At 59.1% G+C, this 48,031-nt stretch carries 41 protein-coding genes, 4 tRNA genes and 1 riboswitch (1 of these 46 only partly in view); of the genes, 34 read left to right on the top strand and 11 right to left on the bottom strand.

Going from position 1 to position 48,031, the window contains the following annotated elements:
* From FBY01_RS23550 to FBY01_RS23520, 7 genes are all read left to right on the top strand, one after another.
* Positions 1–1,239: acetate--CoA ligase (locus tag FBY01_RS23550; RefSeq protein WP_145309752.1), on the top strand; the 1,239-nt coding region annotated here is incomplete at its 5' end.
* 699 nt (positions 1,240–1,938) lie between these two features.
* Positions 1,939–2,712 carry an ABC transporter substrate-binding protein gene (locus tag FBY01_RS23545; protein WP_102595633.1) on the top strand — a complete coding sequence of 258 codons (774 nt, stop codon included), beginning with the start codon at positions 1,939–1,941 and terminating at the stop codon, positions 2,710–2,712.
* 91 nt (positions 2,713–2,803) lie between these two features.
* Positions 2,804–3,493 (top strand): ABC transporter permease, encoded by a 690-nt coding sequence (locus FBY01_RS23540; RefSeq protein WP_010457254.1) that lies wholly within the window; start codon positions 2,804–2,806, stop codon positions 3,491–3,493.
* Entirely contained in the window at positions 3,490–4,188 is a 699-nt protein-coding gene (locus FBY01_RS23535) for an ABC transporter permease (RefSeq protein WP_010457252.1), read from the top strand. The genes FBY01_RS23540 and FBY01_RS23535 overlap by 4 nt, the downstream gene beginning before the upstream one ends.
* A gap of 1 nt (position 4,189) precedes the next feature.
* Positions 4,190–5,302 (top strand): M14 family metallopeptidase, encoded by a 1,113-nt coding sequence (locus FBY01_RS23530; RefSeq protein ID WP_145309749.1) that lies wholly within the window; start codon positions 4,190–4,192, stop codon positions 5,300–5,302.
* A 27-nt stretch (positions 5,303–5,329) separates the two neighbouring features.
* Positions 5,330–6,094 (top strand): ABC transporter ATP-binding protein, encoded by a 765-nt coding sequence (locus FBY01_RS23525; RefSeq protein WP_010457249.1) that lies wholly within the window; start codon positions 5,330–5,332, stop codon positions 6,092–6,094.
* A 247-nt stretch (positions 6,095–6,341) separates the two neighbouring features.
* Entirely contained in the window at positions 6,342–7,322 is a 981-nt protein-coding gene (locus FBY01_RS23520) for a GlxA family transcriptional regulator (protein ID WP_010457247.1), read from the top strand.
* A 2-nt stretch (positions 7,323–7,324) separates the two neighbouring features.
* Here FBY01_RS23520 and FBY01_RS23515 read toward each other — a convergent pair whose 3' ends face one another.
* Positions 7,325–12,190 carry a dermonecrotic toxin domain-containing protein gene (locus FBY01_RS23515; RefSeq protein WP_145309747.1) on the bottom strand — a complete coding sequence of 1,622 codons (4,866 nt, stop codon included), beginning with the start codon at positions 12,188–12,190 and terminating at the stop codon, positions 7,325–7,327.
* Between the two features lie 286 nt (positions 12,191–12,476).
* Here FBY01_RS23515 and FBY01_RS23510 point away from each other — a divergent pair, with 286 nt between their 5' ends.
* The 7 genes from FBY01_RS23510 (at position 12,477) to astE (ending at position 20,321) form a co-directional block, all read left to right on the top strand.
* Positions 12,477–13,697: an aspartate aminotransferase family protein gene (locus tag FBY01_RS23510; protein WP_010457244.1), complete on the top strand. Its 1,221-nt coding sequence runs from the start codon at positions 12,477–12,479 to the stop codon at positions 13,695–13,697.
* 203 nt (positions 13,698–13,900) lie between these two features.
* Entirely contained in the window at positions 13,901–14,920 is a 1,020-nt protein-coding gene (gene aruF, locus FBY01_RS23505; protein WP_010457242.1) for an arginine/ornithine succinyltransferase subunit alpha, read from the top strand.
* 70 nt (positions 14,921–14,990) lie between these two features.
* Complete coding sequence (astA, locus tag FBY01_RS23500) at positions 14,991–16,016, top strand: arginine N-succinyltransferase (protein ID WP_010457241.1); 1,026 nt, start codon at positions 14,991–14,993, stop codon at positions 16,014–16,016.
* Positions 16,013–17,482, top strand: a complete 1,470-nt coding sequence (gene astD / locus FBY01_RS23495; RefSeq protein WP_178113290.1) for a succinylglutamate-semialdehyde dehydrogenase — start codon at positions 16,013–16,015, stop codon at positions 17,480–17,482. The genes astA and astD overlap by 4 nt, the downstream gene beginning before the upstream one ends.
* A gap of 161 nt (positions 17,483–17,643) precedes the next feature.
* The gene (gene astB / locus FBY01_RS23490; protein ID WP_083375932.1) at positions 17,644–18,990 is read left to right on the top strand and encodes an N-succinylarginine dihydrolase; all 1,347 of its coding nucleotides are present in this window, start codon (positions 17,644–17,646) and stop codon (positions 18,988–18,990) included.
* A gap of 20 nt (positions 18,991–19,010) precedes the next feature.
* Positions 19,011–19,298, top strand: coding sequence for a hypothetical protein (locus FBY01_RS23485; protein ID WP_010457234.1), 288 nt, complete (start codon positions 19,011–19,013; stop codon positions 19,296–19,298).
* A 12-nt stretch (positions 19,299–19,310) separates the two neighbouring features.
* The gene (gene astE / locus FBY01_RS23480; RefSeq protein ID WP_010457232.1) at positions 19,311–20,321 is read left to right on the top strand and encodes a succinylglutamate desuccinylase; all 1,011 of its coding nucleotides are present in this window, start codon (positions 19,311–19,313) and stop codon (positions 20,319–20,321) included.
* A 125-nt stretch (positions 20,322–20,446) separates the two neighbouring features.
* On the opposite strand, the gene FBY01_RS23475 is transcribed toward astE, so the two are convergent.
* The gene (locus FBY01_RS23475) at positions 20,447–20,956 is read right to left on the bottom strand and encodes a 6,7-dimethyl-8-ribityllumazine synthase (protein WP_007943897.1); all 510 of its coding nucleotides are present in this window, start codon (positions 20,954–20,956) and stop codon (positions 20,447–20,449) included.
* Between the two features lie 102 nt (positions 20,957–21,058).
* Positions 21,059–21,230, bottom strand: a riboswitch (FMN riboswitch).
* A gap of 197 nt (positions 21,231–21,427) precedes the next feature.
* Here FBY01_RS23475 and ltaE point away from each other — a divergent pair.
* From ltaE to FBY01_RS23440, 7 genes are all read left to right on the top strand, one after another.
* The gene (ltaE, locus tag FBY01_RS23470; protein WP_145309743.1) at positions 21,428–22,432 is read left to right on the top strand and encodes a low-specificity L-threonine aldolase; all 1,005 of its coding nucleotides are present in this window, start codon (positions 21,428–21,430) and stop codon (positions 22,430–22,432) included.
* 146 nt (positions 22,433–22,578) lie between these two features.
* On the top strand, positions 22,579–25,203 hold the full coding sequence (gene alaS, locus FBY01_RS23465) for an alanine--tRNA ligase (protein ID WP_010457228.1): 2,625 nt from the start codon (positions 22,579–22,581) through the stop codon (positions 25,201–25,203).
* A gap of 91 nt (positions 25,204–25,294) precedes the next feature.
* Positions 25,295–26,536, top strand: coding sequence for an aspartate kinase (locus tag FBY01_RS23460; protein WP_008033100.1), 1,242 nt, complete (start codon positions 25,295–25,297; stop codon positions 26,534–26,536).
* 190 nt (positions 26,537–26,726) lie between these two features.
* Positions 26,727–26,915, top strand: coding sequence for a carbon storage regulator CsrA (gene csrA, locus FBY01_RS23455; RefSeq protein ID WP_003178872.1), 189 nt, complete (start codon positions 26,727–26,729; stop codon positions 26,913–26,915).
* Between the two features lie 62 nt (positions 26,916–26,977).
* A tRNA-Ser gene (locus FBY01_RS23450) sits at positions 26,978–27,068 on the top strand.
* Between the two features lie 107 nt (positions 27,069–27,175).
* Positions 27,176–27,252: transfer RNA gene (locus FBY01_RS23445), tRNA-Arg, on the top strand.
* A gap of 71 nt (positions 27,253–27,323) precedes the next feature.
* A tRNA-Arg gene (locus FBY01_RS23440) sits at positions 27,324–27,400 on the top strand.
* A 19-nt stretch (positions 27,401–27,419) separates the two neighbouring features.
* On the opposite strand, the gene FBY01_RS23435 is transcribed toward FBY01_RS23440, so the two are convergent.
* On the bottom strand, positions 27,420–27,938 hold the full coding sequence (locus FBY01_RS23435; RefSeq protein WP_145309741.1) for a cell envelope protein SmpA: 519 nt from the start codon (positions 27,936–27,938) through the stop codon (positions 27,420–27,422).
* Positions 27,939–28,257: 319 nt separating this feature from the next.
* On the opposite strand from FBY01_RS23435, the gene mgtE reads away from it, so the two are divergent.
* Positions 28,258–29,700 carry a magnesium transporter gene (mgtE, locus tag FBY01_RS23430; RefSeq protein WP_145309739.1) on the top strand — a complete coding sequence of 481 codons (1,443 nt, stop codon included), beginning with the start codon at positions 28,258–28,260 and terminating at the stop codon, positions 29,698–29,700.
* Positions 29,701–29,801: 101 nt separating this feature from the next.
* On the opposite strand, the gene FBY01_RS23425 is transcribed toward mgtE, so the two are convergent.
* The gene (locus FBY01_RS23425; protein ID WP_003178899.1) at positions 29,802–30,128 is read right to left on the bottom strand and encodes an Arc family DNA-binding protein; all 327 of its coding nucleotides are present in this window, start codon (positions 30,126–30,128) and stop codon (positions 29,802–29,804) included.
* A 385-nt stretch (positions 30,129–30,513) separates the two neighbouring features.
* Between FBY01_RS23425 and phnN the strand changes: the two genes are divergently transcribed.
* The gene (gene phnN, locus FBY01_RS23420) at positions 30,514–31,086 is read left to right on the top strand and encodes a phosphonate metabolism protein/1,5-bisphosphokinase (PRPP-forming) PhnN (RefSeq protein ID WP_145309737.1); all 573 of its coding nucleotides are present in this window, start codon (positions 30,514–30,516) and stop codon (positions 31,084–31,086) included.
* Here the strand turns inward: phnN and FBY01_RS23415 are convergent.
* The gene (locus FBY01_RS23415; protein WP_010457208.1) at positions 31,061–31,240 is read right to left on the bottom strand and encodes a PA3371 family protein; all 180 of its coding nucleotides are present in this window, start codon (positions 31,238–31,240) and stop codon (positions 31,061–31,063) included. The two genes, phnN and FBY01_RS23415, sit on opposite strands and share 26 nt — an antisense overlap.
* A 23-nt stretch (positions 31,241–31,263) precedes the next feature.
* Positions 31,264–31,497, bottom strand: coding sequence for a hypothetical protein (locus FBY01_RS23410; protein WP_145309735.1), 234 nt, complete (start codon positions 31,495–31,497; stop codon positions 31,264–31,266).
* A gap of 290 nt (positions 31,498–31,787) precedes the next feature.
* Between FBY01_RS23410 and FBY01_RS23405 the strand changes: the two genes are divergently transcribed.
* Together FBY01_RS23405 and FBY01_RS23400 are read left to right on the top strand one after the other, a co-directional pair.
* Positions 31,788–31,864: transfer RNA gene (locus FBY01_RS23405), tRNA-Arg, on the top strand.
* Between the two features lie 145 nt (positions 31,865–32,009).
* Positions 32,010–32,549 (top strand): hypothetical protein, encoded by a 540-nt coding sequence (locus tag FBY01_RS23400; protein WP_145309733.1) that lies wholly within the window; start codon positions 32,010–32,012, stop codon positions 32,547–32,549.
* A 1-nt stretch (position 32,550) separates the two neighbouring features.
* On the opposite strand, the gene FBY01_RS23395 is transcribed toward FBY01_RS23400, so the two are convergent.
* Positions 32,551–36,702 (bottom strand): CheR family methyltransferase, encoded by a 4,152-nt coding sequence (locus tag FBY01_RS23395; RefSeq protein WP_145309732.1) that lies wholly within the window; start codon positions 36,700–36,702, stop codon positions 32,551–32,553.
* A gap of 204 nt (positions 36,703–36,906) precedes the next feature.
* Here FBY01_RS23395 and FBY01_RS23390 point away from each other — a divergent pair, with 204 nt between their 5' ends.
* The 4 genes from FBY01_RS23390 (at position 36,907) to FBY01_RS23375 (ending at position 42,096) form a co-directional block, all read left to right on the top strand.
* Positions 36,907–38,511 (top strand): tetratricopeptide repeat-containing response regulator, encoded by a 1,605-nt coding sequence (locus tag FBY01_RS23390; protein ID WP_145309730.1) that lies wholly within the window; start codon positions 36,907–36,909, stop codon positions 38,509–38,511.
* On the top strand, positions 38,508–39,200 hold the full coding sequence (locus FBY01_RS23385) for a sensor histidine kinase KdpD (RefSeq protein WP_077749187.1): 693 nt from the start codon (positions 38,508–38,510) through the stop codon (positions 39,198–39,200). Before FBY01_RS23390 ends, FBY01_RS23385 begins: the two co-directional genes overlap by 4 nt.
* Positions 39,201–39,401: 201 nt before the next feature.
* Positions 39,402–40,643 (top strand): glutamine synthetase family protein, encoded by a 1,242-nt coding sequence (locus FBY01_RS23380; RefSeq protein ID WP_169857058.1) that lies wholly within the window; start codon positions 39,402–39,404, stop codon positions 40,641–40,643.
* Between the two features lie 70 nt (positions 40,644–40,713).
* The gene (locus FBY01_RS23375; protein ID WP_145309728.1) at positions 40,714–42,096 is read left to right on the top strand and encodes an MFS transporter; all 1,383 of its coding nucleotides are present in this window, start codon (positions 40,714–40,716) and stop codon (positions 42,094–42,096) included.
* 66 nt (positions 42,097–42,162) lie between these two features.
* Here the strand turns inward: FBY01_RS23375 and FBY01_RS23370 are convergent, their stop codons facing one another.
* From FBY01_RS23370 to flgA, 4 genes are all read right to left on the bottom strand, one after another.
* Positions 42,163–42,909, bottom strand: a complete 747-nt coding sequence (locus FBY01_RS23370; RefSeq protein WP_042932643.1) for a flagellar brake protein — start codon at positions 42,907–42,909, stop codon at positions 42,163–42,165.
* A gap of 92 nt (positions 42,910–43,001) precedes the next feature.
* Entirely contained in the window at positions 43,002–43,469 is a 468-nt protein-coding gene (locus FBY01_RS23365) for a flagella synthesis protein FlgN (protein WP_010457166.1), read from the bottom strand.
* Positions 43,470–43,517: 48 nt separating this feature from the next.
* A complete protein-coding gene (flgM, locus tag FBY01_RS23360; RefSeq protein WP_010457164.1) occupies positions 43,518–43,844 on the bottom strand; it encodes a flagellar biosynthesis anti-sigma factor FlgM in 327 nt (108 codons plus the stop codon).
* A 165-nt stretch (positions 43,845–44,009) separates the two neighbouring features.
* Positions 44,010–44,771, bottom strand: a complete 762-nt coding sequence (gene flgA, locus FBY01_RS23355) for a flagellar basal body P-ring formation chaperone FlgA (protein WP_145309726.1) — start codon at positions 44,769–44,771, stop codon at positions 44,010–44,012.
* A gap of 82 nt (positions 44,772–44,853) precedes the next feature.
* On the opposite strand from flgA, the gene FBY01_RS23350 reads away from it, so the two are divergent.
* The 5 genes from FBY01_RS23350 to flgD all read left to right on the top strand — a co-directional run.
* The gene (locus FBY01_RS23350; protein ID WP_010457160.1) at positions 44,854–45,786 is read left to right on the top strand and encodes a chemotaxis protein CheV; all 933 of its coding nucleotides are present in this window, start codon (positions 44,854–44,856) and stop codon (positions 45,784–45,786) included.
* Between the two features lie 46 nt (positions 45,787–45,832).
* A complete protein-coding gene (gene cheR, locus FBY01_RS23345; RefSeq protein ID WP_010457158.1) occupies positions 45,833–46,660 on the top strand; it encodes a protein-glutamate O-methyltransferase CheR in 828 nt (275 codons plus the stop codon).
* Positions 46,661–47,023: 363 nt separating this feature from the next.
* Complete coding sequence (gene flgB, locus FBY01_RS23340; protein WP_010457156.1) at positions 47,024–47,431, top strand: flagellar basal body rod protein FlgB; 408 nt, start codon at positions 47,024–47,026, stop codon at positions 47,429–47,431.
* A 3-nt stretch (positions 47,432–47,434) separates the two neighbouring features.
* Positions 47,435–47,878 (top strand): flagellar basal body rod protein FlgC, encoded by a 444-nt coding sequence (flgC, locus tag FBY01_RS23335; RefSeq protein WP_010457154.1) that lies wholly within the window; start codon positions 47,435–47,437, stop codon positions 47,876–47,878.
* 15 nt (positions 47,879–47,893) lie between these two features.
* On the top strand, positions 47,894–48,031 hold the 5' portion of the coding sequence (gene flgD, locus FBY01_RS23330) for a flagellar hook assembly protein FlgD (protein WP_145309724.1). Its footprint extends 588 nt past the window's final position; only the first 138 of its 726 coding nucleotides appear in the window; the start codon lies at positions 47,894–47,896; its stop codon lies off the right edge, out of view.

The following is a 48,031-nucleotide window of genomic DNA, read 5'->3' as shown; positions in this document are numbered from 1 at the left end:
CTGATGAAAGTGGCGGGCAGTGTCTGCGCGCCGAAAGAGATGGGCGCTGAAGAAGCGCTGTTCATCCTTTACACCTCCGGTTCGACTGGCAAGCCCAAGGGTGTGCAGCACACCACCGGCGGTTACTTGCTGTACGCCGCCATGACCCACGAGCGCGTGTTCGACTACCGCCCGGGCGAAGTTTACTGGTGCACCGCCGACGTCGGCTGGGTCACTGGCCACAGCTATATCGTCTATGGCCCATTGGCCAACGGCGCGACCACGCTGCTGTTCGAAGGCGTGCCGAACTACCCGGACATCACCCGGGTGGCGAAGATCGTCGACAAGCATAAGGTCAACATCCTCTACACCGCACCGACCGCGATCCGCGCGATGATGGCGTCGGGTCAAGCCGCTGTTGAAGGTGCTGATGGCAGCAGTTTGCGCCTGCTGGGTTCGGTGGGTGAGCCGATCAACCCGGAAGCCTGGGACTGGTACTACAAGAATGTGGGCAAGTCCCGTTGCCCGATCGTCGACACCTGGTGGCAGACCGAAACCGGCGGCAACATGATGAGCCCGCTGCCGGGCGCCCACGCCCTCAAGCCGGGTTCGGCGGCACGTCCGTTCTTCGGTGTGGTGCCAGCGTTGGTCGACAACCTGGGCAACATCATCGAAGGCGTGGCCGAGGGCAACCTGGTGATTCTCGATTCGTGGCCAGGCCAGGCGCGCACGCTGTACGGCGACCATGACCGCTTCGTCGACACCTACTTCAAGACCTTCCGTGGCATGTACTTCACCGGTGACGGCGCACGTCGCGATGAAGACGGTTACTACTGGATAACCGGGCGTGTGGACGACGTGCTCAACGTGTCCGGCCACCGCATGGGTACTGCCGAGATCGAAAGCGCGATGGTTGCGCACCCGAAAGTTGCCGAAGCGGCCGTGGTCGGTGTGCCGCACGACATCAAGGGGCAGGGCATTTATGTCTACGTCACGTTGATCGCGGGTGAAGAGCCGAGCGAGCAACTGCGTCTGGAATTGAAAAACTGGGTGCGTAAAGAGATCGGTCCGATTGCTTCGCCGGACGTGATCCAGTGGGCACCGGGGCTGCCGAAAACCCGTTCGGGCAAGATCATGCGCCGGATCCTGCGCAAGATTGCGACTGCCGAATACGATGGGTTGGGTGATATCTCCACCCTGGCGGATCCGGGTGTGGTGCAGCATTTGATTGATGAGCACAAGATCATGAACGTCGCTTAACCGACATCTCTGAGTCAGTAAAAGCCCCATCCGGTGTTGTGCCGGATGGGGCTTTTTTTGTCTGAGGTTTTTGTGTTGGCCGGTCGGGCCTCATCGCTAGCAGGCTAGCTCCCACAGAGGGAACTGCGCTCGTTTCAAATTGCGAATCCCCTGGAGATCCCTGTGGGAGCTAGCCTACTAGCGATGGCGATCTGTCAGGCACTCAATAAACAACGGCCAATAATTATCGACTTCACTTGTAGGCGCTTTCCCACTGTTACCCTCCACCCTTCAAGTAACTGAATGTGTAACCGCGCGCTCCGATGCGGGGCATTGGGAAACGCCAACCCCCACTCCCGGGCCTCTCCAGCCCGGCTAAAAATAAGACACAACGCTGCGCTTGCCGGATTAGAAGGGTTTGCCAATAATAGGCCCGCAATTTGCAGCAGTGATCGGTTCACTGTCTTTTGCTCTTGCATGAATTTGCAGGGCTGTCAACGCGCTCAAGCGGCTTTCTCGGTGCATCTGTAATTAGTTGTCGCATTGAAGAAATATCGGCTTCGGGCCTGTCGTTAGAATGCCGATCACTCGCTCGTTGTGGCTCGCGTTGAAAAAAGCGCGCGGTTCCTACGACGCAGCACCGCTTTGCGGTTCCACTCATTCGCATATTGGGCTGTCGCTCACTCTGCCGTTTTAGCCCTTTACCGATGGAGTCCCAAGATGAAGAAACTCGTGCTGCTTGGCGCCCTGGCACTGTCCGTGCTGTCCCTGCCGACTTTCGCTGATGAAAAACCTCTGAAAATCGGTATCGAAGCGGCTTACCCTCCGTTTGCTTCCAAAGCACCGGACGGCAGCATTGTTGGTTTTGACTACGACATCGGCAACGCTCTGTGCGAAGAGATGAAGGTCAAGTGCACTTGGGTCGAGCAAGAGTTCGACGGTCTGATCCCGGCGCTCAAAGTGCGCAAGATCGACGCGATCCTGTCGTCCATGTCGATCACTGAAGACCGCAAGAAATCCGTGGACTTCACCAACAAGTACTACAACACCCCGGCGCGCCTGGTCATGAAGGCCGGCACTCAAGTCAGCGACGGCCTGACTGAGCTCAAGGGCAAAAACATCGGCGTGCAACGTGGTTCGATCCACGAGCGTTTCGCCCGCGAAGTCCTGGCCCCGCTGGGTGCCGAGATCAAGCCTTACGGTTCGCAGAACGAAATCTATCTCGACGTGGCCGCTGGCCGCCTCGACGGCACCGTGGCAGACGCTACGCTGCTCGATGACGGTTTCCTGAAAACCGACGCTGGCAAAGGTTTCGCCTTCGTTGGCCCGGCCTTCACCGACGTCAAATACTTCGGCGACGGCGTGGGTATCGCGGTTCGCAAGGGCGACGCGCTGAAAGACAAGATCAACACCGCGATCGCTGCCATTCGCGAGAACGGCAAGTACAAGCAAATCCAGGACAAATACTTCGCCTTCGACATCTACGGCAAGTAACACGTCCCGGCGACAAGTCCGAAATGGCGCAAGCAACAGGATCTCTGAGGTTTGCGCCATTTTTTCATCCCAACATTCGAGGACCTGAATCATGTTGAAAGGCTACGGGGCTGTCATCCTCGATGGCGCATGGCTGACGCTTCAGCTCGCCTTGTCCTCCATGGTCCTGGCCATCTTTCTGGGCCTGATCGGCGTTGCATTGCGCCTGTCGCCGGTTCGCTGGCTGGCCTGGCTGGGCGACCTGTATTCCACGGTGATCCGCGGTATTCCCGATCTGGTACTGATCCTGCTGATTTTCTACGGTGGTCAGGACCTGCTCAACCGCGTGGCGCCGATGCTCGGCTTTGACGACTACATCGACCTGAACCCGCTGGCCGCCGGTATCGGCACCTTGGGCTTCATCTTCGGTGCGTACCTGTCGGAAACCTTCCGCGGCGCCTTCATGGCGATCCCCAAAGGTCAGGCAGAAGCCGGCATGGCCTACGGCATGAGCAGTTTCCAGGTGTTCTTCCGGGTTTTGGTGCCGCAGATGATCCGTCTGGCCATTCCGGGCTTCACCAACAACTGGCTGGTACTGACCAAGGCCACCGCGCTGATTTCGGTGGTGGGTCTGCAAGACATGATGTTCAAGGCCAAGCAGGCGGCAGACGCCACCCGCGAGCCTTTCACCTTCTTCCTCGCAGTGGCGGCGATGTACCTGGTGATTACCAGTGTCTCGTTGCTGGCATTGCGTCACCTTGAGAAGCGCTACTCGGTAGGCGTAAGGGCGGCTGATCTATGATCTTCGACTACAACGTCATTTGGGAGGCCTTGCCGCTGTACTTCGGCGGCCTGGTGACCACCCTCAAATTGCTCGCGCTGTCGCTGTTTTTCGGCCTGCTGTGTGCGTTGCCGCTGGGCTTGATGCGCGTCTCCAAGAACGCCGTCGTCAACATGACGGCCTGGCTCTACACCTACGTGATCCGCGGCACGCCGATGCTGGTGCAGCTGTTCTTGATCTACTACGGTCTGGCGCAGTTCGAAGCGGTACGTGAAAGCTTCTTGTGGCCGTGGCTGTCCAGTGCAACGTTCTGTGCGTGCCTGGCCTTTGCGATCAACACCAGCGCCTACACCGCTGAAATCATCGCCGGCAGCCTGCGCGCCACGCCGAACGGCGAGATCGAAGCGGCCAAGGCCATGGGCATGTCGCGCTACAAAATGTACAAGCGCATCCTGCTGCCATCGGCTCTGCGCCGGGCGCTGCCGCAGTACAGCAACGAAGTGATCATGATGCTGCAAACCACCAGTCTGGCGTCCATCGTGACCCTGATCGACATCACCGGTGCCGCGCGCACGGTCAACGCTCAGTACTACTTGCCGTTCGAAGCGTACATCACGGCCGGCGTGTTCTATCTGTGCCTGACCTTCATTCTGGTGAAGCTGTTCAAACTGGCCGAGCGCCGCTGGCTGGGCTATCTGGCCCCGCGGAAGCACTGATATGGAACGCATCGATCACGTATTGCCGTGGAACCACCTGGGCAGCGAGCGCCAGATCTCGGTGTTCCGCTTCGGCAGTGGCGAGCGCAAGGCCTACATCCAGGCCAGCCTCCACGCCGATGAACTGCCGGGAATGCGCACGGCCTGGGAGCTGAAAAAGCGCCTGGCCGAACTCGAAGCCCAAGGCCTGCTCAACGGTGTGATCGAGCTGGTGCCGGTGGCCAATCCACTGGGCCTCGGTCAACTGTTGCAAGGCAGCCATCAAGGTCGTTTCGAAGCGGGCAGCGGCAAGAATTTCAACCGCGATTTCGTCGAGCTGAGCGCGCCAGTGGCCGCTGAGCTGGACGGGCACCTGGGTGATGATCCGCACGCCAATATCCGTTTGATCCGCCAAGCCATGAGCGACGCACTGGCGGCATTGCCTCCGGCGGCGAGCCAGTTGCAAGGCATGCAGCGCATCTTGCTCAGCCACGCGTGCACCGCTGATGTCGTGCTGGATTTGCATTGCGATGCCGAAGCGGCGCTGCACATGTACGCCTTGCCGCAACACTGGCCGCAATGGCGTTCGCTCGCCGCGCACCTGAACGTGAAAGTGGGGCTGCTGGCGGAAGATTCCGGCGGCAGTTCCTTTGACGAGGCGTGCTCGCTGCCGTGGCTGCGTGTGTCGCGTCAGTTCCCGGATGCGCAGATTCCGCTGGCCTGTCTGGCGACGACCATTGAACTGGGTGGTCAGGCTGATACCGGTCGCGCGGACGCCGAGGCTTATGCCGAAGGCATTCTGGCGTTCCTCGCCGAGCAAGGCTTGATCAGCGGCGAATGGCCCAAGCCTGCGCAAGAGGCGTGCGAAGGCATGCCGTTCGAGGGCACCGAGTTGCTGTTCGCGCCGCACCCGGGTGTGATCAGCTTTTTGCGTAAACCCGGTGAGTGGATCGAAGCCGGCGACGAGATTTTCGAAGTGATCGATCCGTTATCGGATCGGGTCAGCACGGTGTGTGCTGGTACGTCCGGGGTGCTGTTTGCCATTGAACGGCTGCGTTATGCCCAACCCGGTTTCTGGCTGGCCAAGGTGGCGGGGCGCGAAGCGCTGCGTCACGGGCGCTTGCTCAACGACTGACTGACTGTTTTTGTGAGAACCGACCGCATGTACAAACTTGAAGTCCAAGACCTGCATAAACGCTATGGCAGTCACGAAGTGCTCAAGGGCGTGTCCCTGAAAGCGGCGGCTGGTGATGTGATCAGCATCATCGGCTCCAGTGGCTCTGGCAAAAGTACTTTTCTGCGCTGCATCAACCTGCTCGAGCAGCCGCACGCGGGCAAGATTCTGCTCAACAACGAAGAGCTGAAACTGGTGGCGAACAAGGACGGCGCGCTGAAAGCGGCTGACCCGAAACAGCTGCAACGCATGCGCTCGCGCCTGTCGATGGTGTTCCAGCATTTCAACCTGTGGTCGCACATGACCGCGCTGGAAAACATCATGGAAGCGCCGGTTCACGTGCTGGGCATGTCCAAGGCCGAGGCCCGCGAAAAAGCCGAGCACTACCTGAACAAGGTCGGCGTGGCCCATCGTAAAGACGCTTACCCGGGCCACATGTCCGGCGGCGAGCAGCAGCGCGTGGCGATTGCCCGTGCGCTGGCGATGGAGCCTGAGGTGATGCTGTTCGACGAACCGACCTCGGCCCTCGACCCGGAACTGGTCGGCGACGTACTGAAAGTGATGCAGGCCCTGGCGCTGGAAGGCCGGACCATGGTCGTGGTGACGCACGAAATGGGCTTCGCCCGTGAAGTGTCGAATCAGCTGGTGTTCCTGCACAAAGGTATCGTTGAAGAAAGCGGCAACCCGCGTGAAGTGCTGGTCAATCCACAGTCTGAACGCTTGCAGCAATTCCTGTCGGGCAGCCTGAAGTAAACCGAACTCCCGTTGCGCACCGGGATAGTGCATGCTTCGCAACCTAAAGGCTGGTCCCAATCCCTGCAGGAGCGGGGCTTGCCCGCGAATGCGGTGGTTCAGACAGCAATCATGTTGACTGAACCACCGTTCTCGCGGGCAAGCCTTGCTCCAACAGGGGAATGCTGCAGGTTTCGAGATTTGCGTTCATTTACGGGCTAGCATTGGCCCATGCCTTCATCACTGTTTTCGTTTCGGATTGCCCGCCATGACTGCCCATCGAATTGGTTTCCTGATTTGGCCCAGCACTAAAGCACTGACGCTTGCGCTGGCTGAGGAGGCCTTGCGTGTTGCCCAGCGTGTGCATCCGGATGTTGTCTACGAATTGTCGTTTTTGCAGGCCGAACCGCCGACCGAAGGCGCCTGGCAACTGCCGGGTGAGCCGTGGGCCGGCAAGCTCGAAAACTTCCAGAAGCTGTTTCTGCTCGCCGATGAGCCGCCGACCACCCTCGCGCCGGCGCTCAGCAGTTCGCTGAAACAACTGGTGCGTGCCGGTTGCGTGATCGGTGGTTTGTCTGCCGGTGTCTACCCGTTGGCGCAATTGGGTTTGCTCGACGGTTACCGCGCTGCCGTGCATTGGCGCTGGCAGGACGATTTCGCCGAACGCTTCCCTAAAGTGATCGCCACCAGCCATCTGTTCGATTGGGATCGTGATCGACTGACCGCGTGTGGCGGCTTGTCGGTACTCGATCTGTTGCTGGCCGTGCTGGCCCGTGATCACGGCGCCGAACTGGCCGGCGCTGTGTCGGAAGAACTGGTAGTCGAGCGTATCCGCGAGGGCGGCGAACGCCAGCGCATCCCGCTGCAGAACCGCCTCGGTTCCAGCCATCCGAAGCTCACCCAAGCGGTGTTGCTGATGGAAGCCAACATCGAAGAGCCGCTGACCACCGACGAAATCGCCCAGCACGTGTGCGTGTCCCGTCGACAACTGGAGCGGATCTTCAAGCAATACCTCAACCGCGTGCCGAGCCAGTACTACCTGGAACTGCGCCTGAACAAGGCCCGGCAGATGTTGATGCAAACCAGCAAGTCGATCATTCAGATCGGCCTGTCCTGTGGCTTCTCATCGGGGCCGCATTTCTCCAGCGCCTACCGCAACTTCTTCGGTGCCACGCCGCGGGAAGATCGCAACCAGCGGCGCAGCAGCAGTCCATTCGAGTTGTCGTCGGTGCCGTCGGAGCGCGGTTGATGTTACTCGTCGATCTCGGAACCCTCTGAGGTCGACACCTGTATTTCCCCTCGGTTGATGACCTCCTCCACGCCAAAATCCGCACGGGTCAGTTCAAAGAAGCGGACCAGTCGCGCGAGGCTTTCCTGGGAAAACGGATTGCCTCTCAAGGTGATGTTTTCAGCGATTTCCACCGGCAATTCCAGCAGGTCGCTGGGCACCTCGGTTATTGCATTCATGCTCAGGTCAGCCCAGTCGAGATCCGCCAGCTGAAGCAGGCCGTCGGGTATGTCAGTGATGCCGGTGTCGTTGAGCAGCACGGTCGACAAGTCGGGCATTTGGCTTAGATCCGGCGTGCGCCCCAACGGGTTAAAGCTCAGGTCGAGGTAATCAAGCTGCTCCATTCCCGCCAATGCACTTGCCGACTCCGCTGACAGGCTGACCCGGCAATCGGGGAGCGACAGCGAGCGCAGGCGTCCCATCTTGAACACCGAATCGGGAATGTCACCCAGGTCACACTCGCGCAGCCGCAGGCTTTTGAGGTTGAGAAAGGACTCAAGGAAACGCCCCAGGCGTGTTGCGCCCTCGGCACTGTCAACCTCAAGCGCGGAAACATGGCTGAAGTCCGCACTCAAGGTCGGCAGTTCGCCATTGATGACCGGACGGACCCTGAGTTCGAACGTCGGCTCAAGTGCTTCGTTGAACTCATCCAGTTCCGACTCGCGCTGCCAGCACTTCTCGAGCGCTTGCTTGAATTCGTCGCGGTTCGTTTGCTCGGCAACGAGTTGCTCGTCACTGAACGGTTCGCCCGTCACCGGGTCCTGCTGCGGAACATCGGCGGTCCACGCGGACAAATCGTTTTTCAGCTGGGTGAGCTCTTGTTCAAGGCGCGTCAAATAGCTGCGGCCATCCTCCAGAGTCCCCGGCAATTCGTAGACGAACTCGCTCGCCTGCTCGATTTCCATGCTGGGGTACAGCGCCTTGACCCGATCGATATCGGCTTCGGGTGCATAGACGCCCATGTCGTAGGCGGTTTCGAAGTGGTGTTGCTTGATCAATTCTCGCGCGCTGTTCGACAGCGGATTGTCGGTGAGGTGCAGGCCGCGCTTGCCGTAAAGCGAACTCTCGAATAACCCGGCAGGCAACTCGCTGATGTGGTTGTTCATCAGCAGGAGGGTTTGAAGCTTCGGTTGTTGCAGAAGGCTGGCCGCAATCCCTGTCTGGCGGGTGTCGCTCAGGTCCAGGTGCGCCAGCTCGCTCATCGTGTCGATATGGGGCAAGGTTTCAAACGGATTTTTGTACAGGTCGAGCATGGCCAGTTGCTTCATTGACGCCAGCTTCGACCACGTGGCGGCGTCGACCCGGATGCCGCAATCGCTCAAGACCAAGGCGTGAAGGTCGGGCATTTGGCTGATGGCGTCAGGGAGGGTGTTCAGGGAAAAGCGGCGCAATTCCAGGCGGCGCAGCCCGCTGAAGCCTCGTAGAAACGCGGGAATGGCCTGTGCGCTGCGAGTGCCTTCCAGGGACAGCTGCGACACATGACTGAAATCGGCAGTCAACGACGGCAAGTCGCCGAGGATCGGCTCTGCAAACCTGAGCACATATTGGGTCACCCCCTCCGGTGTGTCGAAATCCCGGTCGGACTGTCGACGCCAGCTGCGCTGGATTTCCTGGGCCAGCAACCGGCGGTTGTTTCGCTCGGCTTGTTGATCCAGTTCGCTGAGCGGGCTTCCGGTTTCAGGATGAGTTGTTGGGGAATCACTGACCCAGGCGCGCAGGTCCTGATGCAGTCGGGCCAACTCCCTCCTCAAGCGTGAAAGTTCTACGCGAGCACCATCGGGATGAAGTTGCAGTGTCTGGACAATGGACTGCATTTCTTCCTGAGGCAGGTTGGGGTAAACCTCGCGAACCCGGTCGTTGAGCGTCGGTGTCTCGCGGGCGATTCGACTGTAGCCCTCGGTACCACCGGGCAGGCGCATGGTGGTCGGGTCATAGAACGGTTTCCGATGGGGATTTTTTGCAAACAGCCTGCGTAAGGCCGGTTGCTCCAGTGCGTGTTCGGCGATGCGTTGTTTAAGGACCTGGGCATCTGTGATCGAAGGGTTCAACTTGTTGCGTTGCGCATCCGGCAGCGCCCGGAACAAGGCCTGATAAAAATCCTCCGGCGACGAATCCGAGTCTTGGTGTACGTGGTAAGTCCCGTCTTCAGCGCGAACCAGTATTTTTTGTAGGGGCGCATCGGCCTGGCCAATGCTGTCGCGCAAAGCCCCCTCGGCCGAGTAGTCCCGCACTTCGATACGTAACCCGGCTGGTAAATCGGGCAGTGAGTTCAGGCTTTGCAAGGCCAGTCGGTGGGTGTCGGTGGTGTCCAGCGCTTCGGAATAAAAACCTTCAGAGGCTCGGATGGCACGCACGGCCTCCATGGCTTTGAGCGCGGCGTCCTTGAGACGCTGGGGCGTGCGGCCGTTGTGCAGCTGTTTCAGTTCCGTGCCGGACGCATTGCTCACCAGTTCCTCGGCGATATCGGTAGGTAACCCCCGCACATCATCGATCAGCCGCTGAACCCGCAGGTCATCGGTTTTTTCCAACGCGCGATAACGCAGATCGAACAGCGATTTGCGGTAATCCCGGGCCAGTTCTGCGGTCCGTTGTCTGAAGGCTGATGTTTGGGCTTGCGCTGTCGGCATTGGCGTGTCGACAGGCCAGCCGTCGTAGCCACTCAGCAGTTGATGTTGCAGGGTCGAATCAGCCTTTCGATAGTGCTCGGGTTGATCACTGCCGATCTGCTCGATAAAGGTGTCGATGTCCCGGTTGATCTTGAAACGCTTGATCGTGTCGGTCAGCAGCGAAGGCGGGCGGTAATGTTCGACATGCATTTCGCGCACGGCGTTGTCGTGGAAACCGCTGACCCGCAGGATCTGCTCGCGCTCGGCGTTGCTGAACGACTCGACACCCTGGCCGATTCGACGCATGACCGTTTCCCGATCCCACTCCAGCGGTTGTTCCAGCTCGGTGTGCCAGGCGCCGTGGTGATTGTGCAGTAAAGACGGCTGATAAGCATCGGCGCGGGTCGGGTGCTCAATCTGAAACGCGTTGGAGGTGCCGTCGGGTTTCACGGCATACAGTTTTCCTTCCAGAGGCAGCAGCGTCTTGCCCCCGTGGCGATAGAGGCCAAGCTGATCGGGTTTGGCGTCTTCGGGCAAACGCTGCGCCTGTTCGTAAGGGGTCAGATCCGGCTTCCAGTAGCGGGTTTTTCCTTTCGGCGTTGCGACGGGTTTGAGCGGGTCGACCAGCGCGACCGCTTCGCGCGAAAGCAAACGGCTGAAGGCGCCGGCAGCGATCGCACCACCCACCGCGAATGTGCCCACCTCAACCACTGTTTCAGCGAGTGTAATCAAATGCCCGACCGCCTCTGTTTTCAGTCCTTCGGCCAGGTCTACGATGCCTTCGAAGGTTTCGTCGAGTAACTGGTAAGCCATATAACCCAGCATTATTTCGCCAAGAAACGGGACGAACGGCAGTGCCACGAATGTTGCGATTTCAAGCAGCGTCGAAGCTACTTTGCTGACGGCATCCCACAAAGCCCAGCGCGCGTTTCGGTCGGCGGAGGCGGTGGAGACGGCCAGCGTGCTGGCGTCGTTGAGGATCTTGTTCAGTTGTCGCTGATAGAGATGGTTCCACAGGTCCGCGCTGAACGGCGTCATTGAAAACCGCAGGTTGGGCCTGTCGATGGGTGTTTCGCGCCAGCTCGGCAGTGGGTCGCCACGCTTGTGTTGATGCCAGGTCACGCGCTGGAGGCGGCGGTTGAGATCAGCAAAAAAAGGGCCCCTTTCCTTATGCTCGACGAAGCGGCTGAAGAACGTCTGGTAGGCCGGGGCGCGTAGCTTGCGGGTCAGCTCGGTCATGAACGCCAGGGTGTTCGGGTACTCCTTGAGCGGGTGCTCGGGATCGTCGGGAATGTAGGCAATGATCCGTGTTCCCTTGCGCGCGCGCTCCAGGCTCGGCGCGAAAACGACAATCCCGGTCAGGGAGGAGGACATGAGGGTCAGGTCATGACCGTACAGCGGCTGGCCATTGAGTCGCGCCCCGGAACGACCTTCCACAAGGCGCAGGATCGAGTGATAGGCATCCTCCGGAATATCCTTGCGGATTTGAGCCATTTGTAGCGCGGCTTTGAGTGCCGTTTTATGCGAGCTGATCACCTTCGCTTTCAACACCGCGCCGGCCACCGGGTTGGTCAGCCCCAGATTGTCTTTGAGGTACGTGGTGTAGCGGGCGCCGATGTCCAGTTCCCGGCACAGCCTCACAAAGGCAGCGATGGTCAGTTTCTGTTTGACCGCCGGCAGCGTATCGAACTGCCCTGCGGGCGATGGTTCGGTAATGAACGTCGAGGCGGGCTCGTAAGCATCCGCCGCCATTTCCGATGCCTGAAAGTTATGCAGGGCGGCGTCGAGCAGCGACACGGTCCAGGTGCGCGCAGCCCCCGTCTTGATCCCGAACCAGGGCACGGCTTGTGGAATGTACAGGCGCAGGAAGGTGGTTTTAACGTCCACTTCCAGATCAAACCGGGTTTTCAAGGCCGCGCTTAGCAACGCTTCGGCGAAGGCGCGTGCGCTTTGCAGCCTCGACAGCGTTGAGTCCAGACGATTTCGCTGGGTCCAATGTTCCTGGCTGAGCTTTTTCAGCGACTGGTGTTGCAGGGATGTCGCGGTGCCGTGCCAGTGCGGCGCGGCAAGCGAGGCGGTTTTGAGGGCATCGCGTGTCGCGGGCGAGGCTTCCAATACCCAGGCCGGCAGGTTGTTGAACAGATGATGGTAGTGATCGTCCGGGTGCGTGGCGGATTCATTGCCACCGACATTTGAAGGGCGATCGTTTTCGTGTCGACTCATGCGCTATTCCCTTAGCGTTTGGATGAGTCGCCAGCAAAACAGACGATGGCGGGGCGGGTGCGGTACATATTTACCGCACCGCTCGACAAGCCTGCCTATAACCTGTGCCGGCGGTTTAAACTGCGCCTTTGCGACCCTATATGTCGCATTGCCGTAAACCCGGCTGAAACCGGGGTTTGCGCTATAAGAAGTTGTCGCTTGGCGGCAAGGCCGGGCTGAAAACTGTCCTTACAATCCCCCCATCGCTCGCCAGTTTCCGGCGAGTGTTCCTCTTCAGGAGACTCCGATGTCCGTTGAGCACGCTGCGGTAGAACGCGCCGATTTCGACCAGGTAATGGTTCCCAACTACGCGCCTGCCGCATTCATTCCAGTGCGTGGTGCCGGTTCCCATGTCTGGGACCAGTCTGGCCGCGAGCTGATCGACTTCGCTGGCGGGATTGCCGTTAACGTATTGGGCCATGCGCACCCGGCGCTGGTCAGTGCCTTGACCGAACAGGCGAACAAGCTGTGGCACGTGTCCAACGTGTTCACCAATGAGCCGGCCTTGCGCCTGGCACATAAGCTGGTCAACGCCACCTTTGCCGAGCGTGCTTTCTTCTGCAACTCCGGCGCCGAAGCCAACGAGGCCGCCTTCAAGCTGGCCCGTCGCGTCGGTTTTGATCGGTTCGGCAGCGAGAAGTACGAAATCATCGCCGCGCTCAACAGCTTCCACGGCCGTACCCTGTTCACCGTGAACGTCGGTGGCCAGTCCAAGTATTCCGATGGTTTCGGTCCGAAGATCACCGGTATCACCCACGTGCCGTACAACGATCTGGCTGCGCTGAAAGCCGCCATTTCCGACAAGACCTGCGCCGTGGTTCTGGAACCGATCCAGGGCGAGAGCGGTGTGATCCCGGCTGAGCTTGAGTACCTGCAAGGCGCTCGCGATCTGTGCACCGCGCACAACGCGCTGCTGATCTTCGACGAAGTGCAGACCGGCATGGGGCGCACCGGCCACCTGTTCGCCTATCAGCATTACGGCGTGGTCCCGGACATCCTGACCAGCGCCAAGAGCCTGGGCGGCGGTTTCCCGATCGCGGCGATGCTGACCACCGAAGACCTGGCCAAGCATTTGGTCGTCGGCACCCACGGCACCACTTACGGCGGCAACCCGCTGGCGTGCGCGGTCGGGGAAGCGGTGATCGACGTGGTCAATACCCCTGAAGTGCTGGCCGGCGTCAAGGCCAAGCATGCCAAGTTCAAGGCGCGCCTTGAGCAGATCGGTGAGAAGTACGGCATTTTCACCAAGGTCCGCGGCATGGGCCTGTTGATCGGTTGTGTACTGAGCGACGCCTGGAAAGGCAAGGCCAAAGACGTCTTCAACGCCGCCGAGCGTGAAGGCCTGATGATTCTGCAAGCCGGCCCGGACGTGGTGCGTTTTGCCCCAAGCCTGGTGGTTGAAGACGCAGACATCGACGAGGGCCTGGACCGCTTCGAACGCGCTGTGGCCAAGTTGACGCAAGCCTGATAGACCCTTCGACGCCTGATATTTCAGGCGTCGAACCCAATTTTTATGCCGGACCCGCTCTTCTGTAGGAGCAAGGCTTGCCCGCGAAAGCGGCGTGTCAGACACCTTGTTTTTGGCTGACACACCGCTTTCGCGGGCATGCCTCGCTCCTGCAAGGGTTCGGCTTATTTCCCCCAAAAGAGTTACGAGAAAGGAGTGACACCATGCTGGTGATGCGCCCCGCGCAAATGGCTGATCTGGGCGAGGTACAGCGTCTGGCTGCGGACAGCCCGATTGGTGTCACTTCCTTGCCGGATGACGTTGAACGCCTGAGCGACAAGATCGCCGCAAGCGAAGCCTCGTTTTCCGCGGAAGTCAGCTTCAACGGCGAAGAAAGCTATTTCTTCGTCCTCGAAGACTCGACCACCGGCAAATTGGTCGGTTGTTCTGCAATCGTTGCCTCCGCCGGTTACTCCGAGCCGTTCTACAGCTTTCGCAATGAAACCTTCGTGCACGCCTCCCGCGAGCTGAAGATTCATAACAAGATTCACGTGCTCTCGCAGTGCCACGACCTGACCGGCAACAGCTTGCTGACCAGTTTCTACGTGCAGCGCGAGTTGGTGGGTTCGCCTTGGGCCGAGCTCAACTCCCGTGGTCGTCTGCTGTTCGTCGCCAGCCATCCGGAGCGCTTTGCCGATTCCGTGGTGACCGAGATCGTCGGTTACAGCGACGAAAATGGCGACTCGCCGTTCTGGGACGCCATCGGTCGCAACTTCTTCGACCTCAACTACGCCGAAGCCGAGCGTCTGTGCGGCCTGAAGAGCCGGACCTTCCTCGCCGAACTGATGCCGCATTACCCGATCTACGTGCCTTTGCTGCCGGACACCGCTCAAGAAGCGATGGGCCAGGTGCATCCGCGAGCCCAGATCACCTTCGACATCCTGATGCGCGAAGGCTTCGAGACCGATCACTACATCGACATTTTCGACGGCGGCCCGACGTTGCATGCCCGCGTCTCCGGGATCCGTTCGATCGCGCAGAGCCGCGTGGTGCCGGTGAAAATCGGCGAGGCGGTCAAAGGTGTCGGTCGTCAGTACCTGGTGGCCAACGCCCAGTTGCAGGATTACCGCGCTGTATTGCTTGAGCTCGATTACGCGCCGGGCAAACCCGTGACCCTTGATCTGGAAGCGGCCGAAGCCCTGGGCGTCGGTGAGGGTGCGAGCGTGCGCCTGGTGGCGGTTTAACGACTGCTTGAGTGTTTAGAAAGCAGCGAAGTTTCGCGGGTGGCGCAAGCGGCCCGTTTGAGGAGATAGCATGATCGTTCGTCCTGTACGCAGCAGCGATTTACCCGCTCTGATCGACCTGGCCCGCAGCACCGGCACTGGCCTGACCACCTTGCCGGCCAACGAAGAACGTCTGGCCCATCGGGTCGGCTGGGCCGAGAAGACCTTTCGCGGTGAAGCCGGGCGGGGCGATGCAGACTACCTGTTCGTGCTCGAAGACGATGATGGCCGCGTGGTGGGCATTTCCGCCATCGCCGGCGCTGTCGGCCTGCGTGAGCCCTGGTACAACTTCCGGGTCGGCCTGACGGTCAGCGCTTCGCAAGAGCTGAACATCTACCGCGAGATCCCGACGCTGTTCCTGGCCAACGACCTGACCGGCAACTCTGAGTTGTGCTCGCTGTTCCTCCACGCCGATTACCGCACGGGTCTCAACGGCCGCATGCTGGCCAAGGCGCGGATGCTGTTCATCGCCGAGTTCCCGCAGCTGTTTGGCAACAAGATCATTGCCGAGATGCGCGGCGTGTCCGACGAAGCCGGGCGCTCGCCATTCTGGGAAAGCCTGGGCCGTCACTTCTTCAAGATGGAATTCAGCCAGGCCGATTACCTGACTGGCGTGGGCAACAAGGCGTTCATCGCCGAACTGATGCCGAAATTTCCGCTGTACACCTGCTTTCTGTCGCCAGACGCGCGCAACGTCATCGGTCAGGTTCACCCTGACACCGAGCCGGCGCTGGCCATGCTCAAGAGCGAAGGTTTCAGCTACCAAGGCTACGTCGACATCTTCGACGCCGGCCCTGCGGTCGAGTGCGAAACCGGCAAGATCCGCGCCGTGCGCGACAGCCAGGCACTGGTGTTGGCCATCGGCACGCCGGGTGATGACGCTACTCCGTTCCTGATTCACAACCGCAAGCGCGAAGACTGCCGCATCACTGCCGCGCCAGCACGCTTCGCCGCCGGTACGTTGGTCGTTGATCCGCTGACCGCCAAACGTCTTCAACTCAACGCCGGTGATCAAGTGCGCGCCGTTCCGTTGTCTGCTGCCAGGGAGTCGAAATAATGAATTCGCTATACATCGCAGGTGAATGGCTGGCCGGTCAGGGCGAAGCCTTCCAGTCGCTGAACCCGGTGACCCAGCAAGTGCTGTGGACCGGCGAAGGCGCGACCGCCGCTCAGGTTGAGTCGGCCGTGCAGGCTGCTCGTCAGGCGTTTCCGGGCTGGGCCCGTCGCACCCTGGACGAGCGCATTACTGTGCTTGAAGCCTTTGCCGCCGCGCTGAAAAACCACGCTGACGAACTGGCCCGCACCATTGGTGAGGAAACCGGCAAGCCGTTGTGGGAAGCCGCAACGGAAGTGACCAGCATGGTCAACAAGATTGCGATCTCGGTGCAGAGCTACCGCGAGCGTACCGGCGAGAAGAGCGGTCCGCTGGGCGACGCCACCGCCGTGTTGCGCCACAAGCCACACGGCGTGGTGGCGGTGTTCGGGCCTTACAACTTCCCGGGGCATTTGCCGAACGGTCACATCGTGCCGGCACTGCTGGCCGGTAACAGCGTGCTGTTCAAGCCCAGCGAACTGACGCCGAAAGTCGCCGAACTGACGGTTAAATGCTGGATCGAAGCCGGTCTACCGGCGGGTGTGTTGAACCTGCTGCAAGGCGCGCGCGAAACCGGTATCGCCCTGGCCGCGAACCCGGGCATCGACGGTCTGTTCTTCACCGGTTCGAGCCGCACCGGCAATCACCTGCACCAGCAATTCGCCGGTCGTCCGGACAAGATCCTCGCCCTGGAGATGGGCGGTAACAACCCGCTGGTGGTGGATCAGGTCGCAGACCTCGATGCTGCCGTTTACACCATCATCCAGTCGGCATTCATTTCCGCCGGCCAGCGTTGCACCTGTGCCCGTCGCTTGCTGGTACCGCAGGGCGCCTGGGGCGACACGTTGCTGGCGCGTCTGGTGGCGGTCAGCTCGACGATTGACGTCGGTGCGTTTGACCAGCAACCGGCTCCGTTCATGGGCTCGGTGATTTCCCTCGGCGCGGCGAAAGCGCTGATGGATGCGCAAGAGCATCTGCTGGCCAATGGCGCCGTGGCGCTGCTGGAAATGACTCAGCCTCAGGCGCAAGCCGCGTTGCTGACACCGGGCATCCTGGACGTGACGGCTGTCGCCGATCGTCCTGACGAGGAGCTGTTCGGCCCGTTGCTGCAAGTGATCCGCTACGCTGATTTTGAAGCGGCGATTGCTGAAGCCAACGACACGGACTATGGGCTGGCGGCTGGTTTGCTGTCGGATTCCGAAGCGCGTTATCAGCAGTTCTGGCTGGAAAGCCGTGCCGGTATCGTCAACTGGAACAAGCAGCTGACCGGCGCCGCGAGCAGCGCGCCATTCGGCGGCGTCGGCGCTTCGGGCAACCACCGCGCCAGCGCCTACTACGCCGCAGATTACTGCGCGTACCCGGTGGCCTCGCTGGAAACGCCGAACCTGGTGTTGCCTGCATCGCTTACGCCTGGCGTGAAGATGGCGTGATGTCCATCGCCAGCAGGCTGGCTCCCACAGGTTCGGTGGTGTTCACACATTTTGTGTACGACCCCATCACTGTGGGAGCCAGCTTGCTGGCGATGGCCGCGACGCGGTCTTACTGAATAGTTACTGAAGCCATAACAACAGATTCTCGTGGAGCCTCGCTGATGAAATCCTATGAAGTCAATTTTGACGGTCTAGTGGGGCCGACCCATAACTACGGCGGTTTGTCCTACGGCAACGTCGCGTCCCAGAGCAACAGCCAGCAGTCTTCGAACCCGAAGGAAGCCGCGCTGCAAGGCCTGGCGAAAATGAAAGCGCTGATGGAAATGGGCTTTCAGCAAGGCGTTCTGGCCCCTCAGGAACGTCCTGACGTTGCGGCCCTGCGCCGTCTGGGCTTCAGCGGCACCGACGCGCAAGTGATCGAGAAAGCCGCCAAAGATGCGATGCCCTTGCTGGTCGCCAGTTGCTCGGCGTCGAGCATGTGGGTGGCCAACGCCGCCACGGTCAGCCCAAGTGCCGATACTGCGGATGGCCGCGTGCATTTCACCGCTGCCAACCTCAACTGCAAATACCACCGCAGCATCGAACACCCGACCACCAGCCGCGTGCTGGGGGCGATGTTCGCTGACCAGAAACACTTTGCTCACCACGCCGCCTTGCCGGCGGTGGCGCAGTTCGGCGACGAAGGCGCGGCCAACCACACCCGTTTCTGCCGTGAATACGGTGACGCCGGCGTCGAGTTCTTCGTGTTCGGGCGCAGCGCATTCGACACCCGCTACCCGGCTCCCCAGAAGTACCCGGCGCGCCAGACGCTTGAAGCCTCGCAAGCCGTTGCTCGCCTGCACGGCTTGAGCGATGACGGCGTGGTCTTCGCCCAGCAGAACCCATCGGTGATTGATCAGGGCGTGTTCCACAACGACGTGATCGCGGTAGGTAACGGCGAGGTGCTGTTCTATCACGAGGACGCGTTCCTCGACACCGAGCAGATGCTCGCTGAACTGCAGGGCAAACTCGCAAAAGTCGGTGGGAAATTCCAGTCAATTTGCGTCCCGCGTTCTGCCGTTACCGTTGAAGACGCCGTTCGTTCCTACCTGTTCAATAGCCAACTGCTGACCCGCCCTGACGGTTCGATGCTGTTGATCGTGCCGGAAGAGTGCCGTGGCAATGAACGCGTCTGGCAGTATCTGCAAGGTTTGACCAGCTCCGGCGGCCTGATCCGCGAAGTGAAGGTTTTCGATCTGAAACAAAGTATGCAGAACGGCGGTGGCCCGGCTTGCCTGCGGTTGCGTGTCGCACTGAATGAAACCGAACTGGCGGCGGTCAATCCAGGGGTTATCATGACGGCACCGTTGTACGGCACGCTGACCGAATGGGTCGACAAGCACTACCGCGACCGCATGGCCGAAACCGACCTGGCGGACCCGCAATTGCTGCTTGAGTGCCGGACGGCACTGGATGAACTGACGCAAATCCTTAAACTGGGCGCGGTTTATCCTTTCCAGATCAATTGAACGTCGAGAGCGTAAAAAACATGAGCGATACCCTGCAGCTGATCCTTGAAGACACCGACGGCACGCAACTGGAAACGTCCTGCACCCGCGTCGCGGTCCTGTGGCAAGGCAAAGAGCTGTGGATCCAGCAGGACGGCCGCGGCCAGCTGCTGATCGGCGTGGACGTTGAAGAAGGTGATGCCGAATACGCAAACCTGCTGCTGCGCCCATTGGCGACTAATCTGGTAAGTCTGCAACTGGAAATGGAACCGGCTGAAGTCGGCGACGAAGACCACGTGCACGGCCCGGATTGCGCACACGACCACTAAGGAAATCGCTCTATGCTCGCCCTCGGCAAACTGCTTGAACTGACCCTCGCCGGCCGCGAACCGGCGGAGAAGACTCAACTGACTGTCGAAGGCGTGCGCATGCGCTGGTTGAGCGAAGGTGCGCTGGAAGTCCGGCCGCCTGAGGCGCGCGACAATGGCCTGGACCTGCTGCTGTCAGCGGGTATCCATGGCAACGAAACAGCGCCGATCGAGTTGCTCGATCGCCTGTTGCATGACATCGCTCGCGGCGACTTGAAACCGCGCGCACGCATTCTGTTCCTGTTTGGCAACCCGGAAGCGATTCGCAAAGGCGAGCGCTTCGTCGAGCAGGACGTCAATCGGCTGTTCAACGGCCGTCACGAACAAACCAGCGGCTCCGAAGCCCTGCGCGCCTGTGAACTGGAGCGGCTGGCGGCGAGTTTCTTCAGCCTGCCGGATCGCAGCCGCCTGCATTACGACCTGCACACCGCGATTCGTGGTTCGAAAATCGAGCAGTTCGCGTTGTATCCCTGGAAAGAGGGGCGCCAGCATTCACGCCTCGAGCTGGCCCGTTTGCGTGCTGCCGGTATGGAAGCGGTGCTGTTGCAGAACAAGCCGTCGATTGTGTTCAGCTCTTACACCTACGACAAGCTCGCTGCCGAGTCTTTCACCCTTGAGCTGGGCAAGGCGCGGCCGTTTGGGCAGAACGACGGTGTGAACGTCTCGCTGCTTGAAACCCGTCTCCAGCAGATTATCGAAGGCACCGAGCCTGCGGTGACCGACGAAGGCCTGGACGGTTTGCAGTTGTTCAGCGTGGCGCGGGAAATCATCAAGCACAGTGATAGCTTCCGCCTGAACCTGCCGGCGGACATCGAGAACTTTTCGGAGTTGGACGTGGGTTACGTACTGGCCGAAGACATCGCCCAGACCCGCTGGATCATCGAAGAGAAGGGCGCCCGGATCATCTTTCCGAACCCCAAGGTCAAAAACGGCCTGCGCGCCGGCATCCTGATCGTGCCCGCCACCGACGAAAACCTGGCATAACAGACACAGTAGTCCCCTGTAGGAGCGAGGCTTGCCCGCGAAGGCGATTTTAAATTCAACATCAATGTTGATTATGAAATCGCCTTCGCGGGCAAGCCTCGCTCCTACGGGGGCTGGCTCGGGGTTTAGACGGCGACCGCGCGAGGCTCGCTGCGACGCAACGCACGCATCTTGTGCAGCGTATCGGCACAGGTCTTCGCCGCTTCCTGGCCTTTATGCACGAAATGCTCGAAGAAGAACTTCTGATGCTCTTCGCCGGCATGGAAGTGGTGCGGGGTTAAAACCACCGAGAACACCGGCACTTCAGTCTCCAGCTGAACCTGCATCAGGCCACTGATCACCGACTGGGCGACGAATTCGTGACGGTAGATGCCGCCGTCGACCACCAGGCCCGCCGCGACGATGCCGGCATAACGGCCGGACTTGGCCAGCAGCTTGGCGTGCAGTGGAATTTCAAAGGCGCCGCCGACTTCGAAGAAATCGATCTCCGATTCCTGATAACCCTGGGCGATCATTTCGGCAACGAAGCCCTTACGGCTCTGGTCGACGATTTCCTTGTGCCAGCAGGCCTGGATGAACGCAACGCGCTCGCCCTGATGGTTTTTGCTTTTGCTATCGATTGCGGTGGGTTGCATGTTCTGACTCCTGTTTATGTAAAAAACAGGGCATATGAATCGAATGGGATTTAAGGGTACGCACGCTCGCACGAATGCCTGCGGACGGCCCTTTGGCGCCAATCCCGTTCTCTCTTCATCCGGACTATGACCGTCGGCCCCGGGATCACACCGGGTCTGCTGACCTTGCCGCCAGACACCACCGAAGCCGTGTCTGTCACCAAGCGCTCGCGGGCTATGCGCATTGCGCGCAATTACCGCCGGTGGGGAGTTGCACCCCGCCCTGAGAACGTTTTGCCGCCAGATTGTTTGGCGGCGCAGCGTTTTTAACACATATTTCCTGCCTGTGCATTGCTGCTATCTGATGATTGCTATCGACTTTTTCGCTCACTTGACGGGTCTTTTCCTTCGCTTGGGGTTGATTAATCGTTGTCATGACCGCAGTAATTCCTATCTGAAAGGGATTTTCCCCTGCTTACCGAGGCCAGATTCATGAGCGTTATCGATCTTCGCAGTGACACCGTTACCCAACCGACCGCCGGAATGCTCGACGCGATGGCCTGTGCGCCCACCGGTGACGACGTCTATGGCGAAGATCCGACGGTCAACCGCCTGGAAGCGGAACTGGCAAAACGGTTGGGTTTTGCCGCTGCGTTGTTCGTGCCGACGGGCACCATGAGCAATCTGCTGGGCCTGATGGCTCATTGCGAACGGGGTGACGAATACATCGTCGGCCAGCAGGCGCACACGTATAAGTACGAAGGTGGCGGCGCGGCGGTGCTTGGCTCGATCCAGCCGCAGCCGCTGGAAGTGCAGGCTGACGGCTCGTTGGACCTGGCGCACGTCGTCGCCGCGATCAAACCGGACGACTTCCATTTCGCTCGTACACGGTTGCTGGCGCTGGAAAACACCATGCAGGGCAAAGTCCTGCCGCTGGAGTATCTCGCCCGGGCACGCAGTCTTACCCGTGAACATGGGTTGCAGCTGCACCTGGACGGCGCTCGGCTTTACAACGCGGCCGTCAAGTTGGGTGTTGATGCCCGCGAGATCACACAGCACTTCGATTCGGTTTCGGTCTGCCTGTCCAAAGGCCTGGGCGCGCCGATCGGGTCGGTGTTGTGCGGTTCGGCAGAGTTGATCGGCAAGGCGCGTCGCCTGCGCAAGATGGTCGGTGGTGGCATGCGCCAGGCCGGTCTTTTGGCCGCGGCGGGGCTTTATGCGCTGGATAACAACGTTCAGCGTCTGGCCGACGATCACGCCAATGCGCAGTTTCTGGCCGACGGACTGCAAAACGCCGGTTACGAAGTCGAGCCGGTGCAGACCAACATGGTTTACGTGAACATGGGCGACAAGGCCGAGGCGATCAAGGCCTTTGCCGCCGAGCGTGGCATCAAGCTGAGCGCTGCCGGACGCCTGCGGATGGTCACGCACATGGACGTTGACCGCGCTCAAATCGAGCAGGTCGTCGCGACATTCGTCGAGTTTTCTCGCAACTGATCGCCTTGGCGGTCCAATTGACCGTTTCTATCGTATAAACACGCTGTACCCCGCGCGCTGGGCCGATATAATGCGGCCCTTTGCCGTCGCTTCGTCTGTTGACGTTTCGTACAGGCCTTTGGCCGCAGCCTCCGTGGAAGAACCTAATGAAAAGCGCAGAAATCCGTGAAGCCTTCCTTCGCTTCTTCGAAGAGCAAGGCCACACCCGTGTAGCCTCCAGCTCTTTGATTCCGGGCAACGACCCAACCCTGCTGTTCACTAACGCGGGGATGAACCAGTTCAAGGACTGCTTCCTGGGCCAGGAAAAGCGCGCGTACACCCGCGCTGTCTCCAGCCAGAAATGCGTGCGCGCCGGCGGCAAGCACAACGACCTGGAAAACGTCGGTTATACCGCCCGTCACCACACCTTCTTCGAAATGCTGGGTAACTTCAGCTTCGGTGATTACTTCAAGCGCGACGCGATCACCTACGCCTGGAACTTCCTGACCTCCGAGCAGTGGCTGAACCTGCCGAAGGAAAAGCTCTGGGTCACCGTCTACGCCAGCGATGACGAGGCCTATGACATCTGGACCAAGGAGATCGGTGTTCCGGCCGAGCGCATGGTCCGCATCGGCGACAACAAGGGCGCGCCATACGCTTCCGATAACTTCTGGACCATGGGCGATACCGGCCCGTGCGGTCCTTGCACCGAGATTTTCTACGATCACGGCGCCGACATCTGGGGCGGCCCGCCGGGCTCGCCGGAAGAAGATGGCGACCGTTACATCGAGATCTGGAACAACGTGTTCATGCAGTTCAACCGCACCGCCGATGGCGTGTTGCACCCGCTGCCAGCGCCGTCGGTCGACACCGGCATGGGCCTGGAGCGGATCAGTGCCGTGCTGCAGCACGTTCACTCGAACTATGAAATCGACCTGTTCCAGAGTCTGCTGAGCGCATCGGCCAAGGCTATCGGCTGCACCAACGACGCTCAGGCTTCCCTGAAAGTCGTGGCTGACCACATTCGTTCGTGCGGTTTCCTGATTGCCGACGGCGTGCTGCCGTCCAACGAAGGTCGGGGTTATGTGCTGCGCCGGATCGTCCGTCGCGCCTGCCGTCATGGCAACAAACTGGGCGCCAAGGGCAGCTTCTTCTACCAGATCGTAGCGGCCCTGGTTGCCGAGATGGGCGAAGCCTTCCCTGAGCTGAAGGCCCAACAGGCACACATCGAACGCGTCCTGAAAGCCGAAGAAGAGCAGTTCGCCAAGACCCTGGAGCAGGGCCTGAAAATCCTTGAGCAGGATCTGGCCGAACTCAAAGGCGACGTGGTGCCGGGCGACGTGGTGTTCAAGCTCTACGACACCTACGGCTTCCCGATGGACCTGACGGGCGACATCGCTCGCGAGCGCAACTTGACCATCGACGAAGCAGGCTTCGAACGCGAAATGGAAGCCCAGCGCGTCCGTGCCCGTTCCGCCAGTTCCTTCGGCATGGACTACAACAGCCTGGTCAAGGTTGATGTGGCCACCGAATTCACCGGTTACAAAGCCACCAGCGGTTCGGCGAAAGTTGTTGGCCTCTATAAAGAAGGCCAGGCGGTCGACGTACTGAGTGAAGGCGAAGAAGGCGTAGTCGTTCTCAATCAGACCCCGTTCTACGCTGAGTCCGGCGGCCAGATCGGCGATTGCGGTTATCTGCAATCGAGCGGTGGCCGCTTCGACGTGCGTGACACCACCAAGACCGGCGGCGCATTTCTGCACCACGGTGTGTTGGCATCGGGCAGCCTGATCATCGGTTCGCCGGTTGAAACCCACGTTGAAGCCGAGGTGCGCCACGCCACTTCGCTGAACCACTCGGCCACTCACTTGCTGCATGCGGCGTTGCGTAAAGTGCTGGGCGATCACGTTCAGCAGAAAGGCTCGTTGGTCGACAGTCAGCGCCTGCGCTTTGACTTCAGCCACTTCGAAGCCATCAAGCCTGAGCAACTGAAGGCCCTGGAAGACATCGTCAACGCCGAGATTCGCAAGAACTCCGCCGTTGAAACCGAAGAAACCGACATCGAAACCGCCAAGAAAAAAGGCGCCATGGCGCTGTTTGGCGAGAAATACGGCGACAACGTGCGCGTGCTGAGCATGGGCGGTGATTTCTCCGTCGAGCTGTGCGGTGGCATCCACGCCAACCGTACCGGTGACATCGGCCTGCTGAAAATCATCAGCGAAGGCGGTGTTGCGTCGGGCGTGCGTCGTATCGAGGCAGTCACCGGTGCTGCGGCACTGGCTTACTTGAACGCTGCAGAAGAACAACTCAAGGAAGCGGCCAACCTGGTCAAGGGCAGCCGCGACAACCTGATCGACAAGCTGTCGGCTGTGCTGGAGCGCAACCGTCTGCTGGAGAAGCAACTCGAGCAGTTGCAGGCCAAGGCGGCCAGCGCGGCGGGCGACGATCTGTCGGCTTCTGCCCTGGACGTCAAGGGCGTGAAAGTGCTGGCCGTGCGTCTGGACGGTCAGGACGCCAAGGCGCTGCTGGCGCTCGTCGATCAGCTGAAAAACAAACTCGGCCGCGCAGTGATCCTGCTCGGCAGTGTCCATGAGGAAAAGGTCGTTCTGGTTGCAGGCGTAACCAAAGACCTGACTGGCCAACTCAAAGCCGGTGATTTGATGAAGCAAGCCGCTGCGGCAGTGGGCGGGAAGGGCGGTGGTCGTCCAGACATGGCGCAAGGCGGTGGTACTGACGCTGGCGCACTGGACGCGGCACTGGCCCTGACGGTTCCATTTGTAGAGCAGGGTTTATAAGGCAGGGTGTCCGGCCCGTCGTCTAGTGGCGGGCGGGAACGCTGTTTGAGTGATTATTTGGGCGCCCTTCATGGGCAGAGGCGGCTTTGAAATGGCTTTGATCGTACAGAAATTTGGAGGCACCTCAGTCGGCACTGTCGAGAGAATCGAGCAGGTCGCCGACAAGGTTAAGAAATTCCGCGATGCCGGCGATGACCTGGTGGTTGTCCTGTCGGCAATGAGCGGCGAAACCAACCGTCTGATCGATCTGGCCAAGCAAATCAGTGGTGATGGCCAACCGGTTCCGCGTGAGCTGGATGTGATCGTTTCCACGGGCGAGCAGGTGACGATTGCACTGTTGGCCATGGCGCTGATCAAGCGCGGCGTGCCTGCGGTGTCTTACACCGGCAACCAGGTGCGGATTCTGACGGACAGCGCGCACAATAAAGCGCGTATCTTGCAGATTGATGACCAGAAGATTCGCGGTGATCTGAAGGCAGGTCGTGTGGTGGTTGTCGCCGGTTTCCAGGGCGTCGACGAGCATGGCAACATCACCACCCTCGGTCGTGGCGGTTCCGACACCACCGGCGTGGCGCTGGCGGCGGCTTTGAAGGCCGACGAATGCCAGATCTACACCGATGTCGATGGCGTCTACACCACCGACCCGCGTGTGGTGTCCGTGGCCCAGCGCCTGGACAAGATTACCTTCGAAGAGATGCTGGAAATGGCCAGCCTCGGTTCCAAGGTGTTGCAGATCCGTGCGGTGGAATTCGCCGGCAAGTACAACGTTCCGCTGCGCGTACTGCACAGCTTCAAGGAGGGTCCGGGCACCCTCATTACTATTGATGAAGAGGAAACCATGGAACAGCCGATCATTTCCGGCATCGCTTTCAATCGCGATGAAGCCAAGCTGACCATCCGTGGCGTGCCAGACACCCCGGGCGTTGCATTCAAGATTCTCGGCCCGATCAGTGCCGCGAACATCGAAGTCGACATGATCGTGCAGAACGTTGCGCACGATAACACCACCGACTTCACCTTCACCGTGCACCGCAATGACTTCCAGGCCGCACAAACCGTGCTGGAAAACACCGCTCGCGAGATCGGTGCCCGTGAAGTGGTCGGTGACATCAAGATCGCCAAGGTCTCGATCGTCGGCGTCGGCATGCGTTCTCACGCAGGCGTGGCCAGCCGCATGTTCGAATCCTTGGCGAAAGAAAGCATCAACATCCAGATGATCTCGACGTCGGAAATCAAAGTCTCCGTTGTGATCGAAGAGAAGTATCTGGAACTGGCTGTGCGCGCTCTGCACACAGCTTTCGAACTGGACGCACCGGCCCGAACGGGCGAGTGATGCGTTTGCCAAAGGGCGCGGTCTGACCGCGCCCTTTGTCTTTTTTGAATGGCGCGACCCAGGAACTGTTCTTTTGCTCGCGCTGGTCAATACTCAGGCATGTAGGGCTGCGATCGTTTTCCGGTTGTAGGTCGAGTGCCTTTTTTTTGCAGACTGTTGTCCCTGAAATGAAATGCGTGAGGAGAAAGGTATGCTGATTCTGACTCGTCGGTGCGCAGAAAGCCTGATTATTGGTGATGGCGAAATCACCGTGACCGTGCTCGGCGTCAAAGGAAATCAAGTGCGTATTGGCGTTAACGCACCTAAAGAGGTTGCGGTTCACCGTGAGGAAATCTACTTGCGGATCAAGAAAGAGAAGGACGACGAACCAAGCCATTAATTTTTATCGTTTTTTATGTTTGCAAACGGGGAAGAAGCTGGTTAATATACGCCCCGTGTTGCGGAGAGCTGGCCGAGTGGCCGAAGGCGCTCCCCTGCTAAGGGAGTACACCTCAAAAGGGTGTCGGGGGTTCGAATCCCCCGTTCTCCGCCATTATTTGCGTAGTACGTTGTAATCTGGCTTTTTCGGTAAGTGTTTGAAATTACTAGAAAAAGTGCTTTACATAGAGATTAGACGGCCTATAATGCGCGGCAACAAATGCACTCGTAGCTCAGCTGGATAGAGTACTCGGCTACGAACCGAGCGGTCACAGGTTCGAATCCTGTCGAGTGCACCATTTAAGGGTTGTTTGCAGTAATGCAAATGACTTGGCTCCAACCAGTTGTGATCTGGTATAAAAACACAAATGCACTCGTAGCTCAGCTGGATAGAGTACTCGGCTACGAACCGAGCGGTCACAGGTTCGAATCCTGTCGAGTGCACCAAACACCAAAAAGCCCGCGTCTAACGCGGGCTTTTTGCCGTCCGGGATTTGGCTTTTCCCTTTGTACATCCTTTCTCGTCGAACTCCACATGTGCGCTGCGACCTCGCTTGAGTTCGTAGCGGTAGCTTGTTGCGGAATTCCTGATACTGATCTTGTCCGGCTTGCCCAGGGCGCTCTCGACGTCCTGTTGTGTCATGCCCGCGACTATCCGTTGATTGATGATTGCTTCGCGACGTTCCTTGGCGGTTATCAGGTTTGCGCACTTGTCCTCAGTCTGGCCGACAATGGTTGGCTCCTTCCTTCCGGTTTTCGTCGAGGGTGTCTCCCGAGCGTCAGCCTCAGGCATGAGCGCTATCGCGTTGCCGGGCGTGAAAGTGCGCACCTCTTGCTGCGAGAAGCTTTCACCCTCCGCGCAACTCAGGGTTGTGAAGGTGAGGCGACCGTCGGGTGCTTCGCAACGGTGAAGGATGGTTGCCTGCAACCGGGGTGAAAGGCAGAGCAGGGCAAGCAGTAAAAAATAAAAGGCAATCGATGGCATTAAACGTCCTCCATGACGGTCCATGTCAGGGTAGCCGCTACATTTTTCGATGAGGGTGTGTTTTCTTTTCAGAATGAGTCGTCGCAGTTGGAGAGATCAGGACTGCACTCAGCTTTGTCTTGCAACCGCTTGTTTCAGCCATGATTTTTTGACGTTTAAAACCGTCGGGCGGTGTATCATTGCGCCCGTCAGCCCCGCCGGGGCTTGTGGAATACCTCCATGGACTTACCCAGTAGTTACTCAGTATCCCGTTTTTCCAATCATGAATTGACTGATTGATCCTTCCGGCGTGCCCCGCTGCTGGGAGTGGAGTTCGCCTATGTCTGAAGTAGAAGTAAAGAAAACGCAGGAAAGCTTGCAGGACCGCCTCGCCCAAGTCGTTGAGCTGCTGCAGCGCCAGCGGGTGGTCGAAGACCTGACTCATCGCCAGGAAGGTCCGCATCACGACCGGGTCGAGAACCTGGTTCACCGGCAAAACCTCGTCGAGCTGCAACGCAAGCTTGATGATCTGCACTCCGCCGACGTTGCCTACATCCTTGAAGCCTTGCCGCTGGACGATCGTCTGACGCTTTGGCAATTGGTCAAGGCGGATCGCGACGGCGACATTCTCCTCGAAGTATCCGACTCGGTTCGTGAAACCCTGATCGCCGACATGGACGATCACGAGCTCCTGGCTGCGGCCAAGGACATGGACGCCGACGAACTTGCTGACCTGGCTTCCGAGCTGCCGCGAGACGTCGTCCACGAACTGATGGAAACCCTCGATGGTCAACAGCGTGAGCGCGTCCGCTCCGCGTTGTCCTATGACGAGGAGCAAGTCGGTGCGCTGATGGACTTCGAGATGGTGACCATCCGTGAGGAGGTCAGTCTCGAAGTCGTCTTGCGTTATCTGCGTCGTCTCAAGGAGCTGCCGGGCCACACCGACAAACTGTTTGTGGTCGACTACGACGGCGTGCTCAAGGGCGTGCTGCCGATCAAGCGTTTGCTGGTCAACGATCCGGAAAAGCAGGTTTCGGAAGTCATGGCCAGCGACCCGGTGAGTTTTCACCCGGACGAAGATGCCTACGACGCCGCTCAGGCGTTCGAACGTTACGACTTGATCTCGGCGCCTGTGGTCGACAAGAACGGCAAGCTGATCGGCCGTCTGACCATCGATGAAATGGTCGACCTGATCCGTGAAGAGAGCGAAAACGAAGTGCTCAACATGGCGGGTCTGCGCGAAGAAGAAGATATCTTCGCTTCGGTCTGGAAATCCCTGCGCAACCGTTGGGCCTGGCTGGCGGTCAACCTGATCACCGCGTTTATCGCATCCCGGGTGATCGGCCTGTTTGAGGGATCCATCGAAAAACTGGTGGCACTGGCGGCATTGATGCCGATCGTGGCCGGTATCGGTGGCAACTCGGGCAACCAGACTATCACCATGATCGTTCGAGCCATGGCGCTGGACCAGGTGAGCACCGGCAATACCTCGCGATTGATGCGCAAGGAGCTGGCCGTCGGTTTGATCAATGGCCTGGTCTGGGGTGGCGTGATTGGCGTTGTGGCCTATCTGCTTTATGGCAGTTGGTCCCTCGGGGTGGTGATGACCGCCGCCATGACGCTTAACTTGTTGCTGGCGGCGTTGATGGGGGTCTTGATCCCGATGACTCTGGCGCGGCTTGGGCGCGATCCGGCGATGGGTGCCAGCGTTATGATCACTGCCATGACTGACAGCGGCGGGTTCTTCATCTTCCTCGGGCTGGCAACGATTTTCCTGCTCTGACTTGCCTGCTTTAAGAAACCCGCCAATTCGGCGGGTTTTTTATGGCCGAATTTCAGGCAAAAAAAAGCCAGCGATTATGCTGGCTTGGCTTTCGGGTCGAATCAGGAAGCGTCTGCGGCCATTTCGGCGTCATGGGCAATCAGCGAAACAAGAGCATTTTGCTGACGATGGGAGAGTTGGCGGAAGCGTTGCAGCAGTTCACGTTCGTGCAATGACAGCTCCGGGCTGTCCAGGCGCATGCTCAACTCTTCGCCCAGTGCACCTTCCTGAATAAGACTCTGCTCAAGGCGCGCAATGATTTCGGAGTTCATGCTGCGATGATGATTGCGAGCCACCTCGGCAATGCGTTCACGCATTCCGTCTGGCAGACGTACGACGAACTTGTCAGCCGTACGGCTGGAATAAATTGCCTGTTTCAATGGGCGCATATATTTAACCGGTTAGTTCAGGGGAGCGGTTCTCGGGATTGGCCGCAGGATGTCTGATAGGACAAGCTCTCTGGCCAAATGTTCAACCTGAATTGATAGAGGCTCGCATCATGCCTCAAAGCAGCCAGATCATTGGCGTCAATTCTGTGACAAATATTGAGCTGGGTAAAGGCGTTATGCCAGCACCTTTATCGAAAATGTGGACTGGTTAGAAAACTTTGGTCCCTGCCCGTATCGCTGACCGCGGGCTCTTCCCGTTAGGTGATGCCCGAAGACGCCTGAAGGTGCATGCTACGCGGATTCGATCCTTGGTCCTTACCTTATACAGGATAGTGGCAAATGGCCGATTTACTAGTGGCAGACCCGCACAGGGGGGGGATTCAGGATGGATGGCAGGCTGATTTACTTGATGGGGCCTTCCGGATCCGGCAAAGACAGCCTCATCGAAGCGGCTCGACAACCTTTACGCTCGATAAACGGCGAAGTGGTACGACGGGTCATTACGCGTTCGGCTGAATCCGTAGGCGAAGATGCCATCGGAGTCTCTCGCGAGGAGTTCGAACAACGCCGCGACAAGGGTGACTTTGCGCTGTCGTGGCACGCCCATGGCCTGGATTATGGCATTCCGGTCCAGATCGACCATTGGCTGGAAGAAGGTCGTCATGTCTTGGTCAATGGCTCTCGTGGCCACCTGGCCGAGGCACTGCAACGCTACCCGACATTGGTGCCGGTGCTGTTGACGGTCCAGGATGAGGTATTACGCGAGCGACTGATGAAGCGAGGCCGTGAGAGCCTTGCAGAAATTGAAGCCAGATTGCGCCGCAACAGGTTATTTACAACGGAGGATCCTCTCGGTGATTCGCAGATCTATCGACTCGACAACTCAGGCGAGCTTGACGTCACCGTCGCCAATCTTCTGAAATTGCTGAACGTCAGCGCAGAACCGGATCGAATTTGATTTTGCGTCCGATAATCAGCGCCAGCACGAACAACGCGCCGAAAACGCCGCAGGCGATCAGGGGTACGGTGGCAACCGTGTCCGGGACCAATGACAGATGAAGAATGCCGCTCAGTAAGGCAAGGATCAAAAATCCTGCGGCTGATTTGGACATTGCTGTGCTCCTGATAGGGTGATTCAAAATACCAAGCGTTCCGAAGTCTGAGACACCGGAAGATAATTTTGCTGGCTTACGTCCTGGCCAACAAAGCCGCGCTGATCGTTCATGACCGCCAATTGCGGGGCTTTTTGCAGCTGGAGGTAATGCGGCATTCGTTGCGCGACCTGCTCAGCGCCGCTCTCGGCGGCAAAATGACCACCCAGCAGGACGGTAAGAGCGATTGCATTCGAGAGTAAAAGGACGCTGTTCATGAGGCTAACCTCGGTTGTTCGTGAGAACAGCTAAAGCAGCCCGCGTGCCAAGAGTCTAACGGCAATTAAATCCTTTAAAAACAAAGAATTAACTTATTACTTAAAGAGGCCGTCGTTGCAAATTGCAATGATGGCATTTTGAGAGGATGCAATTTGCACGGTAAATTAAGCCACGATGACAAGGGGCGGCTGCCTACACTTAAAAAGCCCTACGGACGACATGACAAAATCAGGCCTGGCCGTTAACATGCTCGCCGTCTATCGCACCGCATCCCAGCGGGGCGATCTGTGTCTCAGTAGCTCAATTGGATAGAGCATCCCCCTCCTAAGGGGAAGGTTGGCAGTTCGAACCTGCCCTGGGACACCACCTGATTTACAGCCCTGCGCTGTGATAAAAAGCCCCGCCGGAGAATCCTCCAGCGGGGCTTTTTTATGCCCGTCGACCCGACGACCTACATGGCAAGTCCATCGTTGCTGTGCCTTACTCCTCGTACCATTCAAGGAGTGACGCGATGCGACACAGAGGTGCACATTTCTGGTTATGGACCAACAGCAGGCTACTTCACCATACCCATGAAGAAGTGCTCAGCGATGGTGTGCAGGTCGAGGTGCAGGCACGGGTCGGTCATGGGGGCGTTACGCAGGTGTTCATCGGTATATACGCTGACGGTGGCGGGGCGATTTGCGAGGAGTTTCATGACCGGGCGGTGGGTGAATATTATTGTTCCGCGTTGAAGTGGGGCGCTAAGCGGGCGAGAGAGCTGGTGGCGGACAGCCAAGCGTTTGTCGCGCCGCATCGGGTGCAATTGACGTTGGCCCCGGTGATTACCGATGAACCGACACTGGCATTGCGACGCATGGAAATGACCGAACGTGAGCGTTTGAAAATCCGTTCCGAAGACGCCTGGTCGGAGTACCTGGCGGCCAAAGCCGCGATGCTTGAGCTGATGCGCGCCACCAAAGTCGACCCCGGGGTGTGGGCGGACCACAAGGAGCGACTGCGGCAGGCGATTGATCGGCGCATCAGTGTGCAACGCGCCTATCTGCGCTGAGTCATTTGCCGATCGACAGGCTCGAGGAGCGTCGCAGTTCCTCGATGGTCTCGATCAGTTCATCGTAGGACACCGGTTTGCCGATGTGCTGGTCGAAGCCCGATTGCCGGGATTTCTGAATATCGCTTTGGGCACCGTAGCCCGTCAGCGCAATGGCCGGCACATCCCTGAGCAGCGGGAGTTGCCGCAAAGCGCTCATCAGTTCGTGACCGTTCATGACTGGCATGCCCAGGTCCGAAATGATCAGGTCGAAGTGCGTGCCTTTTGCGGCGTCCAGCGCGGCCACCGGACGGTCGAAGGCAATCACTTGCGCGTCCTCCATTTCCAGCAGCATCTTCAAGGTTTCCAGCACTTCGGCAGAGTCGTCGACCAGCAGAATGGTCAAGCCGCTCAGCCGTCCGGCCCCCTCGTCGACCTGCGTAGCGGTTTGAGCGTCATGATCAGTCTTGGCCATCGGCAAGTAGACACTGAACGTGCACCCTGCACCCAACCCGGGTGAGCTCACTTCAACCGAGCCGTGTTGTGCTTCTGCCAGTTGGCGGACCAGCGACAGGCCGATCCCCAGCCCTTCACGGTTGTGCGTGGCATGTTGCTTCTCTGCCTGCCCGAACAGATCGAACACGTGCTCAAGATTCTCGGCGGCAATGCCGGTGCCGTTGTCTTTGACGTCCAGCCGCACCCTGTTCCCGTCCTGGCTGGCGATCAGTTGCACGTGGCCATTGGGCGGGGTGAATTTCAGCGCGTTGTTCACCAGGTTCCAGATAATCTGTTCCAGGCGTGTCGGATCGGCATGCACCATCAACGGCTCTGAAGGCACATGCAACTCGACCGTGGTTTCGTGCCGTTCGTTGAGCACGACGCTGTGGATATCACGCAGCACGCTGACCAGGTCGGTGGCGACCGGTTGCAGCTTGAGTTTGCCGGTACGGACACGGGCGACATCCAGCAGATCATCGATGATCCGGGCCTGGCTATTGACGGCATCGCAGATCGTATTGACGGCCTTGGCGGCCGGAGCCACGGACTTGGTCACCGGCAGGCGACGCAGCAGCTCAGCGTTGAGCTGGATCAGGTTCAGCGGGTGCTTGAGCTCATGGGACATGACTGCGAAGAACTCGTCCTTGAGGTAATTGGTGTTGCGGGTCTCGGCCAGCGCCAGGCTTTGCGCTTCGTGCTGACGTTTATGGCCGGTCAGGTCCCGGGCAATCTTCACGTAGCCTCGTAGGTTGTCACCGCTGAGCAACGTCGCCTCACCACTGCAAAAGAACCGACTGCCATCCTTGCGCAAGTGCCAGCGTTCGTCCTCGCTGCGCCCATGGTCGCGCACCGTCTGCAGTTCTTTCTCGGGCACGCCGCTGGCGCGGTCCTCTTCAGAGAAAATAAAGTCGTAATAAGCGCCCTCTGCTTCGCTCTTGCTATAACCGAAGATCAACTCGGCACCTTTGTTCCAGCTGGTGATCACCCCTTGTTCATCCAGCGTGATGATCGCGTAATCGCGGGTGCTTTCAGCCACCAGACGCATGCGTTCTTCGCCCAGGCGCAGTTCTTCTTCGGCGGCGCGGCGTTTGGTGATGTCGATGAAGGTCAGCACCGTCCCGTCGATATGGTCTTCGCTGGAGCGGTAGGGCAGCAGGCGGGCGATGTACCAGCGCTTGTCGGTGCTGCTGACTTCACGCTCGATCATGTTCAATGACTCGAAGACCAGCGCTGCATCACGGGCCAGGTCGTCGTAGTGCAGTCGGTGGGTGATGTCGAGCAAGGAGCGTCCGGTATCCACCGGCAACATGCTGAAGATGTCCGTGGCGCGCGGAGTGAACCATTTGATCCGCATGTTGCGGTCAACGAACACCGTGGCGATGTCGGTGGAGGCGATCAGGTTGGTCAGGTAGTCGTTGATCTTGTCGGTTTCTTCAACTTTGGTTTTCAGCTCGAAGTTGACCGTCAGTAACTCTTCGTTGATCGATTGCAGTTCTTCCTTGCTGGTTTCCAGCTCTTCGGTGGCCGAGCGCAGCTCTTCGTTGATTGCCTGCATTTCTTCGTTGGAGGCCTTCAGCTCCTCGCTGGAGACTTCCGATTGTTCGATGGTGTCCTGCAAGTGCAACTTGGTGCGTTGCAGTTCGCGTTCAAGGTTGGACAGCACCTGGCTTTCGGTTTGCGTCAGGGTCGAGGCGGCCTGTTCCGAGGGATCGACTTCGGCCTCTTCGAAAATCACCAGGACAAACTCGCCGTCCGACTCTTCGTCCTTATAAGGCTGCGCCACCAGGTCGACCTTGTAGCGCCGGTTTTCACGGGAAATCGGCACCGCGCGGGATTTGACCACCAGGCCACTCTGCTGGACCTGAAACAGCGTGGTGCGAATCTCCAGACGCAACTCGGGAAGGATCAGCGTCAGCAGGTTGCGCGACAACTCACCGCCCACATGGCGCAGGAAGCGCCCAGCGCTTTCGCTCATGTGCAGGATGTCGGCGTTGGCATCGACAATCATGCTCGGTGGCGCGGCGTGTTCGAGGGCGCGCTGATGGATGTCGGCGAAGGACAATTTGCGCTGCACCGCGCTTTGCGGTGTCTCGCGGGTAACACTGGTACGCACGTAACCGCCACGGGGCATGGTCGGGGTACGTCGGCTATTGGCCGTGCCGGTCTTGGCGCGGAAAATCCGGTTGCGCTTGTCCACCGGAGCGAACAGTTCGTGGCAAGCATCGGCGCTCTCGGAAGAGCCCAGGAACAGGAAACCGCCCGGACGCAGTGCGAAGTGAAACATTTGCAGAATTTCACGCTGCACTTCGCGATCCAGGTAGATCAGCAGGTTGCGGCAAACGATCAGGTCAATCTGCGAAAAGGGCGGATCGGACAACAGGCTGTGTTTGGCAAACAGGACCTTTTCGCGAATTTCCTTGCGAATCCGGTAGTGGTCATCTTCCTTGACGAAGTAATGCCGCAGGCGCGTCGGCGGCACATCGGTCACGATCGCTTGCGGGTACAGACCGGCCCGGCCGATGCTGATGGCGCGCTCGTCAATGTCGGTGGCGAACAGTTGCAGCGAGGCTTTGCTGGCGTCCAGTTGCAGTTGATCGTTGAGCAGCATCGCCAGGCTGTAGGCTTCTTCGCCCGTTGAACAACCGGCGGACCAGACACGGATTTCTTCTTTCTCGGGCTGCGCCGACACGGCGGCACTGACCAGTTGCGGCAGCACGTTCCGCTCCAGGGCTTCGAACGCCTCGCGATCACGGAAGAAGTTGGTCACGCCAATCAACATATCGCCCAGCAGGGCTTTGGTTTCTTCGGGATTGTTTTGCAGGAAGCGGAAATAGGCACCCAGGTCGGGTTGGGCCGTGACCTGCATCCGGCGCTCGATCCGCCGCAACACGGTCGCGCGCTTGTAGTGCTTGAAATCATGGCCGGTGCCGGTGCGCAGCTGGATCAGGATGTCATGGAGCAGCTGTTCGGCGAGCGCCGCGTCACGCTCGGACACGGAGGCGAACGTTTGCAGGTCCGGGTCGTTGGCGGTGGGCAGGCTGATTTCCTGTGAGTTTCGCCACAGCTCCAGCAGCTTTTGCGGCATTTCCACCACCGGCAACACCAGATCGACATTGCCGGTTTCGATGGCAGCGCGAGGCATGCCGTCAAACTCGGCATCTTCCGGTGCCTGGGCCATGGTGATGCCACCGTGTTCCTTGATGCGCGACAGCCCGACCGCACCATCGGAGCCACTGCCTGACAGCACCAGGCAGAAAGCGCGCTCGCGGTGGACTTCGGCCAGGTCGCGGAAAAACAGATCAATCGAGGCGTGCCGAGACCCGTGCGGGTCGTTGCTGCTGACTTCAAGCACCCCGTCATTCATCGTCAGCCGCTGAGCCGGCGAGATGACGTAAACGTGGTTTTTCTCGATCGGCACCGTTTTGGTGACTTGCAGGACTGGCATCCGGGTCGATTCCTGGATGATCTTGTCCGCGATGCTCTGGTGATCGGGCGACAGGTGAAGAATGATCACGAACGCCATGCCGTTGTCATGCGGCATGTTCTCGAAAAACAGTTTGATGGCTTGCAGCCCGCCCGCCGACGCTCCAACGCCTACCACTGGAAAATCCAGGGTGCTGGGCTTCAGGGCCTTACGCTCAGGAGCCGGGGCCGAGTGCTGGGGGGTGCTGGTCATTTCTTCTGCCTTAGTCGGCGACTGCGGTCTATTGATATCTTCGGTTATAAAAAGCGCGTCAATAAAGCAGCATAATCCCGTTTTTCAATAACACCTTCAAATATTTAGAGACACTTGATTGGCTGGAGTTCTCAAGGGAACGGCACTCCTGGCCGATAACCCGAACGGTCATGGTCTTCTTCTCAAATTGCCTGGAAATCTTCGATGCTGTCGTATCACCAAAAGAGTTTTCTGATCGTCGATGATTTCTCGGATTTCCGCAGTTCCGTCAGGTCCATGCTGCGTGAACTGGGGGTCAAGGACGTCGACACCGCAGACACCGGGGAGCAGGCGCTGCGCATGTGTTCGCAGAAGGCCTACGATTTCATCCTGCAGGATTTTCACCTCGGCGACGGCAAGAAGAACGGCCAGCAAGTCCTCGAAGACTTGATGATCGAAAAGCTGATCAGCCATGAAAGCGTGTTTGTCATGGTCACTGCCGAAACCAGCCAGGCCATGGTGCTCAGCGCGCTGGAACACGAACCCGACGCTTACCTGACCAAGCCGTTCAACCGTTCCGGCCTGGCCCAGCGCCTGGAGCGTCTGGAACAGCGCAAGAACCTGCTCAAGCCGATCCTGCAAGCGCTCGATCGTGGCAAACCGCTCGAAGTGCTCAATGCCTGCATCGAGCTGTGCAAGAAGGACATCCGTTATTCGCCGCTGTGCCTGCGTTACCGCGCGGACGCCTTGCGCGACCTGAATCAAAACGAAGCGCTGGAACGTCTCTACGACAGCATCATTGCCGATCGGCCGTTGCCGTGGGCGTTTGCCGGGTTGGGCAAGTTGCTGTTCAAGCGTGGCCAGGTCAGCCAGGCTAAAGGCGTCTACGAAAAAGCCCTGAAAGTGTTTCCGATGATGCCGGCGCTGTATGACGGCATGGCTGATGTGCTGGTGGCCGAAGGGGATACCAAGGGCGCGCAGAAAGTATTGGAAGAAGCCATTCGCCTGTCGCCGCTGGCGGTGCGCCGGCAAGCACTGCTGGGCAAACTGGCGATGGCCAACGAAGATTTCGATACGGCCTCAAAGGCTTATCGCCAGGCGGTGTCCCAAGGCGCGCAGTCACGCTTCAAGGATGCCGAAAGCAACCTCGGCCTGGCCCATGCCTTGATCAGCAAAGGCAGCGAGAAAGGCCTGGATACCCGCACCCGACTGGAGATCAATACGACCCTCAGCCTGGTGGCCAAGGAAAACCCGTCTGATCCTGGCCTGCAGATTCGTGCGCGCCTGATGAAAGCCACCAGCCTGTTGCTCAACGACGCCGAAACCGCCGAGAAGCTCACCGAGCAGGCGATGATGCGCCTCGATGGCATGGAGCAGTTCATGAGCGCCGAAGCCGCGCTGCTGGTGGCCAAGCAGCTGCAAATGCTCGGCCAGGCCAGCGCCGGCGCGACGATGTTGAAAAACTGTGCGGAAATCTACGGTGACGATCCGGTGGTGATGCAAGGGATCGCCAAACTGACCGATGACCCGACGATCCTCAGCCAGAGCAACGCGGCCTCCGACCTCAACCGACAGGGTGTGCAGGTGTACAAGACCGGCAACCTGGTCGAAGCCCGGGCAATCTTTCGCAAAGCGCTGGCGCTGCAACCGAAGAACATCAGTATCGCCCTTAACATGGCGCAATCGCTGCTGCACGGTACCGATACCAACGTAGCGTCGGCCGAGCTCGATGAATGCCGGGCTTGCCTGAAACTGGTGGGCATGATGCCCGACACCGACGCGCGGTATCCGCGCTTTCAGAAACTGAAAATCAAGGCGTTCAGCGGATGAGCCAAGACAACTCTGCACTGGATTTTTCGACGGTGATTGCCTCCACCGTGCACGACATGAAGAACTCGTTGACCCTGCTGATGCAGGCCCACAGCCAATGGCTGGCCCGCTTGCCCGATCCCGAGCGGCACAGCCCGGAGCAGGGCGTCATCGAGTACGAGTTCGCTCACCTCAACGGCATGCTGGTGCAGTTGCTGGGGCTGTACAAACTGGGCGTCAATCAGATGCCGTTGCAGCCGGCCTACCATGAGCTGGATGATTTCATCGAAGCGCAACTGGCCGCTCATCAGGAAGTGTTCGCCAGTCGCGGCATTGTCGCGACTTATGAAGTCGACCCGTTGAGCCCCTTGGGTTTCTTCGATCGCGAGCTGGTGGCCTCGGTGCTGGCCAACTGCATCAACAACGCCATTCGTTACGCCCGCCAGTCATTGCTGATCAGTGTCGGCGACGAGGCCGGCGAACTGGTGCTGTCCATCAACGACGATGGCGACGGTTATCCGGTCGAGATGATCGAGCGTCAGGCCGATTATGTGCAGGGCATCAACCACAGCAGCGGCAGCACAGGCCTGGGCTTGTATTTCGCCGGACGGATCGCCGCCTTGCATCAGCGCAATGGCGTGGAAGGACGCACCCGGATCAGCAACGGCGGGCCGTTGGGTGGTGGGGTGTTCAGCCTCTGTCTGCCCTGACGTTTCTTTTTGTGTGGCGCTGCTTGATATTCCGAACAGGCGGAGCCTATTTTGTACGGGTCGCCGTTCGCGGCTCGCACAATTACAAAGGATTGCGTCATGACAACCGATGGCCAGCGTTCACTCGCACAGCGATTGACGGGCATTGATGAGATTGAATGTGTCACGCCGGATTTGAACGGCGTGCCTCGAGGCAAGGTAATGACCGCCGAGGGGTTTCTCGAAGGAAGGCGTTTGCAGATGGCGCGGGGTGTGCTGCTGCAATGCATCATGGGCGGATATCCGCCCGCACGCTTTTACGGCAGCGATGATGGCGACCTGGCGCTGGTGCCTGACCCGGCACACATCCACCGCCTGCCCTGGAGCCAGCAACCGCGGGCACTGGCCATTTGCGACGCCGATGAACTGACCGGCGAGAGCTCGAAGCTGTCGACCCGTGGCCAACTCAAGGCGGTGATCGCCCGTTACGCGGCGCTGGGCCTGGCGCCGGTGGTGGCGACCGAGCTGGAATTCTTCGTGTTCGCGCCCAATCCCGACCCGACGCAACCGTTCCAGCCGCCGTTGGGCCTGGACGGTCGGCGCGAGGAAGGTCATTCGGCGTTCAGTGTCAGTTCCAATAACGGTCTGCGGCCATTCTTCAGCGAAGTCTACCAATGCATGGCGGCCCTGGGTTTGCCGCGCGACACCTTCATGCATGAGATGGGCGTCAGCCAGTTCGAGATCAACTTGCTGCACGGCGATCCGTTGTTGCTGGCCGACCAGACGTTCCTGTTCAAGCACCTGCTCAAGGAAGTCGCGCTCAAGCACGGCCTGAGCGTGGTGTGCATGGCCAAGCCGCTGGCGCACACGCCGGGCAGTTCGATGCACATTCACCAGAGCATCGTCGAGATCGGCAATGGACGAAATGTGTTCAGCGATGCGGCAGGCCAACCGACAGCGACCTTCCGTCACTTCATTGGTGGCCAACAGGCCGGCATGGCGGATTTCACCGCGTTGTTTGCGCCGAACGTGAATTCCTATCAGCGCTTGTGCCATCCGTATGCTTCGCCGAACAATGCCTGCTGGTCCCACGACAACCGGGCCGCCGGATTGCGCATTCCGGCCAGTTCACCAGCCGCCCGTCGGGTCGAAAACCGCTTGCCGGGGGCTGATGCGAATCCGTATCTGGCGATCGCCGCCAGTCTTGCCGCCGGTTTGTATGGCATTGAGAACGAACTGGAGCCGAGCGAGGCGATCCAGGGCGAATTCGAAGTCCCGGATAATCTTTCGTTGCCGTGTACCTTGCATGCCGCTCTTGAACGTCTGAAACGTAGCCAATTGGCGAAGGAACTGTTCGGCAAGGAGTTCATCGAAGGCTACGTCGCTTCGAAGACCATGGAGTTGACCAGCTTCTTTGATGAAATTACCCCCTGGGAGCGCCGTGTTCTGGCCACCCAGGCCTGACGACCTGTCGTCTTCGGGCTATCTTTTCGGATAGCCCGTTTCTTACCGCAAGGAGCCGCTCGGAACGCCGATGCGCCAAATCTGGAAACCTTTTCGAGCGCTTTATTTTGCCTCGCTGATGATGTTGATCGGCTCAGGCTTGCTGAGTACCTACCTGGGCTTGCGTCTGGCGGCGGATAACGTCGACAGCTTGTGGGTGGGTGCGTTGATGGCCGCCAACTATTTCGGCCTGGTGCTGGGTGGCAAGATCGGTCACCGACTGATCGCCCGGGTCGGGCATATTCGCGCCTATTCGGCCTGCGCCGGGATTGTCGGCGCGGCGGTGCTCGGCCACGGCCTGGTCGACTGGTTGCCGGCGTGGATATTCCTGCGGGTGATCGTCGGTCTCGGCATGATGTGCCAGTACATGGTGATCGAAAGCTGGCTCAATGAGCAGGCTGAAGCGTCCCAGCGTGGCACGGTATTCAGCGGCTACATGATCGCGTCCTACCTGGGACTGGTGCTGGGCCAACTGATTCTGGTCATGCACCCGGCCCTGGGCCTGGAGCTGCTGATGTTGGTCGCCTTGTGCTTCGCGCTGTGTCTGGTGCCGGTGGCCCTGACCCGGCGGATTCACCCGGCGCCATTGCATCCGGCGCCGATGGAGCCGCGGTTCTTCATCAAGCGCGTGCCGCAGTCATTGAGCACGGTGCTGGGCGCGGGGCTGATCATTGGCTCCTTCTACGGTCTGGCGCCGCTGTATGCTTCGCAGCAAGGATTGTCCACCGAGCAGGTCGGTCTGTTCATGGGTAGCTGCATTTTTGCCGGGCTGCTGGTGCAGTGGCCATTGGGCTGGCTCTCTGACCGTTATGACCGGGCGTTGTTGATCCGCTGTTTTGCGGTGGTCCTGGCCCTGACCGCGTTGCCGCTGGCGATCATGCAGCAGGTGCCGCTGGAGGTTCTGTTCGTCGCCGGGTTCTTCTGTTCGCTGGTGATGTTCTGCCTGTATCCGCTGGCGGTGGCCTTCTCCAATGACCACGTCGAAGGTGATCGTCGCGTGTCCCTGACAGCGATGTTGCTGGTGACTTACGGCGTGGGTGCCAGCATCGGGCCGTTGGTGGCCGGTGTCCTGATGAAGCTGTTCGGCAGCCACATGCTATATGCCTTCTTCAGCTTCTTCGCGTTGGTGCTGGTGTGGCGGATTCGCCCGAAAGCCGTCACCAACCTGCATCAGGTCGAAGATGCGCCGCTGCATCACGTGGCTATGCCGGACAGCATGTCGAGTTCGCCACTGGTGGCATGCCTTGACCCGCGGGTCGATGAGCAGGTGGTGCAGGATCAGATGCAAAATCCGATCAGCCCGGAACCTGCGCCTGAACCAGAGCCGGATCCCGAGACCGAGACCGAGACCGATCCACCATCAGAAGACCCGGATGCGGGTCGTGAGCAAAGCTTCACCGAAGCCAGGCCCTAAAAACCTGCGCATAAAAAAACGGGCAGTCACCGCAAGGGACTGCCCGTTTTTTGTTGAAGCACCGTATTACATGTCGTCTTTGTCGAAACGGCGTGCTTCACGCTGTAGCTGATAGACGAACCGTTCGACTTGCCGCTGCACCAGACCGCTCATGTTATGAAAGCGAACACCGGCGAAGGTGGTGGAGATCCTCTCTTCGAAGTGCAGGTAACGCAATTCGACCGGTGCGGTCATGTTGCCGAAGGGCAGGGCGGCGACAAAGCGGTCATAGACCTGGCCCAGTTGCAGGCTGCCGGTGATGTCACCTTCAAAACGCAGTTTGCAGCCGGTGGCCGAGATGTCCAGCAGCTTGCCGCCCAAGGTCGATTTGAGTTTCTCACCGCCCAGTTCGACGTTGACCAGTTGCGCCAGTTTCAACGCTGCACGGAACGCATTACGGCGCTGGTGATAGATCACTTCAGCGGGCAGTGGGCCACGATAGCAGCGAGCATCGCCGGACTCATCAATGGTCAGCGTACCGTTACTTTCCCAGGCGATGCGCACGCCGTCATGAAAGCCTTCAACCTTGAATGGTTCTCCGGCCAGCAGAAAACGTTCCCCGTCTCGCGGGATCATTTCATCCAGGGCGATCGAATTGCTGTCGCGATCAACGTTCACCAGATAGCTCTGGAAGCGCTGGGTGCGCTCATGGAACGTGATGATCAACGGATCATGGCTTTCTTGCAGCTGCCGCAGGTTACCGGCGATTTCCATCGGCGTGGATAGCACCTTGGGTGGCTGCGGAGCATCGTCCGCGTTTAAGGCATTGAACACGGTTCATCATTCTCCAGGCAAAATTTGACTGCGACTTGCTAGCATACTGCCAGCATGTGAGGCGTCTTGATAGAGCGTGCTCATCAACAGGCTCAAGCCTGACTAAGCGGGCGCGGCTTTGCGAGCTTGGAGGTTGATCCGCGGGCATCGTAAAGCGCTGGCGGTTCGCCGCCGGTGAGGATTTTCAGCTGATTGGCCGTGGCGGCCTGCTGGACCAGGATCGACTGGCCATTATTGACGTTGGCTGCCTGGCATTGAGCCAGTAGATCGGTCAGTTTCTCGCTCTGTTCCAGCAATTGATCGCCGATGCTCGACTGGCTGGCAAGTTGCTCCAGGCCACTGCGATCGGCCGGCAGATTGAGGCTGACGAGGATTTCACTGCGCTTGCGGCCATGCTGTTCAAGCAGAATGATCATTGCCTGCTTCTGCGCCAGAATATCTTCGAGCAGCGGCATGTCGCGACCGTGCAAGGCGAGGGACTCGGTTTGCAGTAACTCCAGCAAGCGTTGCGCTGGAGCAAAGTCGTCGGTGATCAGTTGCAGTAAATTAGTGTCGTGCATGGCTGGCCTTGGGGTTTAAGCGTCCAAAAGCCTGGCGCAGGCCGTGGCCTAGCGCTGGGCTTCGAAGTTGAGCAGTTTGCTGGCTACACGGTTGCTGTCGACTTTATAGCTGCCATCGGCAATCGCTGCTTTCAACTCGGCCACGCGGGCGTTGTCGACGGCAGGCTGATCGCGCAGCTTGTCAGTGACCTTCTGCAACTGTTGAGCCTCATTGCTGAGGTGTACCGATTCCCCGCTTTTGACGGTACTGGCCTGTTCGGCCGGGGTATTCAGCGGCGCGGATGTGCCGGTTTCGGCGGTTTCCTTCGCGGTGCTGGTACGCGTACTACCGGTAAGTGACGAGGAGCTGTTCAAACGGCTGAAATCGATGACCATGGTAAAAAACCTCTGGGTATTTGGACGCTTGCCATGTTTTCGGCTCTCCCTGCGAAAACTTTAGGCCCATTTATCAATGAGCTTGCATGCGCCAGCGCTTGTCCTGCCTGCGGCACAGTTTAGGGAACAGCCGGGCGGCGCGCCATCTTTCACCAGCAGATTGTTCTACATGGCAACTTCCACCTGGCCCGGCGCGATGACTTGCGCCTTGATGACCCGCTGGGAGTTGAGGTTTTTCACACGAATCTGTTCACGCAGGCCGCCGTTGGACAGGGCTTCACCCGGCATACGCACACTGAGCGTACCACTGCGGGCGATAATCACCACTTGGTCGCCCTTGCTGATGACTTCCGCCTGTTCGAGATGGACCAGCGTCAGGACCTGATTGGCGACCGTTGGTCGGGTAAGTTTCTGCCCCACGGCTTGTTCCAGGGTGGTGAAATAACCCTGGTTGATCAGGCTGATGTCTCGCTCGCGCAACATGACATCGCCGGGCTCGATGACCCCGGCGCGTTTGAGCGGCCGGGTGGTGGTGACAACGTCCCGAAACAGGCGGACTTGAGCGGGCACGAAGACTGTCCAGGGGGATGTGCTGTCGCAGCGGACCTTGACCGTGACCCGGCCGATCGGGGTCGCCGGGCTCTCCAGGGTGGCTGTCAATTCCTTGTCGCACATGGGCATGCGCAGTCGCGGATCGAGCTGGTTGACTTCGATTTCGTAGCGTCCTTCCGTTTGACTGGTAGCCAAATAGTCTTCTACGGTGAATTCAAGAAAGCCCTGAGTGACGCCGATAAGCATGTCAGGCAAGGTAACCGCGTCAGCAAGGGCAGGGCTGCCAGCGTTGAACAGGCAGGCGGCCGACATTGCGCAAAGCAATTTGCGGGTAATTGATGTCAGGCGTCGGAAAAATGTCGGTTCTGTGTTCATAAGAGTTAAAAAGCAAGCGCCGTGCCGTTTAGCAATAAATGTGCGTCGCAACACACTTAAGCGTTGGTGTAGGAGTCAGTGCATGGCTGGTGTAATGGATTCAGTAAACCAGCGCACGCAACTGGTTGGGCAGAATCGCCTTGAGCTGTTGTTGTTCCGTCTCGACGGCCAGCAGCTGTATGGGATCAACGTGTTCAAGGTTCGGGAAGTGCTGCAATGCCCCAAACTGACCCTGATGCCCAAGTCCAGTCCTGTCGTGTGCGGTGTGGCAAATATCCGGGGGGCGACCATTCCGATTCTTGATCTGGCGATGGCGACCGGCTCGGGCGCACTTAAAGATCAAAGCAATCCCTTCGTGATCATCACGGAGTACAACACCAAGACCCAGGGATTCCTGGTGCGATCGGTAGAGCGCATCGTCAACATGAACTGGGAGGAGATTCATCCGCCACCCAAGGGCACGGGACGCGATCATTACCTGACGGCTGTGACTCGGGTCGACAATCAGTTAGTCGAAATCATCGACGTCGAGAAAGTGCTGGCGGAAGTGGCGCCGACACCGGAAGCGATTTCGGTCGGCGTGGTGGATGTCGAAACCCAGCACAAGGCGCTGTCCTTGCGGGTATTGACGGTCGATGACTCGTCGGTGGCGCGCAAGCAGGTGACCCGTTGCCTGCAAACGGTCGGCGTTGAAGTGGTGGCATTGAACGACGGCAGGCAAGCGCTGGATTACTTGCGCAAGCTGGTCGATGAGGGCAAGAAGCCGGAAGAAGAGTTCCTGATGATGATTTCCGACATCGAGATGCCGGAAATGGACGGGTACACCCTGACGGCCGAGATCCGCAACGACCCGCGCATGCAAAAGCTACATATCATCCTGCATACTTCGTTGTCGGGTGTATTCAATCAGGCAATGGTCAAGAAGGTCGGCGCGGACGACTTCCTGGCAAAATTCCGTCCTGATGACCTGGCATCCCGGGTAGTCGACCGGATCAAAGCAGCAGATATCAGCTAGGGGCCTTCTGCCCCTGGTGGTTAACACGATTTAAGAGGCGGCATCTTTGTCTACGGGTAATTTGGATTTCGAACAGTTCCGGGTATTCCTGGAAAAAGCCTGTGGCATTTTGCTCGGTGAAAACAAGCAGTACCTGGTCTCGAGCCGTCTCAACAAGCTGATGGAGCAGCAAGGCATCAAATCCCTGGGTGAGCTGGTTCAGCGCATCCAGACCCAGCCGCGCAGCGGTTTGCGCGAGATGGTGGTGGATGCCATGACCACCAACGAAACCCTGTGGTTTCGCGACACCTATCCGTTTGAAGTCTTGAAGAACAAGGTGTTGCCCGAAGCGATCAAGGCGGCCCCCGGTCAGCGCTTGCGGATCTGGTCGGCGGCGTGCTCGTCGGGTCAGGAACCGTATTCGCTGTCGATGTCGATCGATGAGTTCGAGCGCGTCAACATGGGCCAGTTGAAGATGGGCGCGCAAATCGTCGCGACCGACTTGTCCGGCACCATGCTGACCAACTGCAAGACCGGCGAGTACGACAGCCTGGCCATCGGCCGTGGTCTGTCGCCCGAGCGTCTTCAGCGTTACTTCGACCCCAAAGGGCCGGGGCGCTGGGCGATCAAGGCGCCGATCAAGAGTCGCGTGGAGTTTCGCTCGTTCAACCTGCTGGACAGCTACGCGGCCCTGGGCAAGTTCGACATCGTGTTCTGCCGCAACGTGCTGATCTACTTCTCCGCCGAGGTGAAGAAAGACATCCTGTTGCGTATTCACAGCACGCTCAAGCCAGGCGGTTATCTGTTCCTCGGCGCCTCCGAAGCGCTGAACGGTTTGCCGGATCATTACCAGATGGTCCAGTGCAGCCCGGGGATCATTTACCAGGCGAAGTGATTCGTTGGCCGCATCAAAAAACGGGAGTCCTCAGGGGCTCCCGTTTTTTTTTGCCCGATGATTGCCCTGACATCACCACGATCCCCCTGTGTGCGAGCCTGCTCGCGATAGCGGTGTAACAGAAACATGGATGTTGGCTGACACGACGCCATCGCGAGCAGGCTCGCCCACAGGGGAGGGTGGTGTTCTTTAGAGGGTGATAAGCGGCAGAAAAGCGGCAGGCGGCGGAAATCGGTTGCCGCTTTTCTGGCATTGCCGCCTTGCCACTGCCGGCAAAGCCCCGGTTTCCGGGGTTTTTTGAATTGGCACGCCACTTGCTATGTCTCTGTTACGAAAAATCAGGTCACCCGAAGGTTTCCCGACATGAGCATCAGCTTCGATAAAGCGCTCGGTATCCATGAACAAGCCCTGGGCTTCCGCGCTCAGCGTGCCGAAGTCCTGGCCAACAACATCGCCAACGCCGATACCCCGAACTACAAGGCTCGGGACCTGGAGTTCTCCAAAGTGCTCGCCGCACAGAACGAGAAAACCAAGGGTGGTACGTTTGCCTTGAACATGACCAACAACCGCCATATCGAGGCCGAAGGCCTGGGCAATGGCGACGAGTCGCTGATGTATCGCACGCCGATGCAGCCGTCGATCGACCAGAACACCGTGGACGCCCAACTGGAACAGTCGAACTACGCGGAAAACGCCGTCGGCTTCCAGGCCAGCTTCACCCTGCTCAACAGCAAATTCAAAGGGCTGATGTCAGCCCTGCGCGGAGAGTAAGTCATGTCCCTATCCAGTGTTTTCAACATTGCCGGTAGCGGCATGAGCGCGCAGACCACGCGCTTGAACACCGTGGCCTCGAACATCGCCAACGCCGAAACCGTCTCGTCGAGCATCGACCAGACCTATCGCGCCCGTCACCCGGTGTTCGCCACCATGTTCCAGGGCGGCCAGAGCGGCGGCAGCGATTCGCTGTTCCAGAACCAGGACGCCGCCGGCCAAGGCGTGCAAGTGCTGGGCGTGGTCGAAGACCAGAGCAACCTTGACGCGCGTTACGAGCCGAACCATCCGGCCGCCGATGCCAAGGGCTACGTCTACTACCCGAACGTCAATGTCGTCGAAGAAATGGCCGACATGATTTCCGCCAGTCGCTCGTTTCAGACCAACGCTGAAATGATGAACACCGCCAAAACCATGATGCAGAAGGTCCTGACCCTCGGTCAGTGATAAGGGGCGACTCAGATGAGTGTTACCGATACCACCAGCGGCGTGAACATCAAGGACGTCTTGGCCAACTCTTCGGTCAAGACCAATAACACCAGCAGCGACGGCCTGGCCTCGGCCACCAACAGCGCCACCGGCAAGAAGGCGTTGGGCAAG

The organism is Pseudomonas sp. SJZ077 (assembly GCF_007993905.1).
Classification (GTDB): Bacteria; Pseudomonadota; Gammaproteobacteria; order Pseudomonadales; family Pseudomonadaceae; genus Aquipseudomonas; species Aquipseudomonas mandelii.
This window is presented reverse-complemented; position numbering and strand designations above follow the sequence as displayed.

Bases quoted from the DNA above. Each gene is read 5' to 3' on its own strand.
- FBY01_RS23545 (WP_102595633.1), top strand. From the start codon at position 1,939: ATGAAGAAACTCGTGCTGCTTGGCGCCCTGGCACTGTCCGTGCTGTCC.
- FBY01_RS23540 (WP_010457254.1), top strand. From the start codon at position 2,804: ATGTTGAAAGGCTACGGGGCTGTCATCCTCGATGGCGCATGGCTGACG.
- FBY01_RS23535 (WP_010457252.1), top strand. From the start codon at position 3,490: ATGATCTTCGACTACAACGTCATTTGGGAGGCCTTGCCGCTGTACTTC.
- FBY01_RS23530 (WP_145309749.1), top strand. From the start codon at position 4,190: ATGGAACGCATCGATCACGTATTGCCGTGGAACCACCTGGGCAGCGAG.
- FBY01_RS23525 (WP_010457249.1), top strand. From the start codon at position 5,330: ATGTACAAACTTGAAGTCCAAGACCTGCATAAACGCTATGGCAGTCAC.
- FBY01_RS23520 (WP_010457247.1), top strand. From the start codon at position 6,342: ATGACTGCCCATCGAATTGGTTTCCTGATTTGGCCCAGCACTAAAGCA.
- FBY01_RS23515 (WP_145309747.1), bottom strand. From the start codon at position 12,190: ATGAGTCGACACGAAAACGATCGCCCTTCAAATGTCGGTGGCAATGAA.
- FBY01_RS23510 (WP_010457244.1), top strand. From the start codon at position 12,477: ATGTCCGTTGAGCACGCTGCGGTAGAACGCGCCGATTTCGACCAGGTA.
- aruF (WP_010457242.1), top strand. From the start codon at position 13,901: ATGCTGGTGATGCGCCCCGCGCAAATGGCTGATCTGGGCGAGGTACAG.
- astA (WP_010457241.1), top strand. From the start codon at position 14,991: ATGATCGTTCGTCCTGTACGCAGCAGCGATTTACCCGCTCTGATCGAC.
- astB (WP_083375932.1), top strand. From the start codon at position 17,644: ATGAAATCCTATGAAGTCAATTTTGACGGTCTAGTGGGGCCGACCCAT.
- FBY01_RS23485 (WP_010457234.1), top strand. From the start codon at position 19,011: ATGAGCGATACCCTGCAGCTGATCCTTGAAGACACCGACGGCACGCAA.
- astE (WP_010457232.1), top strand. From the start codon at position 19,311: ATGCTCGCCCTCGGCAAACTGCTTGAACTGACCCTCGCCGGCCGCGAA.
- FBY01_RS23475 (WP_007943897.1), bottom strand. From the start codon at position 20,956: ATGCAACCCACCGCAATCGATAGCAAAAGCAAAAACCATCAGGGCGAG.
- ltaE (WP_145309743.1), top strand. From the start codon at position 21,428: ATGAGCGTTATCGATCTTCGCAGTGACACCGTTACCCAACCGACCGCC.
- alaS (WP_010457228.1), top strand. From the start codon at position 22,579: ATGAAAAGCGCAGAAATCCGTGAAGCCTTCCTTCGCTTCTTCGAAGAG.
- FBY01_RS23460 (WP_008033100.1), top strand. From the start codon at position 25,295: ATGGCTTTGATCGTACAGAAATTTGGAGGCACCTCAGTCGGCACTGTC.
- csrA (WP_003178872.1), top strand. From the start codon at position 26,727: ATGCTGATTCTGACTCGTCGGTGCGCAGAAAGCCTGATTATTGGTGAT.
- FBY01_RS23435 (WP_145309741.1), bottom strand. From the start codon at position 27,938: ATGCCATCGATTGCCTTTTATTTTTTACTGCTTGCCCTGCTCTGCCTT.
- mgtE (WP_145309739.1), top strand. From the start codon at position 28,258: ATGTCTGAAGTAGAAGTAAAGAAAACGCAGGAAAGCTTGCAGGACCGC.
- FBY01_RS23425 (WP_003178899.1), bottom strand. From the start codon at position 30,128: ATGCGCCCATTGAAACAGGCAATTTATTCCAGCCGTACGGCTGACAAG.
- phnN (WP_145309737.1), top strand. From the start codon at position 30,514: ATGGATGGCAGGCTGATTTACTTGATGGGGCCTTCCGGATCCGGCAAA.
- FBY01_RS23415 (WP_010457208.1), bottom strand. From the start codon at position 31,240: ATGTCCAAATCAGCCGCAGGATTTTTGATCCTTGCCTTACTGAGCGGC.
- FBY01_RS23410 (WP_145309735.1), bottom strand. From the start codon at position 31,497: ATGAACAGCGTCCTTTTACTCTCGAATGCAATCGCTCTTACCGTCCTG.
- FBY01_RS23400 (WP_145309733.1), top strand. From the start codon at position 32,010: ATGCGACACAGAGGTGCACATTTCTGGTTATGGACCAACAGCAGGCTA.
- FBY01_RS23395 (WP_145309732.1), bottom strand. From the start codon at position 36,702: ATGACCAGCACCCCCCAGCACTCGGCCCCGGCTCCTGAGCGTAAGGCC.
- FBY01_RS23390 (WP_145309730.1), top strand. From the start codon at position 36,907: ATGCTGTCGTATCACCAAAAGAGTTTTCTGATCGTCGATGATTTCTCG.
- FBY01_RS23385 (WP_077749187.1), top strand. From the start codon at position 38,508: ATGAGCCAAGACAACTCTGCACTGGATTTTTCGACGGTGATTGCCTCC.
- FBY01_RS23380 (WP_169857058.1), top strand. From the start codon at position 39,402: ATGACCGCCGAGGGGTTTCTCGAAGGAAGGCGTTTGCAGATGGCGCGG.
- FBY01_RS23375 (WP_145309728.1), top strand. From the start codon at position 40,714: ATGCGCCAAATCTGGAAACCTTTTCGAGCGCTTTATTTTGCCTCGCTG.
- FBY01_RS23365 (WP_010457166.1), bottom strand. From the start codon at position 43,469: ATGCACGACACTAATTTACTGCAACTGATCACCGACGACTTTGCTCCA.
- flgM (WP_010457164.1), bottom strand. From the start codon at position 43,844: ATGGTCATCGATTTCAGCCGTTTGAACAGCTCCTCGTCACTTACCGGT.
- flgA (WP_145309726.1), bottom strand. From the start codon at position 44,771: ATGAACACAGAACCGACATTTTTCCGACGCCTGACATCAATTACCCGC.
- FBY01_RS23350 (WP_010457160.1), top strand. From the start codon at position 44,854: ATGGCTGGTGTAATGGATTCAGTAAACCAGCGCACGCAACTGGTTGGG.
- flgB (WP_010457156.1), top strand. From the start codon at position 47,024: ATGAGCATCAGCTTCGATAAAGCGCTCGGTATCCATGAACAAGCCCTG.
- flgC (WP_010457154.1), top strand. From the start codon at position 47,435: ATGTCCCTATCCAGTGTTTTCAACATTGCCGGTAGCGGCATGAGCGCG.